We start from the raw sequence: 57,671 nt of genomic DNA on the forward strand, positions 1-57,671 counted from the left end.
CCCCCCCCCCCCCCCCCCGCCGTTCGGTCTCGTCGGGAAGCGGGTCAGGTGCGGCGCCGGTAGGCCCACACGGCCAGCGGGAAGAAGACCGCGGTGATGATCGCGGCCCACACCACGGTCCACAGCACCGGGCCGGTGGCCTCGCCCGAGCCCAGCATCAGGGCGCGCATGGCGTCCACGACGTGGGTGACCGGGTTGTTGGCGGCCACCACCCGCAGCCAGCTGGGCATGTCGTCGGGGCTGACGAACGCCGAGCTGCTGAAGGTCAGCGGGAACATCAGGATCATCCCGAACGCCTGCACCGCCATGGGAGTGCGCACGATCATGCCGATGAAGGCCGACATCCAGCACAGCGCGAACGCGAACAGCAGCACCAGGGCGGCCGCGACGACCACGCCCACCACACCGCCCTCGGGGCGGAACCCGATGGCCAGGCCCACCACCAGCACCATCACGACGGTGATCGAGTACCGGACCAGGTCGCCGAGGATGGCGCCCGTCAGCGGGGCCGAGCGGGCGATGGGCAGGGACCGGAACCGGTCGAAGATGCCCTTCTCCACGTCCTCGCTGAGGGAGAAGCCGGTGCCCAGCGTGGCGAAGATGACCGACTGGGCGATGATGCCGGGCATCAGGAAGTCGCGGTAGGTCTGCCAGTCGCCCATCATCGCCTGTCCGAAGACGAAGACGAACAGGGTCACGAACATGACCGGCTGCAACATCAGCCCGAAGACCTCTTCGGGGTTGGCCTTGATCTTCAGCACGCTGCGCGAGGCCAGTTGCAGGCCGTTGCGCACGGTGATCAGCGGACTGATCCGCTCCGGGGTGGTCGGCGCGTCCTCCGGCCGCGCCGACGGCGTCCGGGTCGTCACGGCGTTCATGCTCGTGTCCCTTCGTCAACGGACCCCTGCGGGGTCTCCTCCTCGGCGGCGTGCCCGGTCAGGGCGAGGAAGACCTCGTCCAGGCTGGGCTTGCGCAGTGACAGTTCGGCGACGGTCACGCCCTGCTCGTCCAGGCGGCGCACCACCTCGGGCAGGATCCCCGAGTCGGTGACCGGGACGCTGGCGAGCAGCCCGTCGGAGGACACCGGCGTGCTGGTGACCGCCTCGATGATCCTGGTGGCCAGGGACAGCTGCCCGGTCTCGACGGTGCGCACCTCCAGCACCTGGTTGCCCGCCCGGCTCTTGAGTTCCTCGGGTGTGCCCTCGCTGATCACCCGGCCGTGGTCGAGCACCATGAGGTCGTCGGCCAACTGGTCGGCCTCCTCCAGGTACTGGGTGGTGAGCAGGACGGTCACACCGTCGTCGACCAGACCGCGCACCACGTCCCACAGCCCGTTGCGGCTGTGCGGGTCCAGGCCGGTGGTCGGCTCGTCCAGGTACAGCAGCGACGGGCGGCCGACCAGGCTCGCGGCCAGGTCCAGCCGTCGGCGCATGCCGCCCGAGTAGGTCTTGGCGGGGCGGTCGGCGGCGTCGGCGAGCTCGAAGCGCTCCATCAGCTCGGCCGAGCGCGCCCGCGCCCCGGCCCGGTCGAAGCCCAGCAACCGGGCGATGAGCACGAGGTTCTGGGTTCCGGTCAGGTCGGCGTCGACCGCCGCGTACTGGCCGGTCAGCCCGATCAAGCGGCGCACCTCGTGGGGTTGGCGCGCCACGTCGAAGCCGCCCACCTCGGCGCGCCCCTCGTCGGGGCGCAGCAGGGTCGCCAGGATGCGCACCGTCGTGGTCTTCCCGGAGCCGTTGGGTCCCAGGACGCCCAGCACGGCCCCCGTCCTGGCCCTCAGGTCCACGCCGTCCAGGGCCCGTTTGCCCTTGAACTGCTTGACCAGGCCTTCCGCGCGGATGGCGTCAGTCATCTCTCCTCCATGTGTCAACGTCTGCTGTCAAGTCTGACCAACCGGTCTGACAGAACGCTGACAGCGCCCAACGGAGAAACCCCGAGGAAACGGGCGCCGGTGTCAGCGCGTGTCAGGACGGGCGCCCCGTCGGCGACCCGCTGGGAGGGTGGCGCCGCCGTCGCGTACGCGGCCCCGCGGCGGAGGGGCGGGCGGAGGGCGAGGCCCTAGACTCGTGCGCGTGATGGACACCCCCGCAACCCCTGGCCCCCAGGAGCCGCCGCGACCGTCCGGGCCCGAAGCGGTCGTGCGGCTGCGCCCGCCGCTGCGCCGCGTGAGCGGTCGGGCGATCGGCGTGTGGACCCTGCGCCTGCTGTTCGCCAGCGTGGTCCTCCTGCTCCTGCTGTCGGCGGCCGCCTGGGCGGTCTCGTCGCTGGGCTGGACGTGGATCCCGCCGTGGGCACGGGACAACGCCTGGCTGCTGCCGGTCGTCTACGCGGTCTACGCCCTGGTCAGGATCGCCGTCGTCCCCTCCTGGAGGTACCGGGTGCACCGCTGGGAGGTGGCGGGGGACGTCATCTACACCCGGGCGGGCTGGGTCAGCCGCTCCTGGCAGCTGGTTCCGGTCAACCGCCTACAGACGGTCGACCACACACAGGGGTGGCTGGAGCGCGTGTTCGGCGTGGCGACGCTGGAGGTGCAGACCGCCTCCTACGCCGGGTCGTCCAGGATCGAGGGGCTGGACGCCGAGGAGGCGCGCCTCCTGAGCGAGGAACTGGCGGTGCGCGCCGGCGCGCTGCGGGACGACGCGACCTGATGGACGGACACGGCGAACACCACGGCCCGCCGGACCCGGCCGTCCCCGACGACCACGGCGGCTGGGTCGCTCCCGGAAGCAGCCCCGCGCCGTCGGACCGGGGAACCGGGGAGACCGCGGACCGGAGCCCGAACGCCGACTCCCACACGCCCCGGAGCCCCGGCGCCCACGAGTCCTGGGGCCCCGACTCCGAGACGCCCCCGGACTCCGGCGCCCACGCGCCCTGGAGCCCCGGCGCCCACGCGCCCGGGGACGCCGGGGAGGACCGCCCGGAGGGCCCCCGCGACTGGTGGGGCGGGCAGGACGGTGACGGCAAGGAGCTCTTCGGCGTCGAGCGCGCCCGCCGCCTCAGTCCCCGCAGCGTGGTCGTGGGCCCCATCAACCAGCTCAGGGGCCTCCTGGTGCCGATCGCCGCCGGGCTGGTGCTCGGCGGGTTCAACGCCTGGGTGCTCGCCGCCACGGGAGCGACCGTCGTGGCCCTGCTCGTGGGCGGGTTCGTCACCTGGCGCACCACCCGTTACGAGGTCGCCGGGGACCGGCTGGAGATCCGCCGGGGTCTGCTCCGCCGCTCCCAGCGCACCATCCCGCTGGAGCGGGTGCGCGGTGTGGACGTCACCAGCACCCTGCTGCACCGGCTGCTGGGCGTGGCCGTGGTCCGCGTCGAGGCCGCCGCGGGCTCCGCGGGCGCCACCGAGGACGGCAAGCTCGACGCCGTGTCGGCGGGTGAGGCCGACCGTCTGCGCCGGGTGCTGCTGCACCGCAGGGCGGTGCTCACCGGCCGCGGGGCCGTCGCGTCGCACGCCGCGCCAGGCGAACCCGGCGCGGAGGAAGGCGCCCCGGGGCCCGGGGAGGCGCCCGGCGTCCCCGGGGACGCCGACACCGTCACCCACTTCGCCATGCCCCGCTCGTGGTACCTGTACGGGGCGCTGAGCCTGGGGTACCTGCTCACCCCGTTCGCGGTCCTGGCCACGCTGTTCGGGATGGTCCAGCAGACCGCCGGGGAACTGGCCACCGACTACCTCGTGGACTGGGTGACCACCTCCGACCACAGCCTGATCCTGCTGTCCGTGGCCCTCTTCGCGGGTGCGCTGGTGCTGCTGATGCCGGTGTTCGCCGTGGTCTCCTACGCGCTCACCCACTGGGGCTTCACCCTCGGGGAACGGGACGGCTCCCTGGTCGCCGAGCGGGGGCTGCTCACCCGGCGCAGCGTGACGCTGGAGAAGCGCCGCATCCGCGGGTACGAACTCCTGGACAACCCCCTCGAACGCCTGCGCGGGGCGGTGCGCCTGCGCGCCATCGTCACCGGGCTGGGCGACGCCGCCAACCGCGCGGTACTGCTGCCCATCGGGCCCCGCGCGGTGGTCGAGGACGTCGTCGACCGCGCGCTGGCCCGGTACCGGGGCGGCCTGAACCGGCATCCGCGTGCCGCCCTGTACCGCCGCCTGACCCGCTCCTCGGGGCCGTTCGTGCTGTTCCTGGCGGTCGCCCTGGCCGTGGACGCGTCGTGGCTGGCCTGGGCGGCCGGAGCCCTGGCGGTGCTGGGCGTGCCCCTGGGCGTGGACCGGTACCGCTCCCTGGGCCACGGCCACGACGGCGAGCGGGTGAGCGTGCGCTCGGGTTCGCTGCGCCGCTCCCAGGCGACGGTGGAGTACTCGGCGGTGATCGGCTGGACCTGGACCCAGACCCTCTTCCAGCTCCCGTCCTCGCTGGCCGACCTCCAGGTCACCGTCGGCGCGGGCGCGGGCGGCTACACCGCGCAGGACGCGTCGTTCGAGGACTCGGTGGCCTTCGCCGCCCGGGTCACCCCCGAGATGGTGCGCCCGTTCCTGGTCGGCCCGGAGGACGCGGAGCCGGACGGCGGGGACGGGGCCGCGCGGCGGGGCCCGCGCGGACCGGAGCACACGTGAGGGAGGGGTCGGCCGCACCGTGCGGCCGACCCCTCCCCGTGGGCGCTCCCTACTCGTCCTTCTTGGAGCCGAACATGATCTCGTCCCACGACGGGACCGAGGCGCGTCGGCCGCGGCCCTTGCGCTTGGCCGCGGCGGGCCCGCTGTTGGCGGCGGCAGGGACCGCGGCCGCGGGCGGCTGCTCGGCGGCGCGGCGCGGGGCGCCGTTGTCGTTGAGGTCGATGGTGGCGCGGCGGCGGCGCGGGGCCGGACGCTGCTGGGCGGGGTTCTCCGCGGCGGGCGGGGCGGCCTCGGGCTCGACCGGCCTGGCGGGACGGGCCTCCAGCCAGTCCGCCTGCCGCTCGGGGCGGCGGCGCTCCTCGGCCGCGGGCTCGTCGTAGGCGGCCGGTTCCGCCCTCCGCTCGGGACGGCGGCGCTCACGCGCCGGGGACTCGTCGCGGGCGGCGGTCTCCGGCCACCGTTCGGGCTCGGCCCACCGTTCGGGCTCGGACCGGCGCTCGGACTCGTGCCACCGCTCGTTCTCAGGCCACCGTTCGGCCTCCGTCCGCCGCTCGGGCTCGGCCTCGCGCTCGGATCCGGGCCACCGCTCGGGCTCGGCCCGCGGGGCGGGCCGCTCGGCGGGCCGCTCCTGACGCGGTCGCTCGTACCGCTCCGCCTGCGGCTCCGGATACCGGTCCCACTCCGGTGACCGGTGTCCGGCGGTCCGCTCGCGCTCGGCGGGCCGCTCCGGGGCCCGCTCCCGCTCGGCGGGACGGCGTTCGGCGGGGTGGTGCTCGGCGGCGGCCGGACGCGCGGGCGGAGCCGAGCGCAGCGGCTCGTTCCGGTGCGCGGCGGAGGACGGACGCAGGGGCGCGGGGCGTTCGCGCTCGGGGAACGGCTGGGACCCGGACCGGGGCAGGTCCGCGGTGGTCTCGGTGCGGCGCGGGGCGAAGGGCGTCACGGTCGCGCCGGGGGAGGACACGGGTTCGGGGTCGGGGGAGGAGAACCGGGCGGCCTCCTCGTCGGCGGGGGCCACGCTGTTGTGTCTGGGCTCGTACAGCCAGTGGGCGACGCGCTCCTCGCCGCCGTGCAGGAAGACGAGCTTGAGCTGCCAGGACCGGTCCTCGCGCTTCCACGAGTCCCACGCCGCGTCACCGGTCTCCAACTGGTGCGCGCCGATCCGCTTGGTGACCAACTCCTCCAGGGAGGGGCCCGGGGCGGCGTCGCCGTGCGCGCGCACGCTCGCGCGCTGGGCCTGCTGGGCGATGTACTCGCGTTCCTGGAGGACGGGGCCCTCGAACCAGCGGACCCGTTCGATCGGGATACCGGAGATCTCGGAGATGGCCTCCGCGGTCTCGCCGGACCGGATACGGGCCTGGATTTCCTTGGGGCGCAACGGATTCTCCACTTCGATCTCGTACTGGCCGAGCCGGGAGAACTGGCCGCGTACTGCGGCGCGGAGGCGGTCGTCGACGGGCAGCGTGAAACGGGTTCCACGGCCGGCGCTGGCGAGCACCAGGTAGGTGCCGTCCTCGCTCACGGCCACGAGGCGAAGCTCGTGCATCGCCCTCCCTTTCGCGTCCCGTCGAGGGCAGGTCCCGCGACCCACCCCCGCGTTCTCCAAGTCTGGTCGGCCGACAACTGTTCGGCCAGTACCGCGCCCGGCATGTCCGAACTGTGTGCCCGCCTCCCGGTCCGCGGCTGTCGCCGCGGTGGGAGCCGCCCCGGGGGTACCCGGGGCCCTCACGGTCGCTTCGTTGCCAATCTTGGCACGCTGACCCTTCCGCGACCGGGAGCGATCGCGGGGGAATGTCGCCGATCCCGCACGAGGGCTCAGCCGTGATGGTATCCCGCGTCTCCCGAATCACCCCAGGTCTGGGAAAAACTCCGATCCCGGACCGTTCCACGGGTACACGGACCCTCCGGGACGCAACTCGACACGCCGATGTGTACCAGAGAGTGATGCTTCTTATTTCATGGCGTTATCGGAAACCTGTCGCCCTTAGCCTGAGTTATCAAGCTATGGGCGAAATGTGAAGTTCGGGGTCTGTGGGGCTGTATGCCCCACCACACGCCCATCCCGCGCTGACAGTTCCCGTCGCGCCCGCGCGCGGCCGACGAAGGGGGGACGACCGGATGGGTCGGACCGCACACCACGAAGACCAGGAAGAAGGGGAGGAGGGCGCCAAGAGGAAGAAGTTCGACCTGAGCGTCTCCCAGGTCGCCGGTGCCGGCGCCGCGACGCTGGCCGCGGCCACCGCGGCCTCCTACCTGAACGTGTACGGCACGGTCATCGGCGCCGCCGGGATGGCCGCGCTCAGCACACTCGTCAGCCCCCTGTTGCAGCACTGGTTCTCGCGCGGAGGCGAGCAGGCCAGGCAGCTGGCCGGACGGACCTCCGGTCACCAGGGCGCCACGGTGGTACCGGACGCCCCGGGGGCGCCGGTGGCGCCGCCGCCCGAGGGCATCTCCGAGACCGCCCTGCTCAGGCAGGTCTCCGGAACCGGGACCCCGCCCCCGTCCCGGGGCGAGGAGGACGCCGACGCCACCCGCACCATGGCCCTGCCCGCGCTGGACGGCCGCACCCGGACACCGGCCGACCCCTGCGCCACCGCGCGGATGCCCGCCGCCGTCCCGTGGCGCCCGGACGCGGACGCGGACGACCCCGACGACCACGACGGCTCCGACGGCGCGACCGGCGTCCGTGAGGACGGCCGGCGGCGCGGCTGGCGCTCCCTGGTCATCCCGGCCACCGCGGTCTTCGTCCTGGTCATGCTGGTCATCCTGTTGTTCGAGCTGTTCACCGGGCGCTCGCTGACCTCCTGGACGCAGGGCTCGGAGGAGCCCAGCGCGCCCACCCTGTTCGGCGGCAGCACCTCCGCGCCCCCGGCCGAGGAGGGCGAGCCCGAGGACCAGGAGACCGGCGACGACACCCCCGACCCCCCGGTCGGGGAGCGGGAGGAGGCCCCCGGCACCGACCAGCCGACCGAGCCCGCGCCCGATACCGGCGCGCCCGAGGACGACGGGACCGGCGACGGCGGCGGCACGGAGGAGGACGCCCCCGACGGCACCGGCGGGACCACCGAGCCCACCGCGCCGCCGGAGGGCGACGGCGGGACCCAGGACCCGGGCGGGCAGACGTCCGGCCCCGGGACCGGCGAACAGGGCGGTGAGGAGGCCGTCCCCGCGCCCCCGCCAGCCGCGCCCCAGACGGGCTGAGCACGCCTCGCGGCGGCCGGGCCCCTCAGCGGTCGAGGACCGCCGGGTCCAGCCGCCGCAGGCGCTCGGGGTCGGCCAGCACGTCGATGACGGCGATCCTGCCGCCCGTGACGGTGAAGCCCATGACGGACACCGCCCGCCCGCGCACGACCACGACCACCCCGGCCGCCCCGTTGACCAGCACGGGCCGGGCGAACGGCGACAGGCCCCCGAAGGTGACGGCCTGACCGGCCACGGCCCGCGCGCCGGTGACCACCCGCGTGTGCCGGGCGCGCGCGGGGCCGCCGTCCGACCCGGCTATTCCAGCACCCGCTCCAGATAGGCGTTGCCGAACCGGCGCCCGGGGTCCACGCGGTCCCGCACCGCCAGGGCCCGGTCCAGCATCGGGTAGACCCCCTCCAGGTACGAGCGGTCGCGGGTGTGCATCTTGCCCCAGTGCGGGCGCCCGCCCACGGAGGTGAACAGCGCCTCCAGATCGGCGAAGTAGGCCTCGTAGGGGGTCCCCCCGTACATGTGCACCGCCACGTAGGCGGTGTCGCGCCCGTAGGCGGTGGACAGCCACACGTCGTCGGCCGGGGCGAAGCGCACCTCCACCGGGAAGCTCACCCGGTGGCCGCCGCGGTCCACGATCGACCCGGCCTCGCACAGCACGTCCGCCAGGTGCTCGGCGGGGATCGCGTACTCCATCTCCACGAACCGCACGTCGCGCACCGAGGCGAACACCCGGTACGAGGCGTCGGTGTAGCTGCGCGCCGACAGCGCGCGCGAGCTGACCCGGTTCACCGCGGGCACCGCGCGGGGGAAGCGGCGGCACACCCGGTTGACGCCCTCGAAGAGCGTGTTGGACAGGAACTCGTCGTCCAGCCACGCCCGGAAGGGCGACAGCGGCCGGGCCGGACCCGCGCTGATGTTGTTGCGCTTGGTGTTGGTGTTGCCGGTGTGCGGAAACCAGAAGAACTCGAAGTGGTCGTTGTCGGCCCGCAGCTCCGGCAGGCGCTCCAGCACCTCCTCCAACCGCATCGGCTCCTCGCGCGCGTGCAGCAGGAAGGCCGGGCGCACCGCCATGGTCAGCGCGGTGACCACGCCGAACGCGCCCAGGCCCACCCGCGCCGCGTGGAACAGCTCCGGCTCCCGCTCGGCCGAGCACTCCACCACCGAACCGTCGGCGAGCACCATCTCCATGCCGACCACCTGGGCGGCCAGCCCGCCCGCGTCCCGGCCGGTGCCGTGGGTGCCGGTCTGCACCGCGCCCGCCATGGTCTGCACGGCGATGTCGCCCATGTTGGCCAGGGCCGTCCCGTGCCCGGCCAGCACGTCGTTGAAGTCGCACAGGGGCAGGCCCGCCTCGACGGTGGCCGTGCCCGCGGCGGGGTCGACCGAGCGCACCCGGGTCAGGGAGGTGGGGGAGAGGAGGAGGCCGTCGGTGACGGCCACGTCGGTGAAGGAGTGACCCGTGCCGACCATGCGGACCCGCAGGTCCTCGGCGGCGGCCGAGGAGACCGCCGCGGCGACCGCCGCGGGGCTCCCCGGAGCCGCCGTGCGCCTGGGGCGGGCCCGGTGGGTGCCCGCCCATGTGTGCCACGTCACATCTGTCATGCGGCGACATTACCGACCGGTCACCCGCGCGGCCAGAGCCGGGTGCCCTCCGCACGCGGCACCCGGAAGCGAGGAGGCCAAGACCACAGGACACGCACCCGGGGGGTCGCGCGAGCGGGTCCGGAGGAGCTGGTTTCATAAGAGCTGTGAGCTACTACGACGCGTTTTTGCTGATCTCCTTCGGCGGCCCGGAGGGGGAGGACGAGGTCATCCCGTTCCTGGAGAACGTCACCCGGGGCCGCAACATCCCCCGTGAACGGCTCGCCGAGGTCGGCGAGCACTACTTCCTCTTCGGCGGTGTCAGCCCGATCAACCAGCAGTGCCGCGACCTGCTCGCCGCGGTCACCGCCGACTTCGCCGCCAACGGGATCGACCTGCCCGTCTACTGGGGCAACCGGTTCTGGGCCCCGATGCTCACCGACACCCTCGCCCGGATGAAGGAGGACGGTGTGCGCCGCATCCTGGCGCTGCCCACCTCCGCGTACTGCAACTGGTCCAGCCGCACCGCCTACGAGGAGGACATCGCCCGCGCCCGCGCCGCGCTGGGCGAGGACGCCCCCGAGGTGGACCTCATCCGGCCCTTCTACGACCACCCCGGGTTCGTCGAGCCGCTGGTCGAGCACACCCGCGCCGCCCTGGACGCCCTGCCCGACGGGCAGCGCGAGGGCGCGCACCTGCTCTTCTCCGCGCACTCCATCCCCACGACGATGGCCGAGGCCAGCGGCGGCCCCGGCCAGGCCTTCGGCCCCGAGGGCGCCTACGGTGCCCAGCTGGCCGAGGTGGCGCGCCTGGTCGCCGGGCGGCTCGACCGCGACCACCCCCACGAGGTCGTCTACCAGAGCCGCAGCGGCCCGCCCAGCCAGTCCTGGCTGGAGCCCGACGTCAACGACCGCATGGAGGAACTGGCCGCCGAGGGCGTGCCCGCCGTGGTCGTGGTCCCGCACGGCTTCGTCTCCGACCACATGGAGGTCAAGTTCGACCTCGACGTGGAGGCCCGCGACACCGCCAAGAAGCTCGGCATCGGCTACGAGCGCGCGCTCAGCCCCGGCACGCACCCCGCGTTCGTGTCCATGGTGACCGACCTGGTCCGCGAGTACGCCGAACGGGCCGAGCCCCGGCGCCTGAGCTCGCTCCCGCGCTGCACCGACTGCTCGTGCCCGGCCTGAGGCGCTGAACCACGCGGTCGACGGGACTCCTGCCGTCGGGGCCGCGGCCGACCCCGGGCACCGGTCGGCGCGGGGTTGTCCACAGGCCCGTGGAAAGGCTTTGTGCGGCGGTCCGCGGCGGGCCATCCTGGAGTGGAGGGTCTCCCGCGGTCCCTCGCGGGACCCGCGCCCCGACCGGACCCGCCGCCCCGGACGTGTGGGAAGGTGAGTAAACGCTGCTGACACCGCCCGCGGGAGGGCGGGGAACCACAGTTGCCCCACGGCCCGCTCGACAGTGTCCGCCCCGACCACACGTCGACGTTCAGGGAGTATGTGTCTTGGTCCGTTCCTGGTATGAACTGCCGGAGTACGTCCGACTTCGCCGCGTCAACGGACTGCGCCTGTCGCCGGACGGAACCCGTCTGGTCGCGCCCGTCAGCGGTATCGCCCCCGACGCCAAGTCCTTCCGCAGCGCCCTGTGGGAGATCGACACCGCCCCCGAGTCCGAGGGCGGGCGCGCCCCCCGGCGCCTCACCCGTTCGGCCAAGGGCGAGGGCGGCGTCGGCTTCCTCCCCGACGGCTCGGTCCTGTTCACCACCGGCCGCCCCGACCCCGAGGCCGAGGCCGACGCCAAGGCCCGGACCGCCCTGTGGCTCCTGCCCGCCGACGGCGGCGAGGCCCGCCAGGTCGCCTCCCGCCCCGGCGGCATCGGCTCCTTCACGGTCGCCCGCGGCTCCGGACTGGTCGCCCTCACCGCCGACACCCTCCCCCGCAGCGAGGACGAGGAGACCGACAGGGAGGCGCGCAGGGCCCGCGAGGAGGCCGGGGTCACCGCCATCCTGCACGAGGCGCTGCCCGTGCGCTCCTGGGACAGCGACATCGGCCCCGGCCACCCCCGCTACCTGGTCGCCGAACCGCCCGCCGACGAGGACTCCCGGCTCGGCGACCCGCGGGACCTGACCCCCGACGCCGGGATGGCGCTCCTGGGAGCGAGCGGTGATCTCACCCCCGACGGCGCCACCCTGGTCACCGAGTGGCAGGTCCCCGTCGGCCGGGGCGCCCGGCGCTGCGACGTCGTCACCGTCGACACCGCCACGGGCCAGCGCCGCACCCTGGCCACCGACCCCGACCACGACTTCGGCGACCCGCTCGTCTCCCCCGACGGCCGCCACGTCCTGCTCGTGCGCAGCTCCCAGGGCGACTACGACGGCGAACCCCGGGACGAGACCGCCTGGCTGGTCGACCTGGCCACCGGACAGGGCCGCGACCTGCTTCCCGACCACGAGCTGTGGCCCCGCGAACTCGCCTGGGCCGCCGACTCCGGCGCGGTGTTCCTCGTCGCCGACCAGGGCGGCCGCCGCCCCGTCTTCCGGATCGACCTGGCCAGCGGCGCGCTCACCCGCCTCACCGGCGACCACGGCGCCTACGGCAACCTCAACCCGTCCCCCGACGGCCGCTACGTCTACGCCCTGCGCGACGCCTGGGACGCCCCGCCGGCGCCCGTGCGCCTGGACGCCGACGCCACCGACGGCCAGCCCGTGCGCCTGCGCACCCCCGGCTCCGAGCTGACCATGCCCGGAACCCTCACCGAGATCGAGGCCACCGCCGACGACGGCACCCCGATCCGCTCCTGGCTGGTGCTGCCCGAGGAGGCCTCGGCCGACTCGCCCGCCCCGCTCATGCTCTGGGTCCACGGCGGCCCCTACATGAGCTTCAACGGCTGGTCCTGGCGCTGGAACCCGTGGCTGCTCGCCGCGCGCGGCTACGCCGTCCTGCTGCCCGACCCCGCCCTGTCCACCGGCTACGGCCAGGACATGCTCCGCCGCGCCTGGGGCAAGTGGGGGCCGCGCACCTTCGCCGACGTCATGGCCGTCACCGACACCGCCGAGGCGCGCGAGGACATCGACGCCGAGCGCACCGCCATGATGGGCGGCTCCTTCGGCGGCTACATGGCCAACTGGATCGCCGGGCACACCGACCGGTTCAGGGCCATCGTCTCCCACGCCTCCCTGTGGGGCCTGGACGGCTTCAACGGCACCACCGACTACCCGCCGGTGTGGGAGCGCGAGTTCGGCACCCCGCTGGAGCGCCCCGAGCGCTACACCCTCAACTCCCCGCACCTGCACGCGGACCGCATCCGCACCCCGATGCTCGTCATCCACGGCGACAAGGACTACCGGGTGCCCATCTCCGAGGGCCTGCGCCTGTGGCGCGACCTGCTGCTGCACGAGGTGGACGCCAAGTTCCTGTACTTCCCGGACGAGAACCACTGGATCCTCACCCCCGGGAACGCCCGGATCTGGTACGAGACGGTCTTCGCCTTCCTCGACCACCACGTGCACGGCAAGGAGTGGAGCAGGCCCGAACTGCTCTGAGCCGCCCACGACCGGCCGGGGCCGCGCCCGCGGCCCCGGCCGGACCCGCGTCCGGGACGCACCCCGGCGCGCGACACCACGCCACGGAGGACAGCCAGTGAGTACCACCCACGCCGCATCCGACCGCGAGAGCCTGCGCGACCTCGCCGTGAGTGTGGCCGCGGAGGCGGGGGAACTCGCCGCCAAGGGGCAGGCGGGCATCACCGTGCTCGACACCAAGTCCAGCCCCACCGACGTCGTCACCGAGATGGACCGGGCCACCGAGGAGCTCATCCGGGCCCGCCTGCTCGCCGCGCGCCCCGACGACGCGTTCCTGGGCGAGGAGGGCGGCGGCGAGGGCGGCACCAGCGGGGTGCGCTGGGTCGTCGACCCCATCGACGGCACCGTCAACTACCTGTACGGCCGGTCCGACTGGGCCGTGTCCGTCGCCGCGGAGGTCGACGGCGTGGTGGTGGCCGCCGCAGTGAACGTCCCCCGGCTCGGTGAGGCCTACGAGGCGGTGCTCGGCGGCGGCGCACGCCTGAACGGCCGCGTCCTGGAGGCCCCGACCGCCGTGCCGCTGGAGCAGGCCCTGGTGGCCACCGGCTTCGGGTACTTCCCCGAGCGCCGCGTCCAGCAGGCCAGGGTCCTGCTGGAGGTGATCCCGCACATCCGCGACATCCGCCGTGGCGGGTCGGCCGCGGTGGACCTGACCGGGCTCGCCGTCGGCCGCTGCAACGCCTACTACGAGCGCGGCCTCCACCCCTGGGACTGGTGCGCACCCGGCCTGGTGGCGAGCGAGGCGGGCCTGCGGTTGGGAGGACCGCGCTCGGGGCCGCCCAGCAACGACCTGGTCATCGCGGCCCGCCCGGAGCTCTACGGCGCATTGGAGGCCCTCCTGGCCCCGCTGGGCGCCGACACCGACGGCTGACGGGGACCGACGCCCCGCAACAGCTGCGGGGACCGACGCCCCCGGAACACACGAGGGGCGCGGCGGGCCGTGTGCCCACCGCGCCCCTCAGCGTTTCTCAGCGCTTCTCGTGCTTCTCAGGCGCAGGTGTCGACGCCGTTGCGAGCCGCGATGCGGTACAGGTCCTCAAGCTCCGACGCATGCGTGTCGGCGAGGAAGTCGTCTCCGGCGGCCTGAGCAGCCTGGAACGACTGGTAGGTCTCGTTGATGCGGACCTTGATCTCCGCGAGGAACTCGCCCATTGCACCTCTTCCAGGGGTAAGCGCCGGGGCACGGCGGTGCTCCGGCGCGGAATCCGTTCGCGCACGCCATGGCGTCCGCACGGTCGAAGTGTCACGTCCCTGTGACATGCGTGCACGTCGCGGTCCGGCCCGGGGCCGGTGTCCACGCGCGCATCTTCCTTCTGTACCCCCGCGGCGCCTCGACCCAAACCACCGAACCCCGGCGTGATCCTTCCGTGATCCGCCCCGCGGCCGCCCCCGCCTCAAGGTGACCGGCCCCCGCCGTCCTGGGCGGGGGAGCGCCCCGGAAACCGCGGGGAGCGTCCCGGGAGCCGCCGTGCCGGGGCGTGCGCCGGGTCGTCCGGTGCGGATTACACCACGTGTCGGACAAGGGTGTCCCATGACACATTTTCCCGGGAGGGCTGGTGCTTACTTGTTTCTTATTCTTGATGTGTCAGATTTGAGATGTGCGGGGTTAAGTCGCTGCCGGCGGTTGGGGGATTCGCCGGCAGCGGCTCCCCGTGCTCAGGGGAGCGTGAAGCTCCCGGCCCAGCGCCCGCGTTCACGCGGGGCGAGGAGAGCGGGCGGTTCGCGAAACCGCCCCGACGGGTTTACCGTCTCCTTACCCCGACTGTGAAAGAACGGATGACGCGGCCGGGACCAAGAACGCCGCTGCCGGTGTGTTGGGGGATGCGCCGGCAGCGGCCCCCTTTCTTTGCGGACCAACGCTCGAGAAGGACAACGTGCGCGTACTCGTGGTCGAAGACGAACGGGTCCTGGCCGACACAGTGGCGGTGGGACTGCGGCGCGAGGCGATGGCCGTGGACGTGGTCTACGACGGCGACAGCGCCCTGGAGTACACCGCGGTCAACGACTACGACGTCGTCGTGCTGGACCGGGACCTGCCGGGAACCCACGGCGACGACGTGGCCCGCACCCTGGTCCAGGAGAGCTACAACGGCCGCATCCTGATGCTCACCGCCTCCGACGGCGTCCAGGACAAGGTCGAGGGCCTCACCATCGGCGCCGACGACTACCTGGCCAAGCCCTTCGCCTTCGCCGAGCTCATCGCCCGGGTCCACGCCCTCGGCCGCCGCTCGGCGCCCCCGCTGCCCCCGGTCCTGGAGCGCCACGGCATCACGCTCGACCCGGCCAACCACCGCGTCCACCGCGACGGCCGCGAGGTCACCCTCACACCCAAGGAGTTCGCCGTCCTCCAGGTGCTCATGCGCGCCCAGGGGACCGTGGTCAGCGCCGAGGGGCTGCTGGAGAAGGCCTGGGACGAGAACGCCGACCCCTTCACCAACGTCGTCCGCGTCACCGTCATGACCCTGCGCAAGAAGCTCGGCGACCCGCCCGTCATCCAGACCGTCCCCGGCGCCGGGTACCGGCTGTGAGACCGGCGGAGCGGACCGAACCGGGACAGGTCGAGCCCACCCGCCCCGGCGACACCGGTACGTGGCGGCGCCTGAACACCCTGACGCCCGAGGGCGCGGGGACCGAGCGCTCCGCGGCCGCCGCCCGGGTCCACCACTTCACCGACAACCTCAGCCTGCGCGCGCGGCTCACCCTCATCTACGGGATGCTGTTCTTCGCCGCGGGCTCCGTGCTGGTCCTGGTCAACTACCTGATCGTCGCGGTCCTGCTCAACGCGCTCCTGGTCGAGCAGACCTTCGCGGAGCTGCGGGCGCACAGGGACCTCATCGAGCAGGTGCTCACCCACGTCACCCGGTTCTCGCTGCTCGCGCTGTTCCTGGTGGGCCTGCTCGCGGTCGCCCTGGGCTACGCCGTGGCCGGAAGGGCGCTGTCCCCGCTCCAGAAGATCACCCGCATCGCCCGCCGCCTGTCGGAGCGCTCCCTGCACGAGCGCATCGCCCTGTCCGGGCCCGACGACGAGATCCGCGAGCTCGCCGACACCTTCGACGGCATGCTGGAGCGCCTGGACCGCGCCTTCGACGGCCAGCGGCGCTTCGTCGCCAACGCCTCGCACGAGCTGCGTACGCCGCTGGCGATCAACCGCACCCTGCTGGAGGTGGCGCTCAGCGCCCCCGACGTCTCGGCCGACCTCAAGAGCGTCGGACAGACCCTGCTGGAGACCAACGCCCGCCACGAACGCCTCATCGAGGGCCTGCTCCTGCTCGCCAAGAGCGACCGCGAGCTGGAGGTCCGCGCCAAGGTCGACCTGGGCGAGGTGGCCGGGACGGTGCTCAGCCAGAGCAGCGGACCGGTGGCCGACTCCGGCCTGAGCCTGCGCCAGGACCTGCGCCCCGCCACGGTGGTCGGCGACCCCGTCCTGCTGGAGCGGCTCGTGGGCAACCTGGTGGAGAACGCCCTCAAGTACAACGTCGAGGAGGGCGAGATCACCGTGCGCAGCGGGATGTACGAGGGCATGCCCGCCGTCCAGGTGGAGAACTCCGGCAAGGTCATCCCCGCCTACGAGATCGAGGGCCTGTTCGAGCCGTTCCGCCGCGGCTCCGGCGACCGGGTGGGCTCGGGCCGCAGCGCGGGGCTGGGCCTGTCCATCGTCCGGTCCGTGGTGCGCGCGCACGAGGGCGCGGTGACCGCGTGGCCGCGCGCAGGGGGAGGGCTGGTCGTCACCGTCCGCTTCCCCCCGGCTCCGGGAGAGGGCGCGGAGCGGCGCTGAACCCGCTCACCGGGCCAAGCTGCGTTTGGCCGGTCTTCGTGGTATCTATACGTGTCCGATGACACGCTGACCCGTGTCACGGGCGCCGACCCCGGGTGGGTATGCTTCCCCGGGCGTGGACACGGAGGGAATCCCTCCTGACGTGGGCATGTCCTGCTTTTCGTCCGCCCTTGGGGGAGTGTTCCGCGCTTTGTCCGGAGTGGGCGAAAACGGATTTCCCAGGTCTACGAGGCACCCGACGTTGGGTAGTACACAGAGGGCGACCCCGGCGCAGCCACACGTGGCCGCCTTCGGTCACGAGGCAGTGAAAGTACTGCTGACCTGTGGACAGTGGCCCGGGAGGGGACACGGTCCGCCGACATCGGGAAAACTCATCGGCCGAACCGGGCACAACCAAGGTCTCTCAAGCGTTACACCCGCGCGACGAGGCACTGAACGAGGGGGATGGAGTTAGCAGAGATGGCCACCGACTACGACAGCCCGCGCAAGACTGACGAGGACATCAACGAGGACAGCCTCCAGGAGTTGCAGGCGCGGCGTGTGGACAAGGGCACCGGCACGATCGACGTCGACCCCGACGAGGTCGCCGAGGGCATGGAACTGCCCGGTGCCGACCTGTCGGGCGAGGAACTCGCGGTGCGCGTGCTCCCGCGCCAGGCCGACGAGTTCACCTGCTCGCGCTGCTTCCTGGTGCACCACCGCAGCCAACTCGCCGAGCAGCGCGCCGGTCAGCTGGTCTGCAAGGAGTGCGCCTGATCGGACGGGACGGCCCCTGAACCGTCCCGTCCCGAGCGACTCTCGTTCGCACGGTCGGACCCCACCGCCGTCCGACGGGAGCGCGTGAGGCCTTGCGGGCTCCCGCGGGGGAGCGCGGTGGAACACGACGGCGGACGGCCGACCACACCCCGGTGCGGTCGGCCGCCCGCCGTCGTCGCCTCTGCGGCGTCAGACGTCCAGCTCGCCGGGGCCCGCACCGAACATCCTGGCGCGGGCGGCGCGCACGGCCAGCACCCGGGCCACCTCGGTGCCGACACCGGCCACCACGGCCCAGCTCAGCGCCGTGCCGAGGCTGATGTCGGGGGAGTCCACGTCCGTGGGCGGCTCCTCGCCGGTCACGCGGGTCCAGGCAAAGTTCAGGGCCTGGCGCATGACGTACTGCGCGGCGAACCCGGCCGCGAAGCCCACGAGGGCGGGGCCGAAGTCACCGCCGTCCTTCTTAGCCATCGAATCCTTCACCGTTTTCCGTTGGGGTGTACGGAGGATGCGCGGCCGGCGCACACCCTCCCGTGCGTACGGGGAGATCCTTTCACGTCCCTCAGCGGGAGTCAGGGGCGAACCCCGCGCCAGCGTGCCGGAGGGCCGCCGAACCCCCGCTGTGACGGCCCGAAACCCGGAGCGACCACGGCCCGGAGAGCACTACCATTGCCCCATGACCAACGGCTCTCATTCCTTCCGCATGCCCGACAAGCCCTCGCTGGACGGTATCGAGGCGAAGTGGGTCGACGTATGGGATGAGTCCGGCGTCTACCACTTCGACCGCACGGCCGACCGCGCGGACGTCTACTCCATCGACACCCCGCCGCCCACGGTGTCGGGCTCGCTGCACATCGGCCACGTGTTCTCCTACACGCACACCGACACCGTCGCGCGCTTCCAGCGCATGAACGGCAAGGCCGTCTTCTACCCCATGGGCTGGGACGACAACGGCCTGCCCACCGAGCGGCGTGTCCAGAACTACTACGGCGTGCGCTGCGACCCGTCGATCCCCTACGACCCGGACTTCCAGCCGCCCGCCAAGCCCGACCCCAAGCGGCAGGTCCCCGTCTCGCGGCGCAACTTCATCGAGCTGTGCGACCGGCTCACCGCCGAGGACGAGAAGGTCTTCGAGTCCATCTGGCGCCGCCTCGGGCTGAGCGTCGACTGGCGCCACACCTACGCCACCATCGACGACAACTCCCGAGCCGCCGCCCAGCGCGCCTTCCTGCGCAACCTGGCCCGCGGCGAGGCCTACATGTCCGAGGCCCCCACCCTGTGGGACGTCACGTTCCGCACCGCGGTCGCCCAGGCCGAGCTGGAGGACCGCGAGCGCCCCAGCGCCTACCACAAGGTCGCCTTCCACAAGCCCGACGGCGCCCCGGTCCACATCGAGACCACCCGCCCCGAGCTGCTGGCCGCCTGCGTCGCCCTGGTCGCCCACCCCGACGACGAGCGCTACCAGGACCTGTTCGGCACCACCGTGCGCACCCCGGTCTTCGGCGTCGAGGTCCCCGTGCGGGCCCACCGCCTGGCCGACCCCGAGAAGGGGTCCGGCATCGCCATGATCTGCACCTTCGGCGACACCACCGACGTCACCTGGTGGCGCGAGCTCCAGCTGGAGACCCGGCCCATCATCGGCTGGGACGGCCGCGTCATGGCCGACCCGCCCAAGGGGCTGGAGAGCGGCGCGGCCCGCGAGGCCTACGACACGCTCGTGGGCGCCACCGTCCACACCGCGCGCGAGCGCACCGTCGCCCTGCTGCGCGAGAGCGGCGACCTGGTCGGCGAGCCCGCGCCCATCACCCACCCGGTGAAGTTCTACGAGAAGGGCGACAAGCCCCTGGAGATCGTCACCACCCGCCAGTGGTACATCCGCAACGGCGGGCGGGACGAGGACCTGCGCCAGCAGCTCCTGCGGCGCGGACGCGAGCTCACCTGGCACCCCGAGCACATGCGCGCCCGCTACGAGAACTGGGTCGAGGGCCTCAACGGCGACTGGCTGATCAGCCGCCAGCGCTTCTTCGGCGTGCCCTTCCCGGTCTGGTATCCGCTGGATGCCGACGGCAACCCGCGCTACGACGAGCCCATCGTCCCCGCCGAGGACCAGCTGCCCGTCGACCCCAGTTCGCAGGCGCCCGAGGGCTACACCGAGGACCAGCGCGGGCGGGCGGACGGGTTCATGGGCGACCCCGACGTCATGGACACCTGGGCGACCTCCTCGCTGTCCCCGCAGATCGCCTCCGGCTGGGAGCGCGACCCGGACCTGTACCGGCGCGTGTTCCCCATGGACTACCGGCCCCAGGGCCAGGACATCATCCGCACCTGGCTGTTCTCCACCGTGGTCCGGGCCCACTTCGAGAGCGGCACCCTGCCCTGGAGCACCACCGGCATCTCCGGCTGGATCCTGGACCCCGACCGCAAGAAGATGTCCAAGTCCAAGGGCAACGTCGTCACCCCGCTGGCGCTGCTGGAGAAGTACAGCTCCGACGCGGTCCGGTACTGGGCCGCCAGCGGCCGCCTGGGCACCGACACCGCCATGGACGAGGGTCAGATGAAGGTCGGCCGCAGGCTGTCCATCAAGATCCTCAACGCCAGCAAGTTCGTCATGTCCGTGGCCGGTGAGGGCGCCGCCGCCGACCCCGCGCAGGTTACCCAGCCGCTGGACCGGGCGATGCTGGCCGCACTGGCCGACGTCGTGGAGGACGCCACCGCCGCCTTCCGCGCCTACGACCACACCCGGGCCCTGGAGCGCACCGAGCGCTTCTTCTGGGACTTCTGCGACGACTACCTGGAGCTGGTCAAGGCCCGCGCCTACGACACCGAATCCGCCGAGGGCGCCTCCGCCCGCGCCGCGCTGCTGGTCGCCCTGGGCGCCCTGCACAGGCTCTTCGCCCCCTTCGTGCCCTTCGTGGCCGAGGAGGTCTGGAGCTGGTGGCAGGAGGGCTCGGTCCACGCCCAGCGCTGGCCCGACACCGCGGAGTACCGCGCCGCCGCGGCCGACGGCGACCCCGCCGTCCTGGCCGCCACCGCCGAGGTGCTGCGCGCCGTGCGCAAGGCCAAGTCCGAGGCCAAGCTGTCCATGCGGGCCGAGGTCGAGCACGTCAGCGTCTCGGGCAAGCGGGTCGACGCCGCCCGCGCCGCCAGCGGCGACATCGCCGCCGCGGGCCGCGCCGCCGGGATCGACTTCCGCACCACCGACGACGCCGAGCTCACCGTCGAGGTGACCCTGCCCGAGGCCCCCGTGGAGTAGGGCCTGTTCGATCGGAGTCTGCTCAGCCCTCGGGGGGTCGGTTCGGGCGCCCGCGGGGTTCTGGAGGGGCCGGCGGCGGGTTCGCGAGGAACGAGCCAATCCGCCGTAGGCGCCGAAGGTTCCCGCTCCTTGGGCGTCCGAACACAGGAAGGGCTGCGCGTAGCGTCCGTTGAGGGTGGTGGCGGGCGACGGGTGGGAGAAGCGGAGCGGAGCCCCAAAGAAGCACAGACAGAGCGGGGGCGGCCGCCGGAGGGAATCCGGCAGGGCCGCCCCCGTTCGTCTACCGGCGGTGCTGGACACCGGTTCATCGCCCGGAGAGCGATAGGCTCGGCCGATGTGAGTACCACATCCCTGGAAGGCGGACGGATCCCTGTCACGGTCCACCGCCTGGACCCCGGCCTCCCCCTGCCCGAGTACGCCCATCCCGGTGACGCGGGCGCGGACCTGTACACCGCCGTCGACGTCACCCTGGACCCCGGGCAGCGGGCCACGGTCCCCACCGGCCTGGCGATCGCCCTGCCCGACGGGTACGCGGCCTTCGTGCACCCGCGCTCGGGCCTCGCGGCGCGCTGTGGGGTCACCCTCGTCAACGCGCCGGGCACGGTCGACGCCGGGTACCGCGGCGAGATCAGGGTGACCCTGATCAACACCGACAGGGACACCCCGGTGAAGCTGACCCGGGGCGACCGGATCGCGCAGCTGGTGGTCCAGCGCGTGGAACGGGCGGTGTTCGTCGAGGCCGACTCCCTCCCGGAGTCGGTGCGGGGAACGGGTGGTTTCGGTTCGACCGGGGGGCACGCCGCACAGCGGTGACGGCGCCCCGAATCCCCGGAGTCATCCGGGACCGACGGAAGCGAAGAGGTGAAGGCGTGTTCGGACGCCGCCGCAAGAAGCGGGACGAAGAGACCGAGAGAACGGGGACGGAGGCCGCGCCCAGGCGTGAGGGCGCCGCCGGAGCGGTCTCCTTCGACAACGAGATCGAGCCGGAGCGCTCCCGGGAGCAGCAGCCCAAGGACGCGGACCGCCACCGCTCCTCCGGGCCGTGGGACTCCACCGAGGACGCCCCCGAGGCCAACCGGATGGACCTGGGCAGCATGCGGCTGCCCATGGAACAGGGCACCGAGATCCAGGTGAACGTCGCCCAGGACACCCAGGGCAAGCAGAAGATCATCGGCGTCACCCTGGTACGCGGCAAGAGCGCCCTACAGGTGCAGCCCTTCGCCGCGCCCAAGTCCTCGGGGCTGTGGGACGAGATGCGCGAGGAGCTGCGCGAGCAGGTCGTCAAGCAGGGCGGCAAGGCCGAGGAGCACGACGGCACCTTCGGCCCCGAGCTCAAGGCCCTCGTCCCGGTCAAGGGCCGCACGACCGAGGACGGCAAGCAGCTCGCCCAGCGGGTGCGCTTCATCGGCGTGGACGGGCCGCGCTGGGTGCTGCGCGGCGTGATCCGCGGCGAGGGCGCCTCCAAGCCCGAGGTGATGGCCGAGGTCGAGCACCTCTTCTCCAACATCGTGGTGGTGCGCGGAGACCACCCGGTGCCGCCCAGCGAGCTGCTGCCCATCACCGTGCCCAAGCAGATCCAGGAGAAGATGGCCGAGGCCGCCAAGACGCGCGCCGCCCAGCAGGCGGCCCAGCGCGGCAACGCGGGCCGCTCTCCCAACGGCGCCGCGCCCGGTGCGCGGCCCGGAGGGGCCGGCGGCCAGCCGGGTCAGTCCGGCGGCGCCGGGGGCGCTCCGGGGGAGTAGGACCCCCGGCGGGAACAGGGCCCCGCATCGCCGGGGAGGCGCCGGGCAGGGCGCGCCGTCTTCCGTAGTCTGTGGCACATGACGCAGACGACGGAGAACAGCGCGCCCCGGCCGCTCCCCGAGGACTGGAACCGAGCCCTGGCGGTGGTGGCCCACCCCGACGACCTGGAGTTCGGCAGCTCCTCCGCGATCGCCCGCTGGACCGGCCAGGGCAAGGACGTGGCGGAACTGCTGGTCACCCGGGGCGAGGCGGGCATCGACACCATCGGCCCCGAGGAGTGCGCCCCGCTGCGCATGGCCGAGCAGCGCGCCTCGGCGGCGGCCGTCGGCGTGGCCGCCGTGGAGTTCCTCGACTTCCCCGACGGCACCCTGGAGTACGGGATCCCGCTGCGCGCCGCGCTGGCCGGGGCGATCCGTCGCCACCGCCCCGACGTGATCGTCTCCATCAACTTCCGCGACCACTTCGCGGGCTCGGGCGCCTTCAACCACGCCGACCACCGGGTGCTCGGCCCGGCCCTGCTGGACGCGGTCCGCGACGCCGCCAACCGGTGGGTGTTCCGCGAGCAGCTGGAGGAGGGCCTCCAACCGTGGTCGGGCGTGCGCCTCGTGGCCTTCGGCGCCTCGCCCCTGGCCGCCCACTACGTCGAGCTGAGCGAGGCCGACCTGGCCGCGGGCGTGGCGTCGCTGGACGCCCACGCCCTCTACCTGTCCAACCTGGAGGGGTTCGACCAGAAGTCCTTCCTGCCCCAGGCCGCCGCCCGGGCGGGGGAGTGGGCGGGGGTCCCCCTCGCCACCGCCTTCGAGGTGTTCGAGGTCTGAGGCGCCGCCCGCGAGCGCGGGCGGCGGTGCGGTCCCGGCGGGGTCAGGAGGCGGGGCCCGGGTCCACGGGGTCGGTGACGCGGCCCAGGAACAGGACCGCCCCGCCGCGGCGCAGCACGAACACGAACGGCCGGTCCACGGTGAACATCACCGGTTTCGGCGTCACCGCGGCCGCCCGGAGCATCATCACGGCGGTCGCGGCGGCGCCCTCGGCGCCCTTCTCGTCCACCCGCAGCACCGACTGGTGCAGGATCTCGTCGGCCCGCAGCGGCTCCGGGCTGATCCCGTCGAAGCGGGCCGCGTCCGTGGCCAGGTCGCGCACGCCCAGCGCCGCCAGCGGTTCGAGGAGGGAGGTGTCGGTCTCCACCCGGAACCGCGGCAGGGCCAGGTCCACCTGCTGGGAGGAGCGGCCGCCGTACAGGTCCGCGAGCGCGTCGGCCGTCACCGGCGCGGGGGTGGCGGAGCGCTCGTCGGGCAGCAGCACGTCCAGGGTCAGGCCGTGGTCGCCCTCCAGGCTCACCATGCTCCACCCCTGGGCCCGTGCGTGGGGCAGGCGGGCCGAGCGGTGCATGGTGGGCACCTTCCGCTTCCCCGACGGGGTGTGGAAGGGCTTGTCCAGGGTCCGGGCCGGGTCGAAGGGGTCGGGCCAGGCCAGCTTCACCCACAGCGCGTTGACCAGCAGCAGCCGCACGCCCGGGTGGATGCTGCCCGCCGGGAGCAGCTCCTCGATCAGGCCGCGGGTCACCTCCGCCACCCTGGCGTTGACCCGTGAGCGCACCCCCTCGGAGTCGTGCTCGAAGTCGGCGTGCTCCACCTCGGCTCCGGCGCGCTCGCGCACCCGGGCCGTGAAACCCGGCAGGACCTCCAGGTCGGCGGGCACGTACAGGCCGTTGAGGCTGGCCAGGTCGAGTCCGGGCTCGGCGGCCACAGCCGCGTCCAGCTCCTCCAGCTGGCCCCGCACGTCCGCGCCCAGCAGCGCCTCCAGTTCGGTCAGGGTGCGCTCCCGGGCGCCGGTGGCCAGCAGCGCCAGCACCGTGCCCACCGAGTGGGGGGACCACACGTGCGACTCTCCGGGCCGGGTCAGCACCCGGTCCAGGGCGGCGGCGAACTCCAGGTGGTCCCGGCGCGGGGACGTGCTCGTCTGCATGGGCTCCTGCTCGCTCTCGGCTCCGGCGTCTGGTCGCCAGCGTACGGAAGGCGCTCCCCGGCCGCCAGGGTGCGCCGCCGGGTGAGAAGCCGCACGCGACAAGCCCGGACCCAAGGGGACAAAGGCGGGCGGAGCGCATCCGCGCGACCACCGCGCGTACCCCGCGACCGGTCGCACGTCACATAGGCTTGGGCCATCATGGCGTGCGGAACCGCGTTGGACGCCCCGCGCGGCGACGACCGAACACCGACCACCGATCCGACCGGGAGCAGGATGACTGAGCACCAGCGGGCCGCCGAGGGGGCCGCCCCGGCCGCCGGGGCGGACGACAGGGCCGAGGCGCCCGCGGCGGCCACCCCGGCCTCCGGGGACGCCCCCGCCCCGGAGCGGGACAACGGCGAGGGCGCCACGGCGGTGGACCGCCCGGCGGTCACCGAGGACACGGTCGAGGCGCTCGTGCGCTCACAGCTGTCCAAGGCACTGGGCGGCAAGCGCGGCATGGTCGAGGCGGCGGTGCCCACCCTGACCTTCACCGTCTCCTACATCGTGAGCTCGGAACTGCGGCTGTCGATCGTCCTGGGCGTGGTCGCGGCCCTGATCCTGGGCGCGGTCCGGCTCGTGCAGCGCTCCTCGGTGCAGTACGTGCTCACCAGCCTGTTCGGCATCGGCATCGCCGCGGTCTTCGCCATGCGCAGCGGCAACGCCGCCGACGCCTTCCTGCCGGGCATCATCTACAACGCCGTCTACGCCGTGGTGCTGAGCCTGTCGGTGCTGGTGCGCTGGCCCGCGATCGGGCTGATGATCGGCCCGTTCATCGGCGACAAGGAGGACTTCACCTCCTGGCGCGCCAACCCGGCCGTGGTCACCCTGGCCTCACGCCTGACCTGGCTGCTGGTCCTGCCCTGCGTGATCCGCGTGCTCGTGCAGTACCCGCTGTGGATGGCCGACACCTACGGCTGGGCCGACACCTTCGCCCTCCTGGGCTTCTCCAAGGTCGCCATGGGATGGCCGCTCCAGGTCGCGGGGTTCGCGGCCATGGTCTGGGTGCTGGCCCGGGGCCGCACCCCGCTGGAGGAGCGGGAGCGCTCGGCCCGGAGCGAGACGGGCGACTAACGGTCCGGCCGGAAGCGTCGCCGGTGTGATGCGTGAGGTTGTGACCTGCGATGATCTTGTACTTGTAGCCGATGTCGGCGTTCGAACCCCGCCATAAGTACAAGAAGCGTCACGGCGAACGGAGCTAGTCGGCGTCGTCCGCCGAGCCCAGCAGGGACTCCAGGGTGCCCAGGACCTCGGGTTCGGCCAGGAACACCACGGTGTCGCCCACCGACAGGGTCCGGTCGGGGTCCGGCGGGCGCACCCCGCCGGGGCCCACCACCGCCACCAGCGCCACGCCCTCGGGCAGCGACTCCGCCAGCGCCCCCTCCGGCCCGCCCGCGAACGGGCTCTTGGCGTGCAGCACCGACTCGGCGATCTCGGCGCCCGGCAGCGGCGGCAGGGAGTCCTCCCCGTCCGGGTCCTCCTCGGGGACCCCCTCGACCAGGTCGGCGATCAGCCGCGGCGGGGAGACCGCCAGGTCCACGCCCCAGGACTCGGTGAACAGCCACTCGTTGTCGGGGTCGTTGATACGGGCGATCACCCGGCCCACCCCGAACTCGGTCTTGGCCAGCAGGGACACCACCAGGTTGACCTTGTCGTCGCTGCTGGCCGCGACGACCACGTCGAAGCCCTCCAGGCGCGCGTCCTCCAGCGTGGCCAGCTCGCAGGCGTCGGCCAGCAGCCACTCCACCTGGGGCAGGTCGTCCACGCCGATGGCGCGGGTGTCCCGGTCGATCAGCAGCACGTCGTGGCCGCTGCCCGCCAGCTCCGTGGCGATGGAGCGTCCCACGCTCCCGGCTCCCGCGATGGCGATCCGCATCTCACCCACGCCCCGTCTCGTCGTCCAGCCGCAGCCCGTCCAGGTCGCGGCCGCGGGCGACCACGTGCAGGACGTCGCCCTCCTCCAGGAGGTCACCGGACCCGGCCAGGAGGATCCGGCCCGCACGTGTCAGGTAGACCACCCGCACCGGCGCCCGCTCCTCCAGGTCGGCGACGCGGTGCCCGGCCCACCCCCGCGGCAGGTTCAGCTCGTTCATGGCCAGGGTCCCGGACGCGTCCTGCCACTCCGGTCCGGCGGTGAGCCGCCCGTCGCCCGGCACCATCCGGCGCAGGACCGCGTCGGCCGTCCAGCGCACCGTCGCCACTGTGGGGATGCCCAGCCGCTGGTAGACCTCGGCCCGGCGGGGGTCGTAGATCCGCGCGACCACGTTGTCGACGCCGAACGCCTCGCGGGCCACCCGCGCCGAGATGATGTTGGAGTTGTCCCCGTTGCTGACCGCGGCGAAGGCCCCCGCGCGGTCGATCCCGGCGGCGAGCAGGACCTCCCGGTCGTGGCCCGAACCTCGGACCGCGTGCTTGGCCACGGAGCCGCGCAGACGCCGGAACGCCTCGGGGTCCTGGTCGATCACCGCCACCGTGTGCCCCAGGTCCACCAGGGTGTGCGCGAGGGTGGACCCCACCCGACCGCACCCCATGATCACGATGTGCACCTCGCCCGCACTCCCGTCGAGATAGCCGCCGCGCACGCCGTGGTTCCGCGTGCGCACAGTGACACCTTGGCACAGATGCGGCCGACACGCTCGGCCGCCCCGGCCGTCCACAGGCCAGCCCGGGGGGTGGGTTCCGACAGGTAGATTGGGAACGGTTGGTGGCTGTGCGCGCAGGGTCACCCGTCACGTGACCCGACCATCTCTTGAGGACGACCGCCATGAACCGTGTGGGACAGGATTTCGAGCTGACCGTGGACGACGTCGCGCACGGGGGCTGGTGCGTGGGGCGCCACGACGACCAGGTGGTCTTCGTCCGCCACGCCCTGCCCGGCGAGCGGGTCCGCGTCCGCGTCACCGAGCAGACCTCCCGCTTCCTGCGCGGCGACGCCGTCGAGGTCCTCCAGGCCTCCCCGGACCGCGTCCAGGCCCCCTGTCCGGCCGCCGGGCCGGGCAAGTGCGGAGGCTGCGACTGGCAGCACGCCGCCCCGGAGGCACAGCGGGCCCTCAAGGGCAAGGTCGTCGCCGACCAGCTGCGGCGCATCGCCGGAATCGACCGCGAGGTCGCCGTGGAGGAGCTGCCCGGCACCCCCGACGGCCTGGGCTGGCGCACCCGCGTGCGCTTCGCCGTGGACTCCGACGGCCACGCCGGACTGCGCCGCCACCGCTCCCACGACATCGAGCCCGTCGAGCGCTGCCTCATCGCCCACCCCGGCGTGACCGAGCTCGGTGTGACCGACGTCAAGTGGGAGGGCGTCCGCGACGTGGAGGCGGTCGCCTCGGCCGCCTGCGCCGACCGCGCCGTCGTCGTCACACCGACCGGGGCCAAGCTGGACGCCCTGCCCGAGCTGGGCACCTCCAGCGCGGTGCTGCGCCGGTTCAAGGGCGGCCGCGTCCAGCAGGTGCGCGGGCGCAGGGGCGTGCGCGAGAACGCGAACGGCCGCGAGTACCGCGTCAGCGCGGGCGGCTTCTGGCAGGTGCACCCGGCGGCCGCCGAGGTGCTCACCGCCGCCGTGCTGGACGCCCTGGAGCCCAAGCCCGGTGAGACCGCCCTGGACCTGTACTGCGGGGCGGGGCTGTTCACCGGCGCGCTGGCCGCCGCGGTGGGTCCCGAGGGCCGCGCCATGGGCGTGGAGAGCGGCGCCGAGGCCGTGCGCGACGCCCGGTACAACCTCAAGGACATGGAGCAGGTCCGCGTCGAGCAGGGCGACGTCGCCGCCCAGCTGCGCGAGTGGGCGGACGTGCACGCCGACGTGGTCGTGCTGGACCCGCCCAGGGCCGGTGCGGGCGCCGAGGTGGTGCGCTCCCTGACCGGGACGCGCCCCCGCAGGGTGGCCTACGTCTCGTGCGACCCCGCCACGCTCGCCCGCGACCTGGCCGCGTTCGAGCGGGCCGAGTACCGCCTGGTGGACCTTCGCGCCTTCGACGCCTTCCCGATGACCCACCACGTGGAGTGCCTGGCGGTGCTGGAGCCGATCCGCCCGGCCCGCCGCCACCAGGAGCGCTGACCGCGGCCTCCGCGACCCGGCGGGGCCGTACGGCCTCCGCCGAGCCGCCCCGCACCGATGGCGCTACCCGCGCCTGGGGCGCCTGGCGGGTGCCCGCAGGACCGCCAGGCCCAGGGCGAGCACGGCCAGCCCCGCCCACGACACGGCGGGCAGGCGCTCACCGACCACCATCACGCCCAGCAGCGCGGCCACGGCGGGTTCGGCCAGGGTCAGGGTGGTGGCCACCGAGGCGGGGGTGTTGCGCAGTCCCTGTCCGAACAGCCGGTAGGCCAGGAACACGGTGAACACCGCCAGGTGCAGGGCCACCAGGGCGCCCTCGACCGTGGCCAGCCAGGCCGTCCCGGTGGCCAGGACCACGGGCAGCACGGCGATCCCGCCGCCGGCGAACATCGTGCCCATCACGGCGTTCGAGGAGTGGCCGCGCTGGATCAGCCGCTCGGCGATGAGCGCGTAGGCGGAGTAGGACAGTCCGGCGAGCAGGGCCAGCAGCACCCCCGCGGGGTCGGCCGCGGACTGCGCTCCGGTCAGCTCCGAGCCCAGCACGAGCACGGCGCAGCCCAGCACCGCGGCCAGGGTCGCCGCGGTCCAGCGCGCCGTGGGCCTGGCCTGCCCGGTCAGCCAGGCCAGGAGCCCGGCGAAGACCGGGGCGCTGCCCAGGGTGATCACCGTGGCGACGGCGACGCCCGCCTGGGCCACCGCGGGGTAGAAGGCCAGCGGGTACCCGGCCACGGCCAGGGCGCCCAGGGCGAGCGACCAGCGGGTGGCCCGGTCGCCCCGGCGCACCAGGGCCAGGGAGCCGCGCCCGGTGAGGAACAGCAGCAGGCCGCCCAGGACCAGTCCGGCGGAGCCGATGGCCGCCGCCGGGGCGCTCGCCGGGGCGAAGGAGCTGGCGGTACCGGTGGTGCCCCACAGCACGGCCGCGGCCAGGATCGGCAGCGGGCCCCGGGTCAGGGCGGTGGCGGAGGGGGCGGGTGTCCGGGAGTCGGACACGGGGTGAGAACGTTCTGACACGGTGGTGGAGTCCTTCGTCGTCGCGTCTTGCGAGTGGTCGCGGAACGCGGGCGCACGACGAGGGCCGACCCGGTGGCGGTCACCGGGACGTGTCGGCCGGGCTCTTCAGGAAGAGGTGGTGGTGCGCCCGGTCAGGCGCACAGAGGGGGGAGCACGACGTGCCAGTACGGGTTCTTCATGCTTTCCATCCTACGACCGGACGTGTGCGCTGGTTGCGCGCGGGCCCCGATACGGCGGACGGACGGGGAAGCGCCGCCCCGCCCGGCTGCGTGGGAGACCCGGGCCAGCCCCGGTGGAGGGAAGACACCGCCCCCTCGCACGCGCGTGGGCGGCATCGCGCGTGTACGGGGGACCGCCGGGTCACAGGTGCGCGCACTGCCCCGCGGCCGAGCCCGTGACGTCGTTGGCGGCGCCGAAGTCGGCGATCGCCCGGCTGTTGCCGGTACAGGACAGTGAGCCCCGGACGCTGTTGCCCGCCAGGACCGGGCCGTAGCCCTCGGGGTCCCCGGTCCAGGTCGGGGACGGGACCTGGGTGTTGCCGTGCAGGACCACCGAACCCGTCAGCTCCGATCCCAGGACCATGACCTCCGAGGTGGTCCCGCTGACGCGCACCGCGCCGCGGACCTCGGTGTCCGCGAGCCGGACGGTGTGGGCGCCGTCGGCGCGCAGCCCGCCCCGCAGCGATCCGCCCTCCACGACGAGCGAGGCGCCCGCGGCCACGTCCACGCCGCCGTTCACCACGGCCCCGTCGAGACAGACCACGCCCGAGTCCACGTCCAGGCCGCCCCGGACCGTTCCGGTGACGGTCTCGGTGCACTCCGGGTCGGCCGCCGGGACGACGGTCGCGCGGAAGGAGTCGGGTGAGCCGGTGTTGCCCGCCGCGTCGATGGCGCGGTGCTCCACCGTGTGCGTCCCCCAGCCCGGTTCGTGTCCGTCGACCTCGAACACCGCCATGGACAGCCCGCCGCTGCCCAGACTGCCGTAGACGAGGTCGTCGACGTTGGTGCCGTCCGGGGTGAACCTGAACGGCGCCCCGGGGTCGTCGGGCCAGCCGTAGTAGTGGTGCCAGCCGTCACCGTCGACGCGGAACTCCCCGACGACGTGGCCCTCGCCGTCGTCGCTCGGTGAGAGCCGCATGGAGAACTCGTTGAGGTGGATGTGGTGGCCCTCGCCGCCGGCGGCGAGGGCAGCGGGCTCGGACAGCTCGCGCGGCGCGACGGGGTCGGTGTTGTCCACCTTCCAGACCAGGGTCCGGGAGTCCCCGCCCGGGGCGGACGGGTCGGTGACCGTGGCGGTCAGCGTGTGCGTGCCCGCGTCGGGGGCGACCTCGCCCAGGTCCAGGGTGCGTCCGTCGGCGGAGGTGGACACCTCCCGCCCGTCCAGGGTCCAGCCCACGTCCAGCACCCGGTCGGTGGGGCGGGAGGTCTCGGCGTAGACCACCTCGTCGCCGCCGACGGCGCTTTCGGTGTCGCGGAAGCGGGTGAACTCCACCGTGCCCGTGTCCGTGGGCAGCGGCTCCCCGACGGTCCAGGAGCGCGTCTGCGTCAGGGCGGCGGACTCGCGGACGAGCGGATCGCGGACGAAGTCGGTGGGGTCCTGCACCCGGACGCTCACCTTCGCGCCCTCGGCGAGGTCGAGCCCGGACAGGTCCAGAGCGCGTGAGCCCGCCGCTTCGGGCAGTTCCTCGCCGTCGACCGACCAGGTGTACTCCAGTTCGTGGAAGACGGGGTGCGGGCCCTCCACCCACACGGCGTCCTCGGGCCCCACCTCGCCCTCGGGGGTGGAGGAGACCGGCATCTCGCCCCGGTCGCGCAGGCCGGAGATCCGCTGGACCATCACCTCGCGGGCGACCTGGTCGAAGTAGTACCCCAGCGACTTGAGCATGGAGTGCCCGCTGGGGCGCCACACGCCCTCGGAGTAGTACAGCCCGCCCTCGTGCCCGTCGGGGTCGGCGGCGCCGATGGTTCCGCCCGCCTCGCTCTCCTCACCGAGCCAGCGCCACCACTTCTCCTGCTGGGCGAGCATCTCCTGCGACGACATCAGGGTGTGGTGGGCCGAGTCGGGTTCCCCTCCGGGGTAGCGGCCCAGGCTCGTGTCGCGGAAGTAGTACGGGTACTCGTCCTGGAGCTCTCCCAGGGAGTGTCCGAGCTCGTGCGGGCTGATCAACGCGGACAGGGCGTTGCCCGAGGAGGCGGTGGCGGTGGCGCCGCCGCGTCCCCCGTAGGTGCCGCTGTTGGCCAGCGCCAGGATCTGCCGGTTGTCCGCGCTCACTCCGGGCACCAGGTCGGCGGCGGCCTCCGCGGCCTCCTCGTCCACGGTCAGCAGCCGTTCCAGGGCCTCGGGGTCGCAGCCGTTGAAGAAGCCCATGCCCAGGGCGGTGTCGCGCTCCTGATCGTCGCGGGCGGGGTCGCAGTCCACGCCCGACTCGGCCGAGGGTGTCCGCACCGCGTACACGTTGAGGTAGTTGCGGTAGGTGCGGAAGGGCTCGATGCTCCACTGCACGTTCAGGTGTTGTTCCAGCTGCTCGCGGAAGAGCGGCATCTCCTCCTCGGTGTAGCCGTCGCCGAGGATGACCAGGTTGAAGCGTTCGGAGGGGTCACCGGTGACCTGGATCGGTACCACCTCGGCCTCGGACGGGGAGGTCTCGGCCGCCGCGGGCGCGGCGGGGGTCAGGAGCGCGGTCAGGAGGGGGAGGGCGGCGAGTGCCGCCGGGGGTCTGCGCACGGGGAGTGGCCTCGTTTCTGGTACGGCGTGCCCGGAAGCCTAGGGAGGTGGGCGGGGCCGATCCAGAGCGCGGGCCATAGGCGTTTCGATAACCCTGCCGCTGCTCATCCGCACACGGGCTGGGCCCGCCACCCCGGGGCCCCCTCGTAGGTGTGGTACTCGTGTTCGGGATACAGCCGCTCCCAGTCCCCGGGCCCGGCGGGTGCGGTGGAGGCCTCCCGCAGGGGCGTGCCCAGCAGCCGCGCCAGCTCCCGGCTGGTCGTGCGCGGGTCGGTCAGCCTCTCCCAGTCCCGTTCCAGGGCCCGGCTCACCCGCTCCTCGGGCAGGTCGGCCATGGCCAGGGAGAGCTCCAGGTCCACCGGGGAGGGCTGGTAGGCGTACAGGTTCATGGCCAGGGTGTCCAGCCTGTCGTAGCGGGACAGGCCCTCCACGCTGGCGGCCAGCCACGCCGCCAGCAGCACGCGCGCCTGGCCGGTGCCCAGGCAACCGGTCTCGTAGTGGTCGGGCAGGTCCAGGACCACCCGGGCCGCGTTGCCCACCATCTCGGTCTGCCAGTAGTGCTCCCAGCCCCCGGTGTACGCGTGGACCACCACGTCCCGGTCCCGGGGGACGTCCAGTTCCCGCTCGTAGGAGAAGCTCTCCTGCCACACCACGGGCATGCGCTCGCGCGGGACCTCGGGCAGCAGGTCCATGGCCGGTCCCAGGACGCCGTGCCAGCGCTCCACGAACGGTTCGAAGCCGGGCAGGGGACAGTAGGTGACGCCCTCCCTGGTCTGGCAGGAGGGCCCCTGCGCGCCGTGGACCCGGCTGTCGGGGATGGGGGAGTACGGCGGCTGGGTCAGGCGGCCGTGGACGACGGTGCCCACGGTGGCGGCCAGCAGCACGACGGCCGCACCCAGACAGACTGCCCGGTGGGCCCGGCGGCCCCGCGCGGCCGCGGCCAGGACGGCCAGGAGGGCCACGACCAGCACCGAGTAGACCAGGTAGACGGTGGTCACGTCCGTGACGGAGGGGGCGCTCACGTTGAAGGGATTGAGGGCGACGCGGGCCGCCCACTCCACCCGCAGCACGGCGCCCGACAGGTTGGCGTCCACCGCGGAGACGCCGTACAGCCAGTAGGCGGGCAGGGCCAGCAGGGTCACGACCAGCGGCAGGTAGGAGCGGGTCCACGCCACCAGGGCGATGGACAGCAGCGGGCCCGCGGCCGCCAGCAGGAGGGGCGCCGGGTAGGCGGACGGGCTCAGCGTGCCCAGCAGGGGAGGGGACAGCCAGCGGTCCACCCCTGCCCACAGAGCGACGAGCACCGTGCTGACCAGTGAGGACGCCGCCATCAGGGCCAGCATCCGCCCCGTCCGGCCCAGCGGGGAGACCAGGCGCGGGGAGTAGCGGGCCTCGCGCATGGCGGGGAAGGCGACCACGGCGAAGAGCACCGCGCCCACGGCCGTCGCGGCGGCGTTGGCGTTGTCGTACCAGCGCTCCAGGGTGGCCGTCCGGTCCGCCCAGTCCGGGGCCACGAGCAGGTACAGGCCCACGAAGGTGCCCGGGAGCAGGAACGGGTTGCGGGCCAGGCGGAGCGCGTTGAACCAGGTCAGGCGGACGAACGTGGCCGTGTGCCGGGCTGCGCGCGTCCGTGCGGCGCTCCGGCCCGGGGCTGCGGCCTCCTCCCCGGCGGGTGCCCCCTCCTCCGGGCCGGCGCCGACCGTGTGCCGGGTGAGGCTCACCGGTCCCCCTGTTCCACACCGGTGAGCAGCAGGTAGGCGTCCTCCAGGCTGGGCTCGACCGGCTCCAGGCCGTCCGCGGGGCCGGACGCGGCGCCACCGGCGGGGGTGAGCACCCGGTAGCGCCCGTCGGCCAGGCGCCAGGCGGTGTACTCCCGGCCGGGGTGGCCGTCGCGCTCCCACACGTGCCCGCGCGCCCGGTCCACCAGCGTGCGGGGGGTCCCGTCGAAGACCACCCGGCCCCTGTCCAGGCACACCACGCGCTGGCACAGGGCGGCCACGTCCTCGATCTGGTGGGTGGACAGCACCACGGTGCTGCGCACGGCCAGCTCCGAGACCAGGCCGCGGAACCGGATGCGCTGCTCGGGGTCCAGACCGATGGTCGGCTCGTCCAGCAACAGCACCCCGGGGTCGCCGAGCAGGGCCGAGGCCAGGCCCAGCCGCTGGCGCATACCGCCGGACAGGCGCCGGACCCGGCTGTGGCGGCGGTCGTGGAGCCCGACCCGCTCCAGGACCCGGCGCACCTCGTCGTGGCGGGCGCGGCGTCCGCCCAGTTCCTTGAGCACCGCCATGTAGTCCAGCAGGCCGAACGCGGTGAAGTACGGGTAGAACGCGGGGTTCTGCGGCAGGTAGCCCAGGTCGCGGCGGATCTCGGTGCGCTCGGCGGCCCGCGCGGGGTCGTACCCGAACACGCGCAGTTCGCCGTCGTCGGCCTCCAGGTCGGTGGCCAGGCAGCGCAGCAGGGTGGTCTTGCCCGCGCCGTTGCGCCCCAGCAGCCCGGTCACGCCCGGGCCCAGGTCCAGGTCGACCCCGGCCAGGGCGGTGCGGGTGCCGTAGCGGTGCCCCAGCCCGCGGACGCTGACGGCGGCGGCCCGTGTGCTCGTCGCGCTCACGCCGTCCTCACCCGCAGCAGGAGCGCGCCGAGCAGGGCGGCGAGCGCGGCCGCCCACCACATCTGGGCCTGGGGTGCGAGCAGGTGCAGCGGAGTGGCGTCCTCGGAGGTGGTCAGGACGCCCAGAGCGGTCAGCCACAGCAGACCCACCGCGGCGCTGGCCGCGCCCAGGTGCATCCAGCGGCTGAGCACGAGGGATCCGGCGACCAGGGTGAGCGCGGGCAGCAGCCAGAACACCGCCTTCCACGGGGTGTGCGCGTGGGGCAGCAGCAGCGCCGCCGACATGCACAGGGTCAGCGCGGGCACCAGCACCGCGCAGGTCCGCAGGAACAGCAGCCGCTGGCCCGCCAGCGGTGTGACCGAGGTCAGGGAGTGGGCCGGGTCCACCCCGCGCCCGTAGGCCAGGGCCACTCCGGCCAGGGGCACCACCGGAGCGGTGAAGGTGAACATCAGCGATCCGCGCGGCAGGTGGTGCGCGGCCAGCAGGGCGGCCGTCAGCACCACGACCGTGGCCAGTAGCCAGGCCCGGTACAGGGAGGGGGTGGCGGCCAGCAGTTTGGCGGTGCCCTCGCCCAGTCCCAGCGAGGACAGCAGGGACTCGACCGGGCCGCGCCTGGGGCGGTCCACGACGTCGCGCAGGTCCTCCCAGCTCCGGGCCAGCCAGGGCTCGTCGGCGGGCAGCAGGTCGCGGCAGGGCGCGCAGTGGGTGATGTGGGCCTCCACGGACATGGCGGTGACGTCGTCGGAGCGGTGGTGGGCGTACTCGTGTGCCTGGGCAGGGGTCAGGTGCCAGCTCATGTCAGTGCCTCCCGTAGTCGCGCCTTGGCGCGCATGACCCGTGTCTTGACGGTTCCCTCGGGGATCTGGAGGATCTGCGCGGCCTCCCGGACGGTGAGTCCGTCGAGCACGGTGGCCTGGATGGCCGAGCGCAGTTCTGGCGAGAGGGAGTGCAGGGCGGCGCCCAACGGGCCGTGCTCGATGTTGAGCAGCACGGTGTCCTCGGCGGAGGCGTCGCCGATGGTCTCGTAGGGTTCGGTGTCGCTGTCGGCTATCCAGCGGTTGGCGCGTTTGCGCAGCTGGGAGATGAGCTGGCGGATCGCGATGGTCCACAGCCAGGCCCCGGCGTCGGTGTCGCCGGGGCGGGGGGTGAAGGAGCCCGCGTTCCTCCACACGGCCAGGAAGGTCTCCTGGAGGGCGGCGTCGAGCTGGTCGGGGTCCGAGCACCGGTAGCGCAGCCGGGCCCGCAGCCAGGTGGCGTGCCTGCGGTGCAGGAACTCCAGCGCACGGGTCTCGCCCGCGGCGACGGCGGCCAGCAGCACCGGGTCGGTGCTGTCCGGGTCGTAGGAGGGCGCGCGGCGGCGCGCGCGGCGGAGCAGCTTCACAGGAGGGACTATCGCGGGAGGCGCGTGTTTCGGTTCGGCGGACGGCGGACGGCGGACGGCGGACAGCGGGGCGCGGAGGCGCCTTTTCCACGGTAACCGCGCGGCGGTTTCGGTCTGGTCCCCGGCGTGGGAGAAAATGGGGCTTATGCGTCTGAGGATCTTCCTTGAGCCCCAACAGGGGGCCACCTACGAGGACCAGCTCACCGTCGCCAGGGCCGTCGAGGACCTGGGTTTTGACGCCCTGTTCCGGTCTGACCACTATCTGCACATGGGGGATCACGTCAGCGGCCTCCCCGGGCCCACCGACGCCTGGATCACTCTCGCCGGGCTCGCCCGGGACACCTCCCGTATCCGTCTGGGCACGCTGATGACCGCGGCGACGTTCCGCTACCCCGCGCCCCTGGCGATCTCCGTCGCCCAGGTCGACCGCATGAGCGGCGGCCGGGTGGAGTTCGGCTTCGGCTCGGGCTGGTTCGAGGAGGAGCACGCGGTCTACGGGATCCCCTTCCCCGCCACCGCCCGTGAGCGCTTCGACCGCTACGAGGAGCAGCTGGACATCATCACCGGCCTGTGGTCGACCCCGGTGGGGGAGACCTTCCGCTACGAGGGCAAGCACTACCGCCTGGCGGAGGGGCCCGCGCTGCCCAAGCCGCAGCAGGGTCCGCGTCCGCCGGTGCTGATCGGCGGCACCGGACCCAGGCGCACGCCGCGCCTGGCCGCCAAGTACGCCGACGAGTACAACGTGCCCTTCAGCTCGGTCGAGGACACCTCGGCCGCCTTCGAGCGGACCCGGGCCGCCGTGCGGGCCTCGGGGCGCGGCGCTCCGATGGTCTACTCCGCAGCGCAGGTCCTGTGCGTGGGCAGGGACGAGGCGGAGGTGGCCCGGCGTGCCGAGCGGATCGGCCGCGAGGTGCCCGAGCTGCGGGAGAACGGCCTGGCGGGCACCCCGAACGAGCTGGTGGACAGGATCGGCCGCTTCGCCGAGGCGGGCGCCGAACGCATGTACCTCCAGATGCTGGACATGTCCGACCTGGACCACCTGGAGCTGGTGGCGTCGCAGGTCGCGCCGCAGCTGGACTGATCCGCGGCCCCAAACGTTCGGGCGCCCGCGGGGTTCTGGAGGTGCCGGAGGGCGGGTTCCCGTGGGAGGACCGCGCCGTAGGCTCGGTTGAGGGTGGTGGCGGGCGACGGGTGGGGAAAGCGGAGCGGAGCCCCAGAAAGGCACAGCGAGGGGGCGGTCGCACACCGTTGGCGGCCGCCCGATAACTTGATATCGAGATACAAGTTAGATACCTTGACATCAAGATAACAGCGGGGTTCCCCTCGGCCCGCTCCCGGTTCGGGTGTGTGAAGTTGACCGCTTGACCGCACCCGGGCCGGACAACGTGGGCGCCCGCTACCAGTGGGCCGCCCGGCCGGTGGCGAGTGGTGTCGTCGCAGGCCACGGCGGCCCTGACGGAGGCCGGGAGGCAGGCGGAGGTCACCCCCGCGGCCCTTCGCCCCCGGTATTCGGTCAGGGCGGCCTCAGTAGGTCCCGCATCCGCCCCATGAGGCAGGATGCTGGGAACGTAAGTGGCGAGATCAGGAGGCAGACACCGTGTCCGCGAACAGCTTCGGCGCCCGTGACACGTTGCGCGTTGGCGACGAGTCGTACGAGATCTTCCGTCTGGAGACCGTTGAGGGTTCCAGGCGGCTTCCCTACAGCCTGAAGGTGTTGCTGGAGAACCTCCTGCGCACCGAGGACGGTGCGAACGTCACCGCCGACCACATCCGGGCCCTGGGCAGCTGGGATCCCAACGCGCAGCCCAACCAGGAGATCCAGTTCACCCCCGCGCGGGTGATCATGCAGGACTTCACCGGCGTCCCCTGCGTCGTCGACCTCGCCACCATGCGCGAGGCCGTGCGCGAGCTGGGCGGCGACCCGGACAAGATCAACCCGCTCGCCCCCGCCGAGCTGGTGATCGACCACTCCGTCGTCGTCGACCTCTTCGGCCGTCCCGACGCCTTCGAGCGCAACGTCGAGATCGAGTACGAGCGCAACTACGAGCGCTACAAGTTCCTGCGCTGGGGCCAGACCGCCTTCGACGAGTTCAAGGTCGTCCCGCCCGGCACCGGCATCGTGCACCAGGCCAACATCGAGCACCTGGCGCGCGTCACCATGAGCCGCGGCGGCCAGGCCTACCCCGACACCTGCGTCGGCACCGACTCGCACACCACCATGCAGAACGGCCTGGGCATCCTGGGCTGGGGCGTGGGCGGCATCGAGGCCGAGGCCGCCATGCTCGGCCAGCCGATCTCCATGCTCATCCCGCGCGTGGTCGGCTTCAAGCTGACCGGTGAGCTCCAGCCCGGCACCACCGCCACCGACCTGGTGCTCACCATCACCGAGCAGCTGCGCCAGCACGGCGTGGTCGGCAAGTTCGTCGAGTTCTACGGCGAGGGCGTGGCCTCCGTTCCGCTGGCCAACCGCGCCACCATCGGCAACATGAGCCCGGAGTTCGGCTCCACCGCCGCGATCTTCCCGATCGACGACGAGACCATCCGATACATGAAGCTGACCGGCCGCTCCGAGCAGCAGGTGGCCCTGACCGAGGCCTACGCCAAGGCCAACGGCTTCTGGCACGACCCGGCCAACGAGCCCGAGTTCTCCGAGTACCTGGAGCTCGACCTGGCCGAGGTGGTCCCCTCCATCGCCGGTCCCAAGCGCCCGCAGGACCGCATCGCGCTGTCGGAGGCCAAGAGCACCTGGCGCCACGACGTGCGCGACTACGTCGAGGACAGCACCGACGAGGCGGGCGAGGAGTCCTTCCCGGCCTCCGACGCCCCGTCCCAGACCGCCAACGGCGCCCGTCCGCACAAGGCCGTCAAGGTCACCATGGCCGACGGCACCGAGACCGAGATCGACCACGGTGCCGTGGTGATCGCCGCGATCACCTCCTGCACCAACACCTCCAACCCCTCGGTCATGCTGGGCGCCGCCCTGCTGGCCAAGAAGGCGGTGGAGAAGGGCCTGACCCGCAAGCCGTGGGTCAAGACCTCCATGGCCCCGGGTTCCAAGGTCGTCACCGACTACTACGAGCGCTCCGGCCTGACCCCGTACCTGGACAAGCTGGGCTTCAACCTGGTCGGCTACGGCTGCACCACCTGCATCGGCAACTCCGGCCCGCTGCCGGAGGAGATCTCCCAGGCCGTCCAGGACAACGACCTGGCCGTCTCCGCGGTCCTGTCCGGCAACCGCAACTTCGAGGGCCGGATCAACCCGGACGTGAAGATGAACTACCTGGCCTCGCCGCCGCTGGTGGTCGCCTACGCGCTGGCCGGGTCGCTGGACGTGGACATCACCACGGAGCCGCTGGGCGTCGACAAGGACGGCGAGCCCGTCTTCCTGGCCGACATCTGGCCGAGCGCCGAGGAGATCCAGCAGGTCATGGACTCCGCGATCGCCTCGGACATGTACGAGTCCGCGTACTCGGACGTGTTCGCCGGTGACGAGCGCTGGCGCTCGCTGCCCACCCCGACGGGCAACACCTTCGAGTGGGAGGGCGAGTCGACCTACGTCCGCAAGCCCCCCTACTTCGAGGGCATGGAGACCACCCCGGCCCCGGTCACCGACATCACCGGCGCCCGGGTCCTGGCCAAGCTGGGCGACTCGGTCACCACCGACCACATCTCCCCGGCCGGTGCCATCAAGCCGGGCACCCCCGCGGCCGATTACCTCAAGGCCAACGGTGTGGAGCGCCGCGACTTCAACTCCTACGGTTCGCGCCGCGGCAACCACGAGGTGATGATCCGGGGCACGTTCGCCAACATCCGCCTGCGCAACCAGATCGCGCCGGGCACCGAGGGCGGCTACACCCGCGACTTCACCCAGCCCGAGGGCCCGGTGTCGTTCATCTACGACGCCGCCCGCAACTACGCCGACCAGGAGATCCCGCTGGTCGTCCTGGGCGGCAAGGAGTACGGTTCCGGCTCCTCGCGCGACTGGGCGGCCAAGGGCACCAGCCTGCTGGGCGTGCGCGCGGTCATCACCGAGTCCTACGAGCGCATCCACCGCTCGAACCTGATCGGCATGGGCGTCCTGCCCCTCCAGTTCCCCGAGGGCCAGTCCGCCGACTCCCTCGGCCTGACCGGCGAGGAGACCTTCTCCATCACCGGCGTGACCGAGCTGAACGAGGGCGGCGTCCCGGACACGGTGAAGGTCAGCACCGACACCGGCGTGGAGTTCGACGCCGTGGTGCGCATCGACACCCCCGGTGAGGCCGACTACTACCGCAACGGCGGCATCCTGCAGTACGTGCTGCGCCAGCTGATCGCCAAGTAGGCGGGTCCGCGCGCGGGTGAGTCCGTGCGCGGGCACCCCACGCGGTTCCGCGGGGCCGTCACCGTCCGAGCGACGGTGGCGGCCCCGTTCGCGTTCGCCCCCTCCCTCTCCCGAAGGTAACGAAAAGGTATAGCCAGCGTGGTTTGCCCGTGTCGGGTCGGGTAGCGGCACCGGTAGGGAACGAACGCAAGCTACGGCGAAGGAACCGGATCAATGTCAGAGATCATCGAGACGGTGGAGGTCGACGTCCCGGTCACCGCCGCCTACGCCCAGTGGACGAGGTTCGAGGAGTTCCCCGCCTTCATGGAGGGGGTCGACAAGGTCGTCCGCACCGGTGACGGGCACATGCTCTGGACCATCGAGATCGGCGGCCAGAAGAGGGACTTCGAGGCCGTGGTCACCGAACAGGTCCCCGGGGAGCGGATCGCCTGGAAGACCACGGACGGCACGACCCACGCCGGGGTGGTGACCTTCCACCGCCTGTCCGACACCAGCAGCAGGATCACCCTCCAGCTCAAGACCGTCCCGGAGGGCGTGGTCGAGCAGCTCGGCGACAAGCTCGGCCTGGTCAAGACCCGTGCCAAGGGCGACATGAAGCGCTTCAAGGCCTTCGTCGGGCCCGGCAGGGAGAACCCGACCGGCTGACACGACGCAGGGTCCGGCCCCGCGCTGAGCCCGGTCCCCCCACCGCCGCGGAGGCGGTGGGGGGACCGGGCCGTGTCCGGGGCGGACCGTCCCGGACACCGAGGCGTCCGCTCCACGCCCGGACACGCGGACTCCCGGTGCCGCCGTGCGGCGCCGGGAGTCGTCCCTCGCGTTCGGTGTGTCAGTGGCTGCCGCTGCTGACGCTGGAGTGGTACGCCCCGTGGGGGCCGGCGTGCGACCAGGAGTGGTAGTACCAGGAGTGGCCGTGGTGGTGGCCGTGGCCGGAGCCGGACTTGACCACGTAGCTGTACGCCCCGTCGTCACCGGCTCCCGACCAGCTGGACGAGTAGTAGCTGTCCGCCGAGGCCAGGGCCGGGGCCCCGAGCGCCAGGACGGGTGCGGCGACGACGGTGAACGCGAAGCGGCGCAGGGTCTTCCTCTGCATGGTGGTGGGTTCCCTTCGAAGCTCGGGTCGGGGAGCGGCCGTGCGGGTGTGGTCGCCTCCAGACGCGCTCTCGGCGCATCGCTGGGCGCGTGACACCGCCCGACTGCGTCCTCTTTGTGCCTTTTGTCTCCTTTGTTCATCCTGACGCCGGAGCAGCCCAAGAGGGAACACCAGGGACCTGCGTAAACACCAAAATCGAGATGTCGGGCCCCGGGTGCGCGCGAAGCGCCGCCGGGGAGCCGGGGCGGCGGCGGCATCCGCGTGGTGGCCCGGGTTCCGCACGGCAGGATGTCCGGGAGCGCCCGTGAAAGTGGCGGGAGGGGGGCCCGCGGCGGCGGTGGAGGGTAAATCCCGGACATCTCACCTCCACCGCGACCCCACGTGACCCCCCGTGTCCGGGGCGGACCGTCCCGGGCGTCGTCGCGCCCGCTCCGCTCCGGACACGCGAACTCCCGGTGCCGCCGTGCGGCACCGGGAGCCGTCCTCGGGAGTCGGCGACCCTAGCCGGCGCCGCTCTCCGTGCTGGAGGAGTAGGCGCCGCCCTCACCGGCGACGTTGAAGGACTCCTCGAACCAGGAGTGGCCGTCACCAGCGAAGGCCTCGAGCTCGTAGTGGTAGGCCCCGCTGGAGTTGGCGCCGCTGGACTCCACCTCGTAGTACGCGTCCGCCGAGGCCAGGGCCGGAGCCCCGAACGCCAGAGCGGGTGCGGCGACGGCCGTGATCGCGATGCGGCGCAGGGTCTTCTTCTGCATGACAGTGGGTTTCCCTTCGTGGCTTGGTGCGGGGACTCCGACGCCGTGCGGGCGGTCTCAGGTCGACGCTGTCCGCGAGGTGCGAAAGCGCGTGGAACCACCGGGCGTTCTCCCCGCTTCCCAGCCTGCGGCCGAGCAGGCCAAGGGGGAACACCAGAAAGCTGACTAAACTCCAAAATCGGGACATTCAGCAAAAAAGCGTGTGCGGAGCGTACGGAAGCCGCCGGGCGCGGTGGCCGGATCACGGGCGGGACGGGCTCTCCCGGGTCTCCCGCCCCCTCCGCGTCCGGGCCGCGGACGGGCCCCACCCCGGCTGATGTCCGTAAACCTCCGTTATGCTCACCGCATGCCCGGCCCCACCAGCCCCCGCTTCCGGCTCATTTCGGCCGCCGCCCTCCCGGTGCTGCTGATCCTCCTCCCGGTCCTCGGCGCAACCACCCCCTCCTCGGCGCAGCCCGAGCCCGAAGCCGGGATCCACGAGGAGCACGCGACCCCCGCGGAGCACTACGCGGCCCTGCTGGCCGAGCAGCCCGAGGGCGCCGCCGTGGTCGTGGACGACGCCCTGGCCGGCCGGTACGACCTGGAGGAGCTGGAGGCCGGCCTCCACGACTCCTTCGGCGGACTGGACGTGCCCTACCACGTCGTCGCCAGCCCCTTCCCCGGCACGGAGCCGCAGTGGGGAGGGGACATGCTGCCCTCCCTGGTCGACCGCGTCGGTGCGGACGGCCTCTACGTCCTCCTGCAGCCCGACAGCGTTCCCCTGGCCCAGGCCGCGGGCGTCGACCTCCCGGTGGAGGCCGCCTCCGACGCGGTCCGCTACGCCCCCGTTCTGGACTACTACGGCACCCCCCTCGACGAGGTCGCCGACGCCTTCGCGCTGGCCCTGGCCGACCCGGACGCGCAGGCCACGGCCGACCGCCTCCGGCAGGAGTACTCCTCCGAGCAGGACGCCTACCGGACGCCCACGGCCTGGGAGGAGTTCCTGGCGGACCTGGACCCGACCAGGTCGGTCGGGCCCAGCAACCTGGGCTTCCTGGTCAGCACCGTGAGCGGCGCACTGCTCACCCTGTCCCTCTTCCACGTGTGGCGGACGCGCCGCAGGGGAGGCGGCACGGTCGCCGCGGTCACCGTCGCCGCGGTGTTCGGGCTGGCCCTGCCCGCCGCCGGTGTGGCCGGGGCCCTGTACTACATGGACAGCGTGCCCCTGGACGCGAACGAGCTCCCCGACCCCCTGGAACAGGCCCGGTCGGAGCCGCCCTACGTGCCCTCCACCGTGCGCGTGGAACGGGTGGTGGACGGGCTCGGCGACGGCTCCCTCTACGTGGACCCCCTGAGCCCGCTGCCCCGTGAGGGGCTCACTGAGGCCGCCGAGCGCGCGGAGCGGTCCTCCGTCCCGGTGTACGCGGTCGTCCTCCCGATGGCCGACAGCGACGAGAGCGAGGGCGAACCGGGCCGGTTCGCGCACGCGATGCACCACGTCCTGGGCGAGGACGGCGTCTACGCCGTCATCACCCAGGAGGCCTACGAGGGGACACCCGAGACGACCGTGCTCGCCTTCGGGGCCGGCCTGGAGTCCTACTACCTGGGCCGGGCACTGGACGAGGGCGGTGCCACGACCCCTGCGCAGGAGCTCGGCCTGCTGCTGGACGCGATCGAGCAGCTCCCGCGCGACCCGGAGGCGGGGAACCCGCTGCCTCCGGACACCTCGGTGACCGTTCCCGAACCGCGTACGGCGCGCTTCTGGGAGGACTTCTGGGCCGGGGCGCTGTTCCTGGGCCCCATGCTCGGCGCGATCCTGCTGGGCGCGGTGCTGGGAACGGCGGCCCTGGTGCGGGCTTCGCGCGGGATGCGCGGACGCCAGCCCTCCCCGCGCGCCCTGCGCCGCACCGCCGAGCGCGAGCGCGCGCGGCTGGCCACCCTGGTCTCCTCCGACCGGGTCGAGCGCCTCCCGGGCTCGATGATGCCCCCGGTCGAGGCGGCGCTGATGGTCATGGACGCCGACCCCGACGACCTCGACCTGGTCGGCGTGGCGGTCGTCTCCCGCAGGGCGCACGCCGCGCTGGAGGACCCCGGGTCCGTGGACGTCTCGCCGTGCATGGTCAACCCCCTGCACGGGCCCGCCTCGGCGTTCAGGCGCACCGGTCCGCGGGAGCGGCGGGGTCTGTTCCCCGTGTGCCGGGCGTGCGCCGACCTGACCGAGCAGCAGCGCACGGTCGCCGTGCTGCGCGTGCGCGACGGCGGGGGGACGCGGCGGGACCACCTGTCGATGAACGAACGCGCGTGGGTCCGGTACCGCTTCGGGGCCGAGAATCCCGCGCGCATGGCCGAGAGGCTCCTGGAGGAGATCGATGCCCGCTGATTCCCCGCTGGCCCGGTACGCGGCGCGGGCGCTGGCCGCGTCCTGCGCCGTGCTGCTCCTGTGCCCCGCGACCGGTGCCCTGGCCCAGGACCTGAACGCGCAGGGCCCGGACACGCAGGGCCCGGACACGCAGGGCCAGGGGGACCGCACCCAGGCCATCGCCGACGCGCTGGAGGGGTCGCCGGTCTACGTCGACCCCGCCTACGAGTCCGCCTTCCCGGCCGGGGACCAGGAGCGCGTCGCCGGGGTCATCGAGTCCTCCGACCTGGACCTGTACGTGATCGCGGTGCCTTTGACGGACGGCGACGCCTGGGACGGGGACGCGGCCACGCTCGTGTCGGTCGTGCACGACCGCAGGGGCGGCGGCGAGGGGCACTACCTGGCCTACGACGAGGTGTCGGGGTACCACGGGGCGGACTTCGGTCCCGGTGCCCAGGACGCGGCACCCGCGCACCACGGGGCCCTGGCCGCCTCCTACGAGACGGACTTCGACGGCTCCATGCTCCAGCAGGCCGACGCGGCCGTGGAGGCCGCGCTGTCCGACGACCCCCGAGCGGCCTACGAGGCGGCCCTCCAGGCCTACGAGGAGGCCAACCCCCAGATCACGGACCCGGGCGCGAATGTCGGGCAGGAGGCCGACACAGGGCAGGGGGCGGCTTCGGAGACGGGGTCCGGCCCGCTGCTCGCGGTCGGGGCCGCGGTCGCGGTCCTGCTCGCGCTCGTGCTGGCGCTGCTCGTGCGCAACCGCCTCACCGCGCGCCGGGGCAGGAGCAGGGCGGCCTCGATCACCCAGCACGCGGCCTTCGACAACGCCGACCGCGCCCAGTTGGACTCCCTGGTCGAACAGGGCGAGCGCGACCTCATCGAGGTGGGCGAGCGCCTGAGCCGCATGGACGCGGGCTCGGGGACGGGCGCCAGGTCGGGGCAGAGCCTCCAGCGCGCCCTGGACGCCCGCTCCGCGGCCGCCGCGGTCCACGACCGGATGGCCGCGGAGGGAGCCACCCTGCCCGACGCCGTGGGCGTGCTCGTGCTGCTCGACATCGCCGAGGACGCGCTGGAGAGCACGGCCAAGGGCTCGCGCTCCGCCGTCCGGCGCCGCCACTGCTACGCCAACCCGCTGCACGGCACGAACACCAAGGTGACGCCCTGGCGGGAGTTCGGCGGCACGCGCACCATCCGCGTCCCGCTGTGCCCCGACTGCGTCAGGGCCGTCCGAGACCGGGTGCGCCCCGTCGTCCTGCCCGCCGAGCACGGCGGCGACACGGTGCCCTACTACGAGGTGCCCGCCGAGGAGAGCGTGTGGGCCGCCACCGGCTACGGCACGCTCACCGACGACCTCGTCCAGCGCGTCCAGCGCGGCGACCACCGGCCCCGGGAGCGCGACCTCTGACGGCCCGGCCGTGACGCGGGCGGGTATTCGGACGGGCACGGGGAGAGAACGTTTCGTCCCCGCACGGCATCGGACCACAGGGAACGGGACTTCGGTGCCCACCCATGTCCCCGGGTCCGGGCCGACCGAAACGTGGCTATAGTTCCCACGGGCCCGTCATGGGCCCACCGGGGGAAGCGATGACGACGGATACGGGGTGGCCTGGTGGAGGACCAGCACGTCCAGAAGGGTGACGGCGGGGCGGGCCAGCCCCCCGGCCGCACGGCGGGGAACTACCGGCTGGTGCGGTCGCTGGGGCGCGGCGGTTTCGGCGAGGTGTTCCTCGGAGAGGACCCCGACGGCGGCCGCGCCGCGGTTAAGATCCTGCACGCCAGCTGGGCGGGGGATCCGGAGATGCGCCGCCGCTTCAGCACCGAGGTCGAGCAGGCCCGGCGGGTGAGCGGCTTCTGCATCGCCGCGATCCTGGACGCCGACCCCGGGGCCGCCGAGCCGTGGATCGCCACCGAGTTCATCGACGGCCCCACGCTCCAGCGCGCCGTGGCCACCCAAGGCCCGCGCGGCGGCGTCGAACTGCACCGCCTGGCCATCTCCACGGCCACCGCGCTGGCCGCGATCCACGCGGCCGGGGTCGTGCACCGCGACCTCAAACCCGACAACATCATGCTGGCCGCGGACGGCCCGCGGGTGATCGACTTCGGTATCGCCCGCGCGGTCGAGACCACCTCGGTCACCGCCAGCGGTGTGGTGGGCACGATCGGGTACATGGCGCCCGAGCAGCTGGAGGGCATGCGGCTGACCTCGGCGGTGGACATCTTCTCCTGGGGCTCGGTGATGGTCTACGCGGCCACCGGGCACGAGGCCTTCCCCGGTCCCACCCAGGCCTCCCGCATCGCCCGCATCCTGGGCGGCGAGCCCGACCTCGGCCCCCTCACCGAACCGCTGGCCGGGATCGTCCGCGCCTGCCTGGACAAGGACCCCGACCGGCGTCCCGACGCCACCACCCTGCTCAACCAGCTGGTCTCCGCACCCGCCGACGGCACGGCCGCGCGCTCGGCGGCCCCGGCGCGGTCGGGCGACGGCGGCACCCGGGTCCTGCCCCCGCCCGACGTACGCACCCGGGTGGAGACGGACCCCACCCGGGTCGCCCCCGACGAGCACCCGCGGACCCATCCCACCCGAGTGGCTCCCCCGGCCCCGGTGGACCCGACCCGGGTCGCTCCCGCGGACTCTCCGCGGGTGGACGCGACACGCGCCTACACGCAGATGGCCCCGGGCGCCGCCGCGGCCGGTCTGGCGCCGCCGTCCGCGCCGTCGTACTCCACGACTCCGCCGCCCTACTCCCCGCCCTCCGACGCGGGCGCGGTGAACGGTGTCCACACGCCGCCGCCCTACCCCTCGCTGTCCGGGGCGGGTCCGGCCAGCGGCCTCCACACCTCGCCGCCGTACCGGTCGGGCGTGCCCCCGTACCACTTCCACGGCATCCGGTTCACCGACCCGGGCGACCTGGCCGAGGCCATGCAGCAGAACTGGAGCGCGGCCGTCCAGGTCTTCAGCGACCCGGCCGAACGGGCGGCCCTGGGCGCCTGGCTCGTCAACGACCTCGGCGACACCACGGTGGACCGGTCCCTGTTCCGGGGACACGTCAACAACGACGCCAACCTTGCGCTGGCCTCGTTCGTCTCGCAGCTGCGCCCCGACCTGCCGCCGATCTTCCGCGGCCGGGGCGCCACCGTGGCCGAGCTGGGCGAGATGTTCGACGACCCGCGCCCCCTGCTGACCGGTGCGCCCAAGGCCAACGAGATGGTCCTGATGGCCCGCCCGAGCGTGCTCAGGACCATGGGCGCCCACCACGGCGCCGACTCCGCCGACCTGATGCGCCTCGCCGAGCAGCTCGACGAGGCCGAGCGGGCCGCCAACGACTTCCAGGAGCAGCTCACCGGCGAACTGGAGGGCTGGCGCGCGGCGCGCGTCAGCGTGAGCGCGGCCCTCATCCTGGCCTTCCTGCTGCGCCCCGAGCGCCTGGTGCCGCCCGGCGACGGCGGTGACACGGGCCTGGGGGAGTGGGTGTCGATCCTCTGGAGCCGCGTCGAGGGGGCGCCGGTGCCCGTCAGCGCCGGTTACGCTGCCGTGGTCTACGGCGCCCTGTCGACCATGCGGTCTCTGGCCGAGCAGCGGCGGAGCTGGGAGACCCGGCACAACAAGGTCAGCACCGACCACGCCGACCTGCGCCGCGGGGTGAGGCTCCAGGAGCAGTTGCTCCTGGGCCTGCGGATCTGCCGGTTCGCCATCTTCGGCATCCCCGCCGGTCTGCTCGCCGGGATGGCGACGGGCAGCGGCATGGAGGGGATCGCGGGCCTGCTCATGTCCGTGGGCGTGTTCGGCCTGGTCGGGGCGATCGCCCTGGAGGTGACCGTGCGGGTCGTCTCCGGCGGCGTGGCCCGGCGCAACCAGCGCTCCCACGAGCTCAACGGCGCGGCGGCGCAGCTGCCGCAGCTGACGTCGGGCGTCGCCCGTATCCAGGACGACCTGCGCAGGGCCAGGGAGATCTGCGGGCGGCGCTGACCCGCGCCGCGTCCCGTGCGGACCGGCGGCCGGTCACCGGGCGGGGTTGGCGACCACCACGTCGGCGTGCTCCCGGGGCCGGTCGCGCCGGTGGAACGCCTCCTCCTGCTCCGCCCACGCCTGCCGGTGCGGCGCGTAGACGGACGCGTCCCACCGGCCGTCCAACCGCCGTGTGCGCTCACCGTCGGGAGCGTCCACCCACACCAGCAGGTCCAGCAGGCCGCGCACGGCGGCGGCGCCGGAGCCGCAGCCCTCCACCACGAGGACCCCGCCCGCCGCCACGTCACCGGGCAGCGCCGTCCACTCCCGCGCGAACGCCCCCCGCTCCCAGTCGTAGCGCCGCCAGGCCGCCCGCTCCCCGCGCGCGAGCGGGGCCAGGACCCGCCCGCGCAGCAGCTCGGAGCCCTCGTCCAGGCCACGCCAGCCCGGATAGAGGTCCTCCATGGTCAGCACGGCGGCGGCCTCGCCCCGCCGGACCAGGGCCGCGCGCAGCGCGTCGGCCACCGTGCTCTTGCCCGCGCCCGAGCGGCCCTCGACCGCCACGGCGCGTGTTCGGCCCGAGGCCCGGGCGGGCGGGGGGACCGCCCGGGCCAGGAGGTCGGCCCACCCGGGCTCGGCGGTGCTGATGCGTGCTCTGCTCACCTTCGGACCCTAACGCGGCGGATGCGAAGTTCCAGCTTGCGTTCATTGCTTGTAGCATTCCTCGCAACAGTGCCGAAACTCGGCCACGAAAGCAGGGGGAGGGCACCTGGTGACCGAGGCCGCCGCGACACCGGGATCACAGTCAGCCCTGCGCCGGGCCAACGAGCGGCGGGTCGTGGACGTGCTGCGCAGCGAGGGCACCCGCACCCAGGCCGAGCTGGCCCGGGCCACCGGCCTGTCCGCGGCCAGCGTCTCCAACATCGTCCGCGGCCTGCGCGCCGCCGGGACGGTCCTGGTGCGCGACACCTCCTCCAACGGCCGCCGGGCCAAGGCGATCACCCTCGTGCGCCAGCCCGGCGCGGTCGTGGCCGTGGACTTCACCGCCGACAGCGTCCGCGTCGCGGTGGGCGACAGCGACGGCAACATGCTGGCCCGCGAGGAGATCGGCTACGACGTGGCCTCCGACGCCGAGCGCGGGGTGCGCCGCGCCGCCTGGCTGGCCGAGACCATCCTGCTGCGCAGCCGGGTCGACCGGGGCACCGTCTCCTCCGTGGTGGCCTCCATCCCGGGGCCGATCGACCCCGGCACCGGCGAGGTCGGCGGCATCTCCTGCCTGACCCGCTGGGCGGGTTTCCGCCCCGCCAAGGCGCTGACCGAGCGGCTGGGCCTGGAGGTGCTGGCCGAGAACGACGCCAACCTCGCGGTCCTGGCCGAACAGCACCGGGGCGCGGGCGTGGGCGCCGAGCACGTGGTCCACCTGGTCATCAGCGACGGCGTGGGCGCGGGCATCATGATGTCGGGCCAGCTCTTCCGCGGCGCGGGCGGCACGGCCGGGGAGATCGGGCACATCGCGCTGGACCCGCGCGGGCACGTGTGCCGGTGCGGCAACCGGGGCTGCCTGGAGACCTTCGTCGGCGCGAGCTACCTGCTGGACATGCTGCCGCAGAACACCGACGTGGCGCGCGGCCCCGGCCCCGCCCGGATCCCGGACATGGTGGCCGCGGCGCTGGAGGGCGACCCCGGCAGCCGCCGCATCATCGCCGAGGCGGGCACCGCGCTGGGCCAGGGCACCGCGATCGTGGCCAACCTGTTCAACCCGGACCGGGTCGTCGTGGGCGGTGACCTGGCCGAGGCCGGTGACCTGCTGCTGGAGCCGATGCGCCGGTCGATGGAGCTGGGTTCGCTGGGCAGTGCCCTGGAGCGGCTCGAACTGCTGCCGAGCGTGCTGGGCAGGGACGCCTCGCTGTACGGGGCGCTGCGCATGGCCGCCCAGCAGACGAACTAACAGTCCGAAACCTGATTTCTTGTGCGACCGGTGACGGGGAAGCGCCGCGCGGTCGCACCGCGTTCCCGCTGCGGGGGCGCGTGGGCCTCCGGAGGGGCCCGTAGCAGGTCGGGCGGTGGGCGGGTCCTTCGTTGAACGGGGTTCGCACGTAGGCTGACAGGGCGACGAACACCGAGGTCAGTGCCGGAGCGGGCCGTCGTTCGGTAAAAACCGAAACTCCTTCACGTGAGCTCACACGTCCAGAACGCCGCTCTGGCCTGGGTTTTTCATGGTTTCACACCCTGAACGCAAGGCCCGTGATGTTTCGGTTATGTGTTCAGGAGTTGACGACAAGGTAGCGGCGGGGTTTGACTTCACTCCACCACTCGCGAGTTCCACCGTCCGCATCCCCCGTCATGAGAGGTACCTAGCGTTGAACGCACGACGCTTCACACCGCGGCACACGGCCGTCGGCTTCGCCGCCGCGGGAGCCGCTCTCGCCCTCCTCGTCTCCGGTTGTGGCTCGCTCACGACCACCGGTGGCGAGGCCGAGCAGGAGACCCACACCGTGGAGGAGGGCTTCCACGTCGGGCTGCTCCTGCCCGACCTCCACACGGCCCGCTACGAGGCCTTCGACCGCCCCTTCTTCGAGGAGGCGATCAACGAGCTGTGCCCCAACTGCGAGATCTCCTACGCCAACGCGGACCAGTCCGTGAGTGAGCAGCAGACCCAGGCCCAGGCCATGCTGACCGACGGTGTGGACGTGCTCGTCCTGGACCCGGTGGACGCCGCCGCCGCGGCCGGAACGGTCAACGAGGCCAGGTCCCAGGGCGTGCCCGTGGTCGCCTACGACCGCCTCGCCGAGGGCGGCGCGGACATGTACGTCTCCTTCGACAACAACCGCGTCGGCCAGGTCCAGGCCGAGTCGCTGCTGGAGGCCCTGGAGGAGGAGGGCACCACCGGTGACGGCTCGATCGTCGTCATGCACGGCTCGCCCACCGACCCCAACGCCGCCAGCTTCAAGGCCGGGGCCATGGGCGCCTTCGAGGACCAGATCGAGATCGGCCAGGAGTTCGACACCCCGGAGTGGTCACCGGACGAGGCCAACGCCCAGATGGAGGGCGCCATCACCTCCCTGGGCCTGGACGAGATCACCGGCGTCTACGCCGCCAACGACGGCATCGCCTCCGGTGTCATCTCCGCCCTGCGCAGCGCGGGCGTGGACGTGGCGGACCTGCCCCCGGTGACCGGACAGGACGCCGAGCTCGCGGGTATCCAGCGCATCATCGCCGGTGAGCAGTACATGACCGTCTACAAGGCCATCCAGCCCGAGGCCCAGGTCGCCGCCGCCATGGCCGTCGGCCTGGCCACCGGTGAGGACCCCGAGCTGGGCGAGCACACGCTCACCGAGGTCGAGGACGGAGGCGGCGAGACCGTCCCCGCCGTCCTGCTGGAGCCGATCGCGGTCACCGCGGAGAACGTCAGCGACACGGTCGTCTCGGACGGGATCTACAGCATCGAGGAGATCTGCACCGACGACTACGCCGACACGGACTTCTGCCAGGAAGCCCTGTAGAGCCGGTGCGGACGTCCCAGACCCGGGACGGGCGGGCGCCCCGCCGCCCGCCGTCCCGGGCCAGGGCGAGAGAAGAGAAGCGAACGCATGAGCACACCAGTCCTGGAACTGTCCGGGATCTCCAAGACCTTCGGTGCGGTCCGCGCCCTGAGCGACGTCGACTTCCACGTCGGCGAGGGCGAGGTCGTCGCCCTGCTCGGTGACAACGGCGCCGGCAAGTCCACGCTGGTCAAGGTCATCTCCGGAGCCCACCCCGCCGACAGCGGCGGTGTCATCACCTGGGACGGCAAGCCGGTCAGCATCAACGCCCCCTCCGACGCCCAGCGCCTGGGGATCGCCACCATCTACCAGGACCTCGCCCTGTGCGACAACCTGGACATCGTCGGCAACCTCTTCCTGGGCAACGAGAAACTGCACTTCCCCGGCACCCTCGACGAGGTCGAGATGGAGGGCCGGGCCATGGAGCTGCTGGACTCGCTGTCCGTGCGGATCCCCAGCCTGCGCGTCCCGGTGGCCTCCCTCTCCGGAGGCCAGCGCCAGATCATCGCCATCGCCCGCTCCCTCCTGGGCAAGCCGCGCGTGGTGATGCTCGACGAGCCCACCGCCGCCCTGGGCGTCGCCCAGACCGCCCAGGTCCTCGACCTCATCGAGCGCCTGCGCGACCAGGGCCTGGGTGTGCTGCTGATCAGCCACAACATGGCCGACGTGCGCGCGGTGGCCGACCGCGCCGTGGTCCTGCGCCTGGGTCGCAACGCCGGGAACTTCCCCGTCGCGGAGACCAGCTACGAGGAGATCGTGGCCGCCATCACCGGTGCCGCCGACAACCCGGTCAGCCGCCGCTCCGAGCGCACCGGCGCCTCGGCCCTGGCCACGGAGGACAAGTGATGACCCAGCAGATCCCCGTCTCCAAGGCACCCGCCACGGGTGCGGGCGGCTCCGCCGAGTCCAAGCGCGACCCGCGCCTGCTGACCACGGCGGCCTCGCCCAAGGGCTGGCTCGACGCCCTGCGCCGCAACCTGCGCGGCGGCGAACTGGGTCCGATCCCCGTGGTCATCGGCCTGATCCTCATCGCCGTCGTCTTCCAGTCGGCCAACGACCGGTTCCTGTCGCCGCAGAACCTGTCCAACCTCACCGTGCAGATCGCCGCCATCGGCCTGATGACCACCGGCGTGATCATGGTCCTGCTGCTCGGCGAGATCGACCTGTCCATCGGCTCGGTCGCCGGACTCGCCGCCGCGGTCCTGGGCGTGCTGGCCGTCAAACAGGGCGTCTCGGAGTGGATCGCGATCGGCGCGGCCCTCGTCGTCGGCCTCGTGGTGGGCCTGATCCACGGCGTCGTCTTCGCCAAACTCGGGGTACCGGCCTTCGTGGTCACCCTCGCCGGCCTGCTGGGCTGGCAGGGCCTGCACCTGTACCTGATGGGCGCCGACGGCACCATCAACACCAGCCCGAGCGGGCCGATCTCGCTGCTGACGCAGACCTTCTTCGTCCCGGTGGTGGGCTGGGCGCTCGCCGTCCTGGCCGTCGTCCTGTACGTGGTCTCCGTGGCGGCGGCGGAGCGGCGCAGGCGCCAGGCGAACCTGCCCTACAAGCCCTGGACCGAGATCCTCTTCCGGGCGGCCCTGCTGTTCGTGCCGATCCTCGTCGCCGTGTGGGTGCTCAACCAGTACAAGGGCGTGCCGCTGGCCTTCCTGATCTTCGTGGGCTTCGTGGTCGTGCTCGACCTGGTCCTGCGCAAGACCCGCTACGGCCGCATGGTCTACGCCGTCGGCGGCAACGCCGAGGCGGCGCGCCGCGCCGGCATCAACGTGGACATGATCCGCATCTCGGTGTTCGGGATCGCCTCCGTCCTGGCCGCCCTGGGCGGGATTATGCTGACCTCGCGCAACTTCGCGGCGAGCGTGGCCACCGGCGGCGGCGAGGAGCTGATGATGGCCATCGCCGCCGCGGTCATCGGCGGCACCAGCCTCTTCGGCGGGCGCGGCAACGCCTACTCCGCCCTGCTCGGCGGCCTGGTCCTGGGCGCGATCACCTCCGGCCTGCTGCTGTTGCAGATGGACACCTCGGTCCGGTTCATGATCACCGCCGCCGTCCTGCTGGTCGCGGTCATCCTGGACTCCGTCTCCCGCCGGGGCCGCAAGACCCACGCCAGGGGAGGCGCCTGACCGGCGCGGCGACGCGAGCCATCCCCGGGCGGCGGACGGCGCCCACTCCCCGCCGTTCCCGCCCCCTCCCGCCCGGTCCGGCGCCCCAGGCGCCGGGCCGGGCCTTCGCGCTGCCCGCTGTGCCCGTTGCCCGCGCGCCGTTGGGGTCGGTGCAGGGCGTGCGGCGGTGGCGCGCCGAAGGGGGTCGGGCTCTCACGAAGCGCAACCATGCAACCATGCGCGCGTAGAGCCCAGGCTGATGCTGGGTGCAGTGTCAGCTCGGGCTCTACGGGTGCCTGGTTGAGGTCGCCTGAAAAGGGACGCCCCCTGGGGCGGGGCACCACTGAAAGTTCCCCCTCAACCCCCGCGACGAAGCGCGGCTGGAGACCGGACCCACAACCCCATGAACTTGCTGACACAGGGACGCTCTACACCAGCCCCCTGCGGCGCACCACCGCTGTGCGTTCTACGTCAACTCCCCATCCCCGGGAACTGAACGGCCGCCGAGCCCGCGCGATCGTCCCACCTTCCTACCTCTTGAACCCGGTCGGGACGGTGGGGATGTAGCGTCGCACGTCGTGCCCGTAGAACTCTCCGCCGCCTCCTTCCTCGCACCCAGCGGCCACGGCCTGCTCGCCCCCACCGACGTGGTGGCGTTCGTCGTCGCCGCGGTGGTCGCCGTCGTCGTCGGGGCCGCGGTGCAGAGCACCGTCGGCCTCGGCCTCGGGCTGGTCGCCGCGCCCGTCCTGTCCTTCCTGGACCCCACCCTCGTGCCGGGGGCGCTCCTGGTCGCCGTGATCGTCCTGCCCGGGCTCACGCTCCTCCAGGAGTGGCGGCACGTGGACTGGCGCGGCATCGCCTGGGGGCTGCCCGCGCGCCTGCCCGGGACCGTCCTGGGCGTGTGGGTGGTGGCCGCCCTGGAGCCCCGCGCCCTCGCCGGCGCGGTCGGGGCGATGGTGCTGGTGGCCGTCGTCCTCTCGGTCTGGTCCCTGCGGGTGCGCATCACCCCGGTCTCCCTCGTGGCGGCGGGGACCCTGTCCGGGCTCACCGGCACCGCCACCTCGATCGGCGGCCCGCCCATGGCATTGCTCTACCAGTACGAGGAGCCCGCCCGGGTCCGCGCCACCCTGGCCGCGTTCTTCCTCCTGGGCGGCGCGGTCTCCCTGACCGCCCTCGTCCTGGGCGGCCAGATGGACGTTCGGACCGCCGCCGTCGGGGCCTGCGCGATCCCCTTCGTCGTCGCGGGATTCCTCGTCGGAACCGTGCTGCGCCGCCGGGTCGACGCCGGATGGCTGCGCGTGGTCCTGTTGGCGGTGGTGTCGGTCTCCGCGCTGGGCCTGCTCGCCCAGGCCGCGCTGGGATGACGCGCGGCCAGGGGCGATACCGCTTCGGGGACCGAGTAATGTACGCGAAAACCCGGTAACCGGACGGCGTGGGCGCGCCAGGGGCCGCTCCCACGCGGGGTTGGGTAGGACCCGTGGACGTACGCCCATAAACTCGGGTATGCATACCTGCCGGTAGCCAAGCCCGGCCCACGTCAGGGGCCCGGAACGGCAAACTCAACGGACACGCGGGACGAGGGGACTGACGAGACAGTGGCACTGTTCGAGTCGATACACAATCCGGAAGCGCTCAAGAGGCTTCCGGCCGACCAGCTCCCTGCGCTGGCACAGGAGATCCGGGACTTCCTGGTCGACTCCTGCTCCCAGACCGGCGGGCACCTGGGCCCCAGCCTCGGCGTCGTCGAGCTGACCATCGCGCTGCACCGGGTCTTCGACTCCCCGAAGGACCCCGTCATCTTCGACACCGGGCACCAGGCCTACGCGCACAAGATCCTCACCGGCCGCCACGACTTCACCAACCTCAAGTCCGAGGGCGGCCTGTCCGGGTACCCCTCCCGCGCCGAGTCCGAGCACGACTTCGTCGAGAACTCCCACGCCTCCACCGCGCTGTCCTACGCCGACGGCATGGCCAAGGCCAACGAGGTGCAGGGCCGCACGGACCGCACCGTGGTCGCCGTCATCGGCGACGGCGCCCTCACCGGCGGCATGGCCTGGGAGGCGCTCAACAACATCGCCGAGCGCCGGGACCGGCGCCTGGTCGTCGTGGTCAACGACAACGGCCGCTCCTACTCGCCCACCATGGGCGGTCTGGCCGACCACCTCGCCTCCCTGCGCATGGCCCCCGGCTACGAGCAGGCCCTGGACCTGGCCAAGACCACCCTCAACCGCACGCCCGTGGTCGGCCAGCCCCTCTACGAGGCGCTGCACGGCATCAAGAAGGGCCTCAAGGACGCCATCCAGCCGCAGATGATGTTCGAGGACCTGGGCCTGAAGTACCTCGGTCCCATCGACGGCCACGACGAGCAGGCCCTGGAGAAGGCGCTGCGCCGCGCCCGCGACTTCGGCGGCCCGGCGATCGTCCACTGCATCACCCAGAAGGGCAAGGGCTACGCCCCGGCCGAGAACCACGACGAGGACCAGTTCCACGCCCCGGGTCCCTTCGACGTGGCCACCGGCCAGGCCAAGCCCGGCTCCAAGGCCGTCAAGTGGACCTCGGTCTTCGCCGACACCATGGTGGAGATCGGCGCCGAGCGCCCCGACGTGGTGGCCATCACCGCCGCCATGCTCCACCCCACCGGCCTCAACAAGTTCGCCGAGGCCTACCCCGAGCGCACCTTCGACGTGGGCATCGCCGAGCAGCACGCCGCCACATCGGCCACCGGCATGGCCATGAACGGCCTGCACCCGGTCGTGGCCGTCTACGCCACCTTCCTCAACCGCTGTTTCGACCAGGTGCTCATGGACGCCGCCCTGCACCGCCAGGGCGTCACCTTCTGCCTGGACCGCGCCGGGATCACCGGCAACGACGGCGCCAGCCACAACGGCATGTGGGACATGTCCATCCTCCAGGTGGTCCCGGGCCTGCGCCTGGCCGCGCCCCGCGACGCCGAGCGCCTGCGCACCCTGGTGCGCGAGGCCGTCGCCGTCGAGGACGCGCCCACCGTCGTGCGCTACCCCAAGGGTGCGGTCGCCGAGCAGCTGGACGCCGTGGGCAAGGTCGGCTCCATGGACCTGCTCCGCCGCGCCGCCGACGGCGGCAACTCCAAGGACCTGCTCATCGTGGGCGTGGGCACCATGGCCCAGGTCGCCTGCGAGGTCGCCGACCGGATGGCCGCCCAGGGCCTGGGCGTCACCGTCGTCGACCCCCTGTGGGTCAAGCCGCTGGACGAGGCCCTGGTCGCCGAGGCCGCCGAGCACAGCGTCGTCGCGGTCATCGAGGACAACGGCCGCACCGGCGCGGTCGGTGACGCCGTGGCCCGCCTGCTGCGCGACCGCGACGTCGACGTCCCGGTGCGCA

General features: G+C 73.2%; 46 protein-coding genes (1 of these 46 running past the window's edge). 27 read left to right on the top strand and 19 right to left on the bottom strand.

Translation table 11 applies throughout. The features are described from left to right. Positions 1 to 44: 44 nt before the first annotated feature. Both ACSIH6_RS10990 and ACSIH6_RS10995 read right to left on the bottom strand, forming a co-directional pair. The gene (locus ACSIH6_RS10990) at positions 45 to 878 is read right to left on the bottom strand and encodes an ABC transporter permease (RefSeq protein ID WP_435108146.1); all 834 of its coding nucleotides are present in this window, start codon (positions 876 to 878) and stop codon (positions 45 to 47) included. Further along, entirely contained in the window at positions 875 to 1,849 is a 975-nt protein-coding gene (locus ACSIH6_RS10995; RefSeq protein ID WP_435108147.1) for an ATP-binding cassette domain-containing protein, read from the bottom strand. The genes ACSIH6_RS10990 and ACSIH6_RS10995 overlap by 4 nt, the downstream gene beginning before the upstream one ends. Before the next feature lie 223 nt (positions 1,850 to 2,072). Between ACSIH6_RS10995 and ACSIH6_RS11000 the strand changes: the two genes are divergently transcribed. Then, positions 2,073 to 2,645, top strand: coding sequence for a PH domain-containing protein (locus tag ACSIH6_RS11000; protein ID WP_435108228.1), 573 nt, complete (start codon positions 2,073 to 2,075; stop codon positions 2,643 to 2,645). Then, entirely contained in the window at positions 2,645 to 4,552 is a 1,908-nt protein-coding gene (locus tag ACSIH6_RS11005) for a PH domain-containing protein (protein WP_435108148.1), read from the top strand. The genes ACSIH6_RS11000 and ACSIH6_RS11005 overlap by 1 nt, the downstream gene beginning before the upstream one ends. A 49-nt stretch (positions 4,553 to 4,601) precedes the next feature. Here ACSIH6_RS11005 and sepH read toward each other — a convergent pair whose 3' ends face one another. Further along, positions 4,602 to 6,095 carry a septation protein SepH gene (sepH, locus tag ACSIH6_RS11010; protein WP_435108149.1) on the bottom strand — a complete coding sequence of 498 codons (1,494 nt, stop codon included), beginning with the start codon at positions 6,093 to 6,095 and terminating at the stop codon, positions 4,602 to 4,604. A gap of 572 nt (positions 6,096 to 6,667) precedes the next feature. Here sepH and ACSIH6_RS11015 point away from each other — a divergent pair. Then, positions 6,668 to 7,750: an ICP22 family protein gene (locus ACSIH6_RS11015; protein WP_435108150.1), complete on the top strand. Its 1,083-nt coding sequence runs from the start codon at positions 6,668 to 6,670 to the stop codon at positions 7,748 to 7,750. 25 nt (positions 7,751 to 7,775) lie between these two features. Here ACSIH6_RS11015 and ACSIH6_RS11020 read toward each other — a convergent pair whose 3' ends face one another. Together ACSIH6_RS11020 and ACSIH6_RS11025 are read right to left on the bottom strand one after the other, a co-directional pair. Continuing rightward, a complete protein-coding gene (locus tag ACSIH6_RS11020; RefSeq protein ID WP_435108151.1) occupies positions 7,776 to 8,006 on the bottom strand; it encodes a hypothetical protein in 231 nt (76 codons plus the stop codon). Between the two features lie 41 nt (positions 8,007 to 8,047). Next, entirely contained in the window at positions 8,048 to 9,346 is a 1,299-nt protein-coding gene (locus tag ACSIH6_RS11025; RefSeq protein ID WP_435108152.1) for a D-arabinono-1,4-lactone oxidase, read from the bottom strand. Positions 9,347 to 9,492: 146 nt separating this feature from the next. On the opposite strand from ACSIH6_RS11025, the gene ACSIH6_RS11030 reads away from it, so the two are divergent. The 3 genes from ACSIH6_RS11030 (at position 9,493) to ACSIH6_RS11040 (ending at position 13,776) form a co-directional block, all read left to right on the top strand. Then, entirely contained in the window at positions 9,493 to 10,512 is a 1,020-nt protein-coding gene (locus ACSIH6_RS11030; RefSeq protein WP_435108153.1) for a ferrochelatase, read from the top strand. A 317-nt stretch (positions 10,513 to 10,829) separates the two neighbouring features. Further along, entirely contained in the window at positions 10,830 to 12,866 is a 2,037-nt protein-coding gene (locus tag ACSIH6_RS11035; RefSeq protein ID WP_435108154.1) for a S9 family peptidase, read from the top strand. A 97-nt stretch (positions 12,867 to 12,963) separates the two neighbouring features. Beyond that, a complete protein-coding gene (locus ACSIH6_RS11040) occupies positions 12,964 to 13,776 on the top strand; it encodes an inositol monophosphatase family protein (protein ID WP_435108155.1) in 813 nt (270 codons plus the stop codon). A 116-nt stretch (positions 13,777 to 13,892) separates the two neighbouring features. On the opposite strand, the gene ACSIH6_RS11045 is transcribed toward ACSIH6_RS11040, so the two are convergent. Then, positions 13,893 to 14,057: a hypothetical protein gene (locus tag ACSIH6_RS11045; RefSeq protein WP_435108156.1), complete on the bottom strand. Its 165-nt coding sequence runs from the start codon at positions 14,055 to 14,057 to the stop codon at positions 13,893 to 13,895. Positions 14,058 to 14,779: 722 nt separating this feature from the next. Here ACSIH6_RS11045 and ACSIH6_RS11050 point away from each other — a divergent pair. The 3 genes from ACSIH6_RS11050 (at position 14,780) to ACSIH6_RS11060 (ending at position 17,436) form a co-directional block, all read left to right on the top strand. Then, positions 14,780 to 15,433, top strand: coding sequence for a response regulator transcription factor (locus ACSIH6_RS11050; protein ID WP_435108157.1), 654 nt, complete (start codon positions 14,780 to 14,782; stop codon positions 15,431 to 15,433). Beyond that, positions 15,430 to 16,680, top strand: coding sequence for a sensor histidine kinase (locus tag ACSIH6_RS11055; protein WP_150252620.1), 1,251 nt, complete (start codon positions 15,430 to 15,432; stop codon positions 16,678 to 16,680). The genes ACSIH6_RS11050 and ACSIH6_RS11055 overlap by 4 nt, the downstream gene beginning before the upstream one ends. 459 nt (positions 16,681 to 17,139) lie before the next feature. Continuing rightward, on the top strand, positions 17,140 to 17,436 hold the full coding sequence (locus ACSIH6_RS11060; protein WP_013153901.1) for a DUF4193 domain-containing protein: 297 nt from the start codon (positions 17,140 to 17,142) through the stop codon (positions 17,434 to 17,436). A 189-nt stretch (positions 17,437 to 17,625) separates the two neighbouring features. Here the strand turns inward: ACSIH6_RS11060 and ACSIH6_RS11065 are convergent, their stop codons facing one another. Continuing rightward, positions 17,626 to 17,904 (bottom strand): DUF4235 domain-containing protein, encoded by a 279-nt coding sequence (locus ACSIH6_RS11065; RefSeq protein ID WP_061082613.1) that lies wholly within the window; start codon positions 17,902 to 17,904, stop codon positions 17,626 to 17,628. A gap of 205 nt (positions 17,905 to 18,109) precedes the next feature. Between ACSIH6_RS11065 and valS the strand changes: the two genes are divergently transcribed. The 4 genes from valS to ACSIH6_RS11085 all read left to right on the top strand — a co-directional run bounded on the left by valS (position 18,110) and on the right by ACSIH6_RS11085 (position 23,247). After that, positions 18,110 to 20,686, top strand: a complete 2,577-nt coding sequence (gene valS, locus ACSIH6_RS11070) for a valine--tRNA ligase (protein ID WP_435108158.1) — start codon at positions 18,110 to 18,112, stop codon at positions 20,684 to 20,686. Between the two features lie 336 nt (positions 20,687 to 21,022). Further along, complete coding sequence (gene dut / locus ACSIH6_RS11075) at positions 21,023 to 21,499, top strand: dUTP diphosphatase (protein WP_061082615.1); 477 nt, start codon at positions 21,023 to 21,025, stop codon at positions 21,497 to 21,499. Between the two features lie 56 nt (positions 21,500 to 21,555). Next, the gene (locus tag ACSIH6_RS11080; protein ID WP_435108159.1) at positions 21,556 to 22,428 is read left to right on the top strand and encodes a DUF3710 domain-containing protein; all 873 of its coding nucleotides are present in this window, start codon (positions 21,556 to 21,558) and stop codon (positions 22,426 to 22,428) included. Between the two features lie 78 nt (positions 22,429 to 22,506). Beyond that, on the top strand, positions 22,507 to 23,247 hold the full coding sequence (locus tag ACSIH6_RS11085; protein WP_435108160.1) for a PIG-L deacetylase family protein: 741 nt from the start codon (positions 22,507 to 22,509) through the stop codon (positions 23,245 to 23,247). Between the two features lie 43 nt (positions 23,248 to 23,290). On the opposite strand, the gene ACSIH6_RS11090 is transcribed toward ACSIH6_RS11085, so the two are convergent. Beyond that, positions 23,291 to 24,394: a serpin family protein gene (locus tag ACSIH6_RS11090; protein WP_435108161.1), complete on the bottom strand. Its 1,104-nt coding sequence runs from the start codon at positions 24,392 to 24,394 to the stop codon at positions 23,291 to 23,293. Between the two features lie 273 nt (positions 24,395 to 24,667). Between ACSIH6_RS11090 and ACSIH6_RS11095 the strand changes: the two genes are divergently transcribed. Continuing rightward, positions 24,668 to 25,507, top strand: a complete 840-nt coding sequence (locus ACSIH6_RS11095; protein ID WP_435108162.1) for a DUF3159 domain-containing protein — start codon at positions 24,668 to 24,670, stop codon at positions 25,505 to 25,507. A 124-nt stretch (positions 25,508 to 25,631) separates the two neighbouring features. Here the strand turns inward: ACSIH6_RS11095 and ACSIH6_RS11100 are convergent, their stop codons facing one another. Both ACSIH6_RS11100 and ACSIH6_RS11105 read right to left on the bottom strand, forming a co-directional pair. Continuing rightward, complete coding sequence (locus tag ACSIH6_RS11100; protein WP_435108163.1) at positions 25,632 to 26,318, bottom strand: potassium channel family protein; 687 nt, start codon at positions 26,316 to 26,318, stop codon at positions 25,632 to 25,634. Beyond that, positions 26,311 to 26,979 carry a potassium channel family protein gene (locus tag ACSIH6_RS11105; protein WP_435108229.1) on the bottom strand — a complete coding sequence of 223 codons (669 nt, stop codon included), beginning with the start codon at positions 26,977 to 26,979 and terminating at the stop codon, positions 26,311 to 26,313. The genes ACSIH6_RS11100 and ACSIH6_RS11105 overlap by 8 nt, the downstream gene beginning before the upstream one ends. 218 nt (positions 26,980 to 27,197) lie before the next feature. Between ACSIH6_RS11105 and ACSIH6_RS11110 the strand changes: the two genes are divergently transcribed. Then, positions 27,198 to 28,484 (top strand): class I SAM-dependent RNA methyltransferase, encoded by a 1,287-nt coding sequence (locus tag ACSIH6_RS11110; protein ID WP_435108164.1) that lies wholly within the window; start codon positions 27,198 to 27,200, stop codon positions 28,482 to 28,484. A 63-nt stretch (positions 28,485 to 28,547) separates the two neighbouring features. Here the strand turns inward: ACSIH6_RS11110 and ACSIH6_RS11115 are convergent, their stop codons facing one another. From ACSIH6_RS11115 to ACSIH6_RS11140, 6 genes are all read right to left on the bottom strand, one after another. Continuing rightward, complete coding sequence (locus ACSIH6_RS11115) at positions 28,548 to 29,495, bottom strand: EamA family transporter (protein ID WP_435108165.1); 948 nt, start codon at positions 29,493 to 29,495, stop codon at positions 28,548 to 28,550. Between the two features lie 360 nt (positions 29,496 to 29,855). Further along, complete coding sequence (locus ACSIH6_RS11120; protein ID WP_435108166.1) at positions 29,856 to 32,219, bottom strand: M64 family metallopeptidase; 2,364 nt, start codon at positions 32,217 to 32,219, stop codon at positions 29,856 to 29,858. 104 nt (positions 32,220 to 32,323) lie between these two features. Continuing rightward, complete coding sequence (locus ACSIH6_RS11125; RefSeq protein ID WP_435108167.1) at positions 32,324 to 33,940, bottom strand: hypothetical protein; 1,617 nt, start codon at positions 33,938 to 33,940, stop codon at positions 32,324 to 32,326. After that, positions 33,937 to 34,830, bottom strand: coding sequence for an ABC transporter ATP-binding protein (locus ACSIH6_RS11130; protein WP_435108168.1), 894 nt, complete (start codon positions 34,828 to 34,830; stop codon positions 33,937 to 33,939). The genes ACSIH6_RS11125 and ACSIH6_RS11130 overlap by 4 nt, the downstream gene beginning before the upstream one ends. Further along, positions 34,827 to 35,627 (bottom strand): zf-HC2 domain-containing protein, encoded by an 801-nt coding sequence (locus tag ACSIH6_RS11135; RefSeq protein ID WP_435108169.1) that lies wholly within the window; start codon positions 35,625 to 35,627, stop codon positions 34,827 to 34,829. Before ACSIH6_RS11135 ends, ACSIH6_RS11130 begins: the two co-directional genes overlap by 4 nt. Then, entirely contained in the window at positions 35,624 to 36,211 is a 588-nt protein-coding gene (locus ACSIH6_RS11140; protein WP_017564300.1) for an RNA polymerase sigma factor, read from the bottom strand. Before ACSIH6_RS11140 ends, ACSIH6_RS11135 begins: the two co-directional genes overlap by 4 nt. A gap of 145 nt (positions 36,212 to 36,356) precedes the next feature. Between ACSIH6_RS11140 and ACSIH6_RS11145 the strand changes: the two genes are divergently transcribed. The 3 genes from ACSIH6_RS11145 to ACSIH6_RS11155 all read left to right on the top strand — a co-directional run bounded on the left by ACSIH6_RS11145 (position 36,357) and on the right by ACSIH6_RS11155 (position 41,177). Then, positions 36,357 to 37,292, top strand: a complete 936-nt coding sequence (locus ACSIH6_RS11145) for an LLM class F420-dependent oxidoreductase (protein ID WP_435108170.1) — start codon at positions 36,357 to 36,359, stop codon at positions 37,290 to 37,292. Between the two features lie 516 nt (positions 37,293 to 37,808). Further along, entirely contained in the window at positions 37,809 to 40,532 is a 2,724-nt protein-coding gene (acnA, locus tag ACSIH6_RS11150) for an aconitate hydratase AcnA (protein ID WP_435108171.1), read from the top strand. Positions 40,533 to 40,745: 213 nt separating this feature from the next. Continuing rightward, positions 40,746 to 41,177 carry an SRPBCC family protein gene (locus ACSIH6_RS11155; protein WP_435108172.1) on the top strand — a complete coding sequence of 144 codons (432 nt, stop codon included), beginning with the start codon at positions 40,746 to 40,748 and terminating at the stop codon, positions 41,175 to 41,177. A 181-nt stretch (positions 41,178 to 41,358) separates the two neighbouring features. On the opposite strand, the gene ACSIH6_RS11160 is transcribed toward ACSIH6_RS11155, so the two are convergent. Together ACSIH6_RS11160 and ACSIH6_RS11165 are read right to left on the bottom strand one after the other, a co-directional pair. Beyond that, positions 41,359 to 41,622: a hypothetical protein gene (locus ACSIH6_RS11160; RefSeq protein WP_435108173.1), complete on the bottom strand. Its 264-nt coding sequence runs from the start codon at positions 41,620 to 41,622 to the stop codon at positions 41,359 to 41,361. A gap of 500 nt (positions 41,623 to 42,122) precedes the next feature. Continuing rightward, positions 42,123 to 42,374, bottom strand: coding sequence for a hypothetical protein (locus tag ACSIH6_RS11165; RefSeq protein WP_435108174.1), 252 nt, complete (start codon positions 42,372 to 42,374; stop codon positions 42,123 to 42,125). A 346-nt stretch (positions 42,375 to 42,720) separates the two neighbouring features. Here ACSIH6_RS11165 and ACSIH6_RS11170 point away from each other — a divergent pair, with 346 nt between their 5' ends. The 3 genes from ACSIH6_RS11170 to ACSIH6_RS11180 all read left to right on the top strand — a co-directional run bounded on the left by ACSIH6_RS11170 (position 42,721) and on the right by ACSIH6_RS11180 (position 48,685). Next, positions 42,721 to 44,733 (top strand): hypothetical protein, encoded by a 2,013-nt coding sequence (locus tag ACSIH6_RS11170; RefSeq protein WP_435108175.1) that lies wholly within the window; start codon positions 42,721 to 42,723, stop codon positions 44,731 to 44,733. Next, positions 44,723 to 46,123: a hypothetical protein gene (locus ACSIH6_RS11175; RefSeq protein ID WP_435108176.1), complete on the top strand. Its 1,401-nt coding sequence runs from the start codon at positions 44,723 to 44,725 to the stop codon at positions 46,121 to 46,123. The genes ACSIH6_RS11170 and ACSIH6_RS11175 overlap by 11 nt, the downstream gene beginning before the upstream one ends. A gap of 204 nt (positions 46,124 to 46,327) precedes the next feature. After that, a complete protein-coding gene (locus ACSIH6_RS11180) occupies positions 46,328 to 48,685 on the top strand; it encodes a serine/threonine protein kinase (RefSeq protein ID WP_435108177.1) in 2,358 nt (785 codons plus the stop codon). 33 nt (positions 48,686 to 48,718) lie between these two features. On the opposite strand, the gene ACSIH6_RS11185 is transcribed toward ACSIH6_RS11180, so the two are convergent. Continuing rightward, positions 48,719 to 49,327, bottom strand: coding sequence for a uridine kinase family protein (locus tag ACSIH6_RS11185; RefSeq protein ID WP_435108178.1), 609 nt, complete (start codon positions 49,325 to 49,327; stop codon positions 48,719 to 48,721). A 109-nt stretch (positions 49,328 to 49,436) separates the two neighbouring features. Between ACSIH6_RS11185 and ACSIH6_RS11190 the strand changes: the two genes are divergently transcribed. From ACSIH6_RS11190 to dxs, 6 genes are all read left to right on the top strand, one after another. Next, complete coding sequence (locus ACSIH6_RS11190) at positions 49,437 to 50,612, top strand: ROK family transcriptional regulator (protein WP_435108179.1); 1,176 nt, start codon at positions 49,437 to 49,439, stop codon at positions 50,610 to 50,612. Positions 50,613 to 51,024: 412 nt separating this feature from the next. After that, the gene (locus ACSIH6_RS11195) at positions 51,025 to 52,167 is read left to right on the top strand and encodes an ABC transporter substrate-binding protein (RefSeq protein WP_435108180.1); all 1,143 of its coding nucleotides are present in this window, start codon (positions 51,025 to 51,027) and stop codon (positions 52,165 to 52,167) included. 87 nt (positions 52,168 to 52,254) lie between these two features. Next, positions 52,255 to 53,052: an ATP-binding cassette domain-containing protein gene (locus tag ACSIH6_RS11200; RefSeq protein WP_013153870.1), complete on the top strand. Its 798-nt coding sequence runs from the start codon at positions 52,255 to 52,257 to the stop codon at positions 53,050 to 53,052. Next, positions 53,052 to 54,332 (top strand): sugar ABC transporter permease, encoded by a 1,281-nt coding sequence (locus ACSIH6_RS11205; protein ID WP_435108181.1) that lies wholly within the window; start codon positions 53,052 to 53,054, stop codon positions 54,330 to 54,332. Before ACSIH6_RS11200 ends, ACSIH6_RS11205 begins: the two co-directional genes overlap by 1 nt. A 557-nt stretch (positions 54,333 to 54,889) precedes the next feature. After that, positions 54,890 to 55,675 (top strand): sulfite exporter TauE/SafE family protein, encoded by a 786-nt coding sequence (locus tag ACSIH6_RS11210; RefSeq protein ID WP_435108182.1) that lies wholly within the window; start codon positions 54,890 to 54,892, stop codon positions 55,673 to 55,675. Positions 55,676 to 55,906: 231 nt separating this feature from the next. Further along, positions 55,907 to 57,671 carry the 5' portion of a 1-deoxy-D-xylulose-5-phosphate synthase gene (gene dxs / locus ACSIH6_RS11215; protein WP_435108183.1) on the top strand. Its footprint extends 164 nt past the window's final position, so the window shows 1,765 of its 1,929 coding nt (coding positions 1-1,765); the start codon lies at positions 55,907 to 55,909; its stop codon lies beyond the right edge, outside the window.

The organism is Nocardiopsis synnemataformans (genome assembly GCF_965343085.1).
GTDB lineage: Bacteria > Actinomycetota > Actinomycetes > Streptosporangiales > Streptosporangiaceae > Nocardiopsis > Nocardiopsis alborubida.

Bases quoted from the DNA above. Each gene is read 5' to 3' on its own strand.
- ACSIH6_RS10990 (WP_435108146.1), bottom strand. From the start codon at position 878: ATGAACGCCGTGACGACCCGGACGCCGTCGGCGCGGCCGGAGGACGCG.
- ACSIH6_RS10995 (WP_435108147.1), bottom strand. From the start codon at position 1,849: ATGACTGACGCCATCCGCGCGGAAGGCCTGGTCAAGCAGTTCAAGGGC.
- ACSIH6_RS11000 (WP_435108228.1), top strand. From the start codon at position 2,073: ATGGACACCCCCGCAACCCCTGGCCCCCAGGAGCCGCCGCGACCGTCC.
- ACSIH6_RS11005 (WP_435108148.1), top strand. From the start codon at position 2,645: ATGGACGGACACGGCGAACACCACGGCCCGCCGGACCCGGCCGTCCCC.
- sepH (WP_435108149.1), bottom strand. From the start codon at position 6,095: ATGCACGAGCTTCGCCTCGTGGCCGTGAGCGAGGACGGCACCTACCTG.
- ACSIH6_RS11015 (WP_435108150.1), top strand. From the start codon at position 6,668: ATGGGTCGGACCGCACACCACGAAGACCAGGAAGAAGGGGAGGAGGGC.
- ACSIH6_RS11025 (WP_435108152.1), bottom strand. From the start codon at position 9,346: ATGACAGATGTGACGTGGCACACATGGGCGGGCACCCACCGGGCCCGC.
- ACSIH6_RS11045 (WP_435108156.1), bottom strand. From the start codon at position 14,057: ATGGGCGAGTTCCTCGCGGAGATCAAGGTCCGCATCAACGAGACCTAC.
- ACSIH6_RS11060 (WP_013153901.1), top strand. From the start codon at position 17,140: ATGGCCACCGACTACGACAGCCCGCGCAAGACTGACGAGGACATCAAC.
- ACSIH6_RS11065 (WP_061082613.1), bottom strand. From the start codon at position 17,904: ATGGCTAAGAAGGACGGCGGTGACTTCGGCCCCGCCCTCGTGGGCTTC.
- valS (WP_435108158.1), top strand. From the start codon at position 18,110: ATGACCAACGGCTCTCATTCCTTCCGCATGCCCGACAAGCCCTCGCTG.
- ACSIH6_RS11085 (WP_435108160.1), top strand. From the start codon at position 22,507: ATGACGCAGACGACGGAGAACAGCGCGCCCCGGCCGCTCCCCGAGGAC.
- ACSIH6_RS11090 (WP_435108161.1), bottom strand. From the start codon at position 24,394: ATGCAGACGAGCACGTCCCCGCGCCGGGACCACCTGGAGTTCGCCGCC.
- ACSIH6_RS11095 (WP_435108162.1), top strand. From the start codon at position 24,668: ATGACTGAGCACCAGCGGGCCGCCGAGGGGGCCGCCCCGGCCGCCGGG.
- ACSIH6_RS11110 (WP_435108164.1), top strand. From the start codon at position 27,198: ATGAACCGTGTGGGACAGGATTTCGAGCTGACCGTGGACGACGTCGCG.
- ACSIH6_RS11135 (WP_435108169.1), bottom strand. From the start codon at position 35,627: ATGAGCTGGCACCTGACCCCTGCCCAGGCACACGAGTACGCCCACCAC.
- ACSIH6_RS11145 (WP_435108170.1), top strand. From the start codon at position 36,357: ATGCGTCTGAGGATCTTCCTTGAGCCCCAACAGGGGGCCACCTACGAG.
- ACSIH6_RS11155 (WP_435108172.1), top strand. From the start codon at position 40,746: ATGTCAGAGATCATCGAGACGGTGGAGGTCGACGTCCCGGTCACCGCC.
- ACSIH6_RS11160 (WP_435108173.1), bottom strand. From the start codon at position 41,622: ATGCAGAGGAAGACCCTGCGCCGCTTCGCGTTCACCGTCGTCGCCGCA.
- ACSIH6_RS11165 (WP_435108174.1), bottom strand. From the start codon at position 42,374: ATGCAGAAGAAGACCCTGCGCCGCATCGCGATCACGGCCGTCGCCGCA.
- ACSIH6_RS11170 (WP_435108175.1), top strand. From the start codon at position 42,721: ATGCCCGGCCCCACCAGCCCCCGCTTCCGGCTCATTTCGGCCGCCGCC.
- ACSIH6_RS11175 (WP_435108176.1), top strand. From the start codon at position 44,723: ATGCCCGCTGATTCCCCGCTGGCCCGGTACGCGGCGCGGGCGCTGGCC.
- ACSIH6_RS11200 (WP_013153870.1), top strand. From the start codon at position 52,255: ATGAGCACACCAGTCCTGGAACTGTCCGGGATCTCCAAGACCTTCGGT.
- ACSIH6_RS11205 (WP_435108181.1), top strand. From the start codon at position 53,052: ATGACCCAGCAGATCCCCGTCTCCAAGGCACCCGCCACGGGTGCGGGC.